52 protein-coding genes and 1 pseudogene (2 of these 53 cut by a window edge) are annotated in these 55988 nt (G+C 71.9%); 30 read left to right on the top strand and 23 right to left on the bottom strand.

Annotated features, from left to right (window positions below):
* A protein-coding gene (gene lysS / locus ACZ7P3_RS21225) for a lysine--tRNA ligase (protein ID WP_472083801.1) crosses the window boundary here: on the top strand, window positions 1-1416 show its 3' portion. It extends 327 nt beyond the left edge of the window; the window shows 1416 of its 1743 coding nt (coding positions 328-1743); its start codon lies beyond the left edge, outside the window; its stop codon occupies window positions 1414-1416.
* 87 nt (window positions 1417-1503) lie between these two features.
* Here the strand turns inward: lysS and ACZ7P3_RS21220 are convergent, their stop codons facing one another.
* The 3 genes from ACZ7P3_RS21220 to ACZ7P3_RS21210 all read right to left on the bottom strand — a co-directional run bounded on the left by ACZ7P3_RS21220 (window position 1504) and on the right by ACZ7P3_RS21210 (window position 4770).
* A complete protein-coding gene (locus ACZ7P3_RS21220; RefSeq protein WP_472083799.1) occupies window positions 1504-2739 on the bottom strand; it encodes a DUF2637 domain-containing protein in 1236 nt (411 codons plus the stop codon).
* A gap of 99 nt (window positions 2740-2838) precedes the next feature.
* Window positions 2839-3762: a DUF3558 domain-containing protein gene (locus tag ACZ7P3_RS21215; protein ID WP_472083797.1), complete on the bottom strand. Its 924-nt coding sequence runs from the start codon at window positions 3760-3762 to the stop codon at window positions 2839-2841.
* 126 nt (window positions 3763-3888) lie between these two features.
* Window positions 3889-4770 (bottom strand): DUF3558 domain-containing protein, encoded by an 882-nt coding sequence (locus ACZ7P3_RS21210; protein ID WP_472083795.1) that lies wholly within the window; start codon window positions 4768-4770, stop codon window positions 3889-3891.
* 215 nt (window positions 4771-4985) lie between these two features.
* On the opposite strand from ACZ7P3_RS21210, the gene ACZ7P3_RS21205 reads away from it, so the two are divergent.
* The 3 genes from ACZ7P3_RS21205 to ACZ7P3_RS21195 all read left to right on the top strand — a co-directional run bounded on the left by ACZ7P3_RS21205 (window position 4986) and on the right by ACZ7P3_RS21195 (window position 6857).
* A complete protein-coding gene (locus ACZ7P3_RS21205) occupies window positions 4986-6179 on the top strand; it encodes an RtcB family protein (RefSeq protein ID WP_472083793.1) in 1194 nt (397 codons plus the stop codon).
* A 61-nt stretch (window positions 6180-6240) separates the two neighbouring features.
* A complete protein-coding gene (locus tag ACZ7P3_RS21200) occupies window positions 6241-6561 on the top strand; it encodes a hypothetical protein (RefSeq protein ID WP_472083791.1) in 321 nt (106 codons plus the stop codon).
* Window positions 6549-6857 (top strand): hypothetical protein, encoded by a 309-nt coding sequence (locus tag ACZ7P3_RS21195; protein ID WP_472083789.1) that lies wholly within the window; start codon window positions 6549-6551, stop codon window positions 6855-6857. Before ACZ7P3_RS21200 ends, ACZ7P3_RS21195 begins: the two co-directional genes overlap by 13 nt.
* Before the next feature lie 12 nt (window positions 6858-6869).
* On the opposite strand, the gene ACZ7P3_RS21190 is transcribed toward ACZ7P3_RS21195, so the two are convergent.
* From ACZ7P3_RS21190 to ACZ7P3_RS21180, 3 genes are read right to left on the bottom strand one after another with little or no spacing between them, the layout of a single operon-like run.
* Window positions 6870-7064: a hypothetical protein gene (locus ACZ7P3_RS21190; protein ID WP_472083787.1), complete on the bottom strand. Its 195-nt coding sequence runs from the start codon at window positions 7062-7064 to the stop codon at window positions 6870-6872.
* Window positions 7064-7840, bottom strand: a complete 777-nt coding sequence (locus ACZ7P3_RS21185; RefSeq protein WP_472083900.1) for an SDR family NAD(P)-dependent oxidoreductase — start codon at window positions 7838-7840, stop codon at window positions 7064-7066. The genes ACZ7P3_RS21190 and ACZ7P3_RS21185 overlap by 1 nt, the downstream gene beginning before the upstream one ends.
* Before the next feature lie 49 nt (window positions 7841-7889).
* Window positions 7890-8228, bottom strand: coding sequence for a YnfA family protein (locus ACZ7P3_RS21180; protein ID WP_472083785.1), 339 nt, complete (start codon window positions 8226-8228; stop codon window positions 7890-7892).
* A gap of 439 nt (window positions 8229-8667) precedes the next feature.
* Between ACZ7P3_RS21180 and ACZ7P3_RS21175 the strand changes: the two genes are divergently transcribed.
* A complete protein-coding gene (locus ACZ7P3_RS21175) occupies window positions 8668-9147 on the top strand; it encodes a MarR family winged helix-turn-helix transcriptional regulator (protein ID WP_472083783.1) in 480 nt (159 codons plus the stop codon).
* Between the two features lie 319 nt (window positions 9148-9466).
* On the opposite strand, the gene ACZ7P3_RS21170 is transcribed toward ACZ7P3_RS21175, so the two are convergent.
* Window positions 9467-9871: a winged helix-turn-helix transcriptional regulator gene (locus ACZ7P3_RS21170; RefSeq protein ID WP_472083781.1), complete on the bottom strand. Its 405-nt coding sequence runs from the start codon at window positions 9869-9871 to the stop codon at window positions 9467-9469.
* A 133-nt stretch (window positions 9872-10004) separates the two neighbouring features.
* Here ACZ7P3_RS21170 and ACZ7P3_RS21165 point away from each other — a divergent pair, with 133 nt between their 5' ends.
* From ACZ7P3_RS21165 to ACZ7P3_RS21145, 5 genes are all read left to right on the top strand, one after another.
* Window positions 10005-10895: an NADP-dependent oxidoreductase gene (locus ACZ7P3_RS21165; protein ID WP_472083779.1), complete on the top strand. Its 891-nt coding sequence runs from the start codon at window positions 10005-10007 to the stop codon at window positions 10893-10895.
* Window positions 10896-10969: 74 nt separating this feature from the next.
* Window positions 10970-12109, top strand: coding sequence for an LLM class flavin-dependent oxidoreductase (locus tag ACZ7P3_RS21160; RefSeq protein WP_472083777.1), 1140 nt, complete (start codon window positions 10970-10972; stop codon window positions 12107-12109).
* Window positions 12106-12735, top strand: a complete 630-nt coding sequence (locus ACZ7P3_RS21155; RefSeq protein WP_472083776.1) for an FMN reductase — start codon at window positions 12106-12108, stop codon at window positions 12733-12735. Before ACZ7P3_RS21160 ends, ACZ7P3_RS21155 begins: the two co-directional genes overlap by 4 nt.
* 129 nt (window positions 12736-12864) lie before the next feature.
* Window positions 12865-13587 (top strand): response regulator transcription factor, encoded by a 723-nt coding sequence (locus ACZ7P3_RS21150; protein WP_472083898.1) that lies wholly within the window; start codon window positions 12865-12867, stop codon window positions 13585-13587.
* Entirely contained in the window at window positions 13587-14999 is a 1413-nt protein-coding gene (locus ACZ7P3_RS21145; protein ID WP_472083774.1) for a sensor histidine kinase, read from the top strand. The genes ACZ7P3_RS21150 and ACZ7P3_RS21145 overlap by 1 nt, the downstream gene beginning before the upstream one ends.
* Window positions 15000-15060: 61 nt before the next feature.
* On the opposite strand, the gene ACZ7P3_RS21140 is transcribed toward ACZ7P3_RS21145, so the two are convergent.
* The 3 genes from ACZ7P3_RS21140 to ACZ7P3_RS21130 all read right to left on the bottom strand — a co-directional run bounded on the left by ACZ7P3_RS21140 (window position 15061) and on the right by ACZ7P3_RS21130 (window position 18543).
* Window positions 15061-16911 carry a phosphatidylglycerol lysyltransferase domain-containing protein gene (locus ACZ7P3_RS21140; RefSeq protein ID WP_472083772.1) on the bottom strand — a complete coding sequence of 617 codons (1851 nt, stop codon included), beginning with the start codon at window positions 16909-16911 and terminating at the stop codon, window positions 15061-15063.
* 98 nt (window positions 16912-17009) lie between these two features.
* Window positions 17010-17291: a hypothetical protein gene (locus tag ACZ7P3_RS21135; protein WP_472083770.1), complete on the bottom strand. Its 282-nt coding sequence runs from the start codon at window positions 17289-17291 to the stop codon at window positions 17010-17012.
* Between the two features lie 649 nt (window positions 17292-17940).
* The gene (locus ACZ7P3_RS21130; RefSeq protein ID WP_472083769.1) at window positions 17941-18543 is read right to left on the bottom strand and encodes a CGNR zinc finger domain-containing protein; all 603 of its coding nucleotides are present in this window, start codon (window positions 18541-18543) and stop codon (window positions 17941-17943) included.
* Between the two features lie 101 nt (window positions 18544-18644).
* Here ACZ7P3_RS21130 and ACZ7P3_RS21125 point away from each other — a divergent pair, with 101 nt between their 5' ends.
* The 3 genes and pseudogenes from ACZ7P3_RS21125 to ACZ7P3_RS21115 all read left to right on the top strand — a co-directional run bounded on the left by ACZ7P3_RS21125 (window position 18645) and on the right by ACZ7P3_RS21115 (window position 21744).
* A complete protein-coding gene (locus tag ACZ7P3_RS21125) occupies window positions 18645-19427 on the top strand; it encodes an MBL fold metallo-hydrolase (protein ID WP_472083767.1) in 783 nt (260 codons plus the stop codon).
* A 305-nt stretch (window positions 19428-19732) separates the two neighbouring features.
* Window positions 19733-20659 (top strand): annotated as a pseudogene (locus tag ACZ7P3_RS21120) (ABC transporter ATP-binding protein); the annotation flags it as partial.
* A gap of 245 nt (window positions 20660-20904) precedes the next feature.
* Entirely contained in the window at window positions 20905-21744 is an 840-nt protein-coding gene (locus ACZ7P3_RS21115) for an ABC transporter permease (RefSeq protein ID WP_472083766.1), read from the top strand.
* A gap of 95 nt (window positions 21745-21839) precedes the next feature.
* Here the strand turns inward: ACZ7P3_RS21115 and ACZ7P3_RS21110 are convergent, their stop codons facing one another.
* Window positions 21840-22343, bottom strand: a complete 504-nt coding sequence (locus ACZ7P3_RS21110) for a hypothetical protein (protein ID WP_472083764.1) — start codon at window positions 22341-22343, stop codon at window positions 21840-21842.
* Between the two features lie 256 nt (window positions 22344-22599).
* On the opposite strand from ACZ7P3_RS21110, the gene ACZ7P3_RS21105 reads away from it, so the two are divergent.
* The 5 genes from ACZ7P3_RS21105 to ACZ7P3_RS21085 all read left to right on the top strand — a co-directional run bounded on the left by ACZ7P3_RS21105 (window position 22600) and on the right by ACZ7P3_RS21085 (window position 28782).
* Entirely contained in the window at window positions 22600-23514 is a 915-nt protein-coding gene (locus ACZ7P3_RS21105) for a cyclase family protein (RefSeq protein WP_472083896.1), read from the top strand.
* Between the two features lie 103 nt (window positions 23515-23617).
* Window positions 23618-25207, top strand: coding sequence for a GMC oxidoreductase (locus tag ACZ7P3_RS21100; protein WP_472083762.1), 1590 nt, complete (start codon window positions 23618-23620; stop codon window positions 25205-25207).
* Window positions 25208-25417: 210 nt separating this feature from the next.
* Window positions 25418-26257: an SDR family oxidoreductase gene (locus tag ACZ7P3_RS21095; protein WP_472083760.1), complete on the top strand. Its 840-nt coding sequence runs from the start codon at window positions 25418-25420 to the stop codon at window positions 26255-26257.
* Window positions 26258-26293: 36 nt separating this feature from the next.
* Complete coding sequence (locus tag ACZ7P3_RS21090) at window positions 26294-27745, top strand: cytochrome ubiquinol oxidase subunit I (RefSeq protein ID WP_472083758.1); 1452 nt, start codon at window positions 26294-26296, stop codon at window positions 27743-27745.
* Window positions 27742-28782, top strand: a complete 1041-nt coding sequence (locus tag ACZ7P3_RS21085; protein WP_472083756.1) for a cytochrome d ubiquinol oxidase subunit II — start codon at window positions 27742-27744, stop codon at window positions 28780-28782. The genes ACZ7P3_RS21090 and ACZ7P3_RS21085 overlap by 4 nt, the downstream gene beginning before the upstream one ends.
* Before the next feature lie 161 nt (window positions 28783-28943).
* Here the strand turns inward: ACZ7P3_RS21085 and ACZ7P3_RS21080 are convergent, their stop codons facing one another.
* The gene (locus tag ACZ7P3_RS21080; RefSeq protein ID WP_472083754.1) at window positions 28944-30782 is read right to left on the bottom strand and encodes a glycoside hydrolase family 15 protein; all 1839 of its coding nucleotides are present in this window, start codon (window positions 30780-30782) and stop codon (window positions 28944-28946) included.
* Window positions 30783-30953: 171 nt separating this feature from the next.
* On the opposite strand from ACZ7P3_RS21080, the gene ACZ7P3_RS21075 reads away from it, so the two are divergent.
* A complete protein-coding gene (locus tag ACZ7P3_RS21075) occupies window positions 30954-31289 on the top strand; it encodes a hypothetical protein (protein WP_472083752.1) in 336 nt (111 codons plus the stop codon).
* A gap of 10 nt (window positions 31290-31299) precedes the next feature.
* Here the strand turns inward: ACZ7P3_RS21075 and ACZ7P3_RS21070 are convergent, their stop codons facing one another.
* The 9 genes from ACZ7P3_RS21070 to ACZ7P3_RS21030 all read right to left on the bottom strand — a co-directional run bounded on the left by ACZ7P3_RS21070 (window position 31300) and on the right by ACZ7P3_RS21030 (window position 40193).
* Window positions 31300-31608: a hypothetical protein gene (locus ACZ7P3_RS21070; protein ID WP_472083750.1), complete on the bottom strand. Its 309-nt coding sequence runs from the start codon at window positions 31606-31608 to the stop codon at window positions 31300-31302.
* Between the two features lie 134 nt (window positions 31609-31742).
* Window positions 31743-31961: a hypothetical protein gene (locus tag ACZ7P3_RS21065; RefSeq protein WP_472083748.1), complete on the bottom strand. Its 219-nt coding sequence runs from the start codon at window positions 31959-31961 to the stop codon at window positions 31743-31745.
* A gap of 40 nt (window positions 31962-32001) precedes the next feature.
* Window positions 32002-32817 carry a hypothetical protein gene (locus tag ACZ7P3_RS21060; RefSeq protein WP_472083746.1) on the bottom strand — a complete coding sequence of 272 codons (816 nt, stop codon included), beginning with the start codon at window positions 32815-32817 and terminating at the stop codon, window positions 32002-32004.
* Complete coding sequence (locus ACZ7P3_RS21055) at window positions 32814-33755, bottom strand: ABC transporter ATP-binding protein (protein WP_472083744.1); 942 nt, start codon at window positions 33753-33755, stop codon at window positions 32814-32816. The genes ACZ7P3_RS21060 and ACZ7P3_RS21055 overlap by 4 nt, the downstream gene beginning before the upstream one ends.
* Complete coding sequence (locus ACZ7P3_RS21050) at window positions 33752-35428, bottom strand: AprA-related methyltransferase (RefSeq protein WP_472083742.1); 1677 nt, start codon at window positions 35426-35428, stop codon at window positions 33752-33754. The genes ACZ7P3_RS21055 and ACZ7P3_RS21050 overlap by 4 nt, the downstream gene beginning before the upstream one ends.
* Entirely contained in the window at window positions 35425-36522 is a 1098-nt protein-coding gene (gene metX, locus ACZ7P3_RS21045) for a homoserine O-acetyltransferase MetX (protein ID WP_472083740.1), read from the bottom strand. Before metX ends, ACZ7P3_RS21050 begins: the two co-directional genes overlap by 4 nt.
* Window positions 36523-36665: 143 nt before the next feature.
* Window positions 36666-38129 (bottom strand): radical SAM family RiPP maturation amino acid epimerase, encoded by a 1464-nt coding sequence (locus ACZ7P3_RS21040; protein ID WP_472083739.1) that lies wholly within the window; start codon window positions 38127-38129, stop codon window positions 36666-36668.
* A gap of 158 nt (window positions 38130-38287) precedes the next feature.
* Entirely contained in the window at window positions 38288-38767 is a 480-nt protein-coding gene (locus ACZ7P3_RS21035) for a hypothetical protein (RefSeq protein ID WP_472083737.1), read from the bottom strand.
* Window positions 38768-39137: 370 nt separating this feature from the next.
* Window positions 39138-40193 carry a ParB/RepB/Spo0J family partition protein gene (locus ACZ7P3_RS21030; protein ID WP_472083735.1) on the bottom strand — a complete coding sequence of 352 codons (1056 nt, stop codon included), beginning with the start codon at window positions 40191-40193 and terminating at the stop codon, window positions 39138-39140.
* 212 nt (window positions 40194-40405) lie between these two features.
* Here ACZ7P3_RS21030 and ACZ7P3_RS21025 point away from each other — a divergent pair, with 212 nt between their 5' ends.
* From ACZ7P3_RS21025 to ACZ7P3_RS21005, 5 genes are all read left to right on the top strand, one after another.
* The gene (locus ACZ7P3_RS21025; protein ID WP_472083733.1) at window positions 40406-40858 is read left to right on the top strand and encodes a helix-turn-helix domain-containing protein; all 453 of its coding nucleotides are present in this window, start codon (window positions 40406-40408) and stop codon (window positions 40856-40858) included.
* A gap of 118 nt (window positions 40859-40976) precedes the next feature.
* On the top strand, window positions 40977-41456 hold the full coding sequence (locus ACZ7P3_RS21020) for a hypothetical protein (RefSeq protein ID WP_472083731.1): 480 nt from the start codon (window positions 40977-40979) through the stop codon (window positions 41454-41456).
* On the top strand, window positions 41453-42601 hold the full coding sequence (locus ACZ7P3_RS21015) for an MAB_1171c family putative transporter (RefSeq protein ID WP_472083729.1): 1149 nt from the start codon (window positions 41453-41455) through the stop codon (window positions 42599-42601). The genes ACZ7P3_RS21020 and ACZ7P3_RS21015 overlap by 4 nt, the downstream gene beginning before the upstream one ends.
* Before the next feature lie 93 nt (window positions 42602-42694).
* Window positions 42695-43921: an amidohydrolase family protein gene (locus ACZ7P3_RS21010; RefSeq protein WP_472083727.1), complete on the top strand. Its 1227-nt coding sequence runs from the start codon at window positions 42695-42697 to the stop codon at window positions 43919-43921.
* Window positions 43922-44403: 482 nt separating this feature from the next.
* Entirely contained in the window at window positions 44404-48684 is a 4281-nt protein-coding gene (locus ACZ7P3_RS21005; RefSeq protein WP_472083894.1) for a molybdopterin-dependent oxidoreductase, read from the top strand.
* A 111-nt stretch (window positions 48685-48795) separates the two neighbouring features.
* On the opposite strand, the gene ACZ7P3_RS21000 is transcribed toward ACZ7P3_RS21005, so the two are convergent.
* Window positions 48796-49215 (bottom strand): TOBE domain-containing protein, encoded by a 420-nt coding sequence (locus ACZ7P3_RS21000; RefSeq protein WP_472083725.1) that lies wholly within the window; start codon window positions 49213-49215, stop codon window positions 48796-48798.
* Window positions 49216-49427: 212 nt separating this feature from the next.
* On the opposite strand from ACZ7P3_RS21000, the gene ACZ7P3_RS20995 reads away from it, so the two are divergent.
* Window positions 49428-50354: a LysR family transcriptional regulator gene (locus ACZ7P3_RS20995; RefSeq protein WP_472083723.1), complete on the top strand. Its 927-nt coding sequence runs from the start codon at window positions 49428-49430 to the stop codon at window positions 50352-50354.
* A 288-nt stretch (window positions 50355-50642) separates the two neighbouring features.
* Window positions 50643-51803 carry an NAD-dependent formate dehydrogenase gene (locus ACZ7P3_RS20990; protein ID WP_472083721.1) on the top strand — a complete coding sequence of 387 codons (1161 nt, stop codon included), beginning with the start codon at window positions 50643-50645 and terminating at the stop codon, window positions 51801-51803.
* Between the two features lie 202 nt (window positions 51804-52005).
* On the opposite strand, the gene ACZ7P3_RS20985 is transcribed toward ACZ7P3_RS20990, so the two are convergent.
* On the bottom strand, window positions 52006-52530 hold the full coding sequence (locus ACZ7P3_RS20985) for a hypothetical protein (RefSeq protein ID WP_472083892.1): 525 nt from the start codon (window positions 52528-52530) through the stop codon (window positions 52006-52008).
* Between ACZ7P3_RS20985 and ACZ7P3_RS20980 the strand changes: the two genes are divergently transcribed.
* The 4 genes from ACZ7P3_RS20980 to ACZ7P3_RS20965 form a co-directional block, all read left to right on the top strand.
* Window positions 52486-52728 carry a hypothetical protein gene (locus ACZ7P3_RS20980; RefSeq protein ID WP_472083902.1) on the top strand — a complete coding sequence of 81 codons (243 nt, stop codon included), beginning with the start codon at window positions 52486-52488 and terminating at the stop codon, window positions 52726-52728. The two genes, ACZ7P3_RS20985 and ACZ7P3_RS20980, sit on opposite strands and share 45 nt — an antisense overlap.
* A gap of 276 nt (window positions 52729-53004) precedes the next feature.
* Window positions 53005-54321 carry a glutamate-1-semialdehyde 2,1-aminomutase gene (gene hemL / locus ACZ7P3_RS20975; RefSeq protein ID WP_472083890.1) on the top strand — a complete coding sequence of 439 codons (1317 nt, stop codon included), beginning with the start codon at window positions 53005-53007 and terminating at the stop codon, window positions 54319-54321.
* Window positions 54322-54389: 68 nt separating this feature from the next.
* A complete protein-coding gene (locus tag ACZ7P3_RS20970; RefSeq protein ID WP_472083888.1) occupies window positions 54390-55037 on the top strand; it encodes a histidine phosphatase family protein in 648 nt (215 codons plus the stop codon).
* 146 nt (window positions 55038-55183) lie between these two features.
* A protein-coding gene (locus tag ACZ7P3_RS20965) for a polysaccharide deacetylase family protein (RefSeq protein ID WP_472083719.1) crosses the window boundary here: on the top strand, window positions 55184-55988 show its 5' portion. Its footprint extends 494 nt past the window's final position; 805 of the gene's 1299 nt are visible here — the first part of the coding sequence; its start codon is at window positions 55184-55186; the stop codon falls past the right edge of the window.

Raw genomic sequence — 55988 nt, 5'->3', positions numbered from 1 at the left:
GCCCCGAAGGGCTCCGCCCACCCGAACTGGGCCGAGCACTTCAAGGCCGCCATGGTCGAGGCGCTGGCCGAGCTGGGCGTGGAGTTCGACGGGATCAGCCAGACCGCGCAGTACACCTCCGGCGTCTACCGCGAGCAGATCCTGCACGCCATGAAGCACCGCGGCGACATCGACGCGGTCCTCGCCCAGTACCGGACGAAGAAGGCTCCCGCCAAGAAGCAGCAGCAGAAGGCCGTCGACGAGGCCGAGCTGGAGGCCGAGGAGGGCTCGGGCGCCGCCGCCGAGGACGACGGCAGCTCCGGCTCCGCCGGGTACTTCCCGTACAAGCCGTACTGCGGCGGCTGCGACAAGGACCTGACGACCGTCATCTCGTACGACGACGACACCACCGAGCTGTCGTACACCTGCACCGCCTGCGGCTGCTCCGAGACCGTCCGGCTGAGCGAGTTCAACCGCGGCAAGCTGGTCTGGAAGGTCGACTGGCCGATGCGCTGGGCCTACGAGGGCGTGATCTTCGAGCCCTCCGGCGTCGACCACTCGTCCCCGGGCTCCTCCTTCCAGGTCGGCGGGCAGATCGTCGGCATCTTCGGCGGCAAGCAGCCCATCGGCCCGATGTACGCCTTCGTCGGCATCTCCGGCATGGCGAAGATGTCGTCCTCGCGCGGCGGCGTGCCCACCCCGGGCGACGCCCTGAAGATCATGGAACCGCAGCTCCTGCGCTGGCTGTACGCCCGCCGCAGGCCCAACCAGTCCTTCAAGATCGCCTTCGACCAGGAGATCCAGCGGCTCTACGACGAGTGGGACAAGCTGGCGGGCAAGGTCGCCGACGGCTCCGCCCTGCCGGCCGACGTCGCCGCCCACACCCGCGCCGTCGGCAACGCCGCCGGTGAGCTGCCGAAGACGCCGCGCCCGCTGCCGTACCGCACGCTCGCGTCCGTCGCCGACATCACCGCCGGACACGCGGACCAGGCGCTGCGCATCCTCTCCGAGCTGGACCCGGAGCAGCCGCTGTCCTCCCTGGAGGAGGCACGCCCCCGGTACGACAAGGCCGAGGCGTGGATCAACTCCCACGTCCCCGCCGACCAGCGCACCATCGTGCGCGAGGAGCCCGACGCCGAACTGCTGAAGTCCCTCGACGAGGCGTCCCAGCAGTCCCTGCGGCTGCTGCTCGACGGGCTGGCCGACCACTGGTCCCTCGACGGGCTGACCCACCTCGTGTACGGCGTGCCCAAGGTGCAGGCCGGGTTCCCGGCCGACGCCACGCCCAAGGAGCTGCCGCCGGAGATCAAGACGGCCCAGCGCTCGTTCTTCGCCCTGCTGTACCACCTGCTGGTCGGGCGGGACACCGGTCCGCGGCTGCCCACGCTGCTGCTCGCCGTGGGACAGGAGCGGGTGCGGCGCCTGCTCGGCGAGTGACCTGACCCGAGACAAAAAGGGGGGCCCTCCGCCGGAGGGCCCCCCTTTTTTGTCTCTTCCGTTTTTTGTCTCTTCCGTGCGCCTGCGCTATGCGATGTGGTCTTCCTGCAGCTCCGCCGTGTGGCGGTTGGTGAAGCGGTTGACCATGCGTTCGGCGTCGCGCTGCGGCAGCGAGATGCCGAACGTCGCCTCCACGTCACCGCGGAACTGGCCCGCGGTCGGGTAGCTGCCGTCGATCGACTGCCGGAAGACCTGGTAGTAGGCCTCCTCGTCCGGCTTCACCGGGGGCGTCCCGCCGCCCTCGCCCAGCTCCCGGGTCCGGTTCGGGCCCACCGGGATCGGGAAGCTCCCGGTCTCCTCCGACGGGGAGGGCTGCTGGAACTGCTCCGGGGGCTGTTCCTCGTACCAGTCCTCGTACTGCTCCTCAGGCAGGTACTGAGGCTCCGGCGGCGGTTCGTAAGCGGGGTCGTAGTCCCCCTGGTAGTCGACCTCGCGCGGGGCCTGGAACCAGGGACTCTCCTCGTCCTGGACGGCGTCCGCCTCCCCCGTGCGCTGACGGGGCAGCTCGGGGCGCTGCTCGGGGCGGGGCGCCGCCTGCTGGGGGACGGGCGCCGCCACGGCGGCACGGCCGTCCGGGACCACCGGCGGCAGGAGCGCCGGTTCGATCCCCGCCGCCGCCAGGCCCGCCGGGGCCGTCTCCGCGAGCGGAACGCCGTAGCGGGCCAGACGCAGCGGCATCAGGGACTCCACCGGAGCCTTGCGGCGCCACGCCCGGCCGAAGCGGGCGTGCAGCCTCGCCTGGTAGACGAGACGTTCCTGCTCCAGCTTGATCACCTGGTCGTAGGAGCGCAGCTCCCACAGCTTCATCCGGCGCCACAGGAGGAAGGTCGGGACCGGGGAGAGCAGCCAGCGGGTGAGCCGGACCCCCTCCATGTGCTTGTCGGCCGTGATGTCGGCGATCCGGCCGATGGCATGCCGGGCCGCCTCGACGGCGACCACGAACAGGATCGGGATCACGGCGTGCATGCCGACACCCAGCGGGTCCGGCCAGGCGGCGGCGCCGTTGAAGGCGATCGTCGCCGCCGTCAGCAGCCACGCCGTCTGGCGCAGCAGCGGGAACGGGATACGGATCCAGGTCAGCAGCAGGTCCAGGGCGAGGAGCACACAGATACCTGCGTCGATACCCACCGGGAACACATAGGAGAAGTTCCCGAAGCCCTTCTTGATGGCCAGTGCGCGGACGGCCGCGTACGAACCGGCGAAGCCGATGCCGGCGATGATCAACGCACCGGCCACGACCACGCCGATGAGTATGCGGTGCATCCGAGTCAGCTGCATTGGCGCGGCCACTCGTAATCCCCTCCCCTTGCGTGTTGTTGCGCGCAACAGAGTGGCATACGCAGGAGGCGGACGTGACGCCGGTCAGTCCTTCTTGGCGCCCGACTTCGACGCGGACGCGCTGGGGGAGGCCGACTTCGACGGCGACTTCGAGGGGGACTTGGCCGACGGCTTGGACGCCGGCTTCGACGGAGCGGCCGACCCCGTGCCGGACGAACCGCTCCCGGAACCCTTGCCGTTGGAGGACGAGACGGTCGCGATGACCTCCTTGACCGCCTTCTCCGCAGCCTTGGTCAGATCGTCGGCGCTCGGCGTCTTCTCACCCGCGAGACCGGCACCGTTGTAGTCGAGCGTGACGACGACGTTCTCGACCCGGGCCACCACCGTCTGCTGCTTGAAGGCGCCCTCCTTCTTCTTCAGGTCGTAGTGCACCGCCGTCGCCTCGTCACCCGTGCCCGCGACCGGCTCCGACTTGGCGTTCTTCGCGCCGGACACGGTCTGTGCGTCCTTGATCTGCTGCGCGTAGTAGGCGTGCGCCTGCTCGTTGCCCGAGCCGCGGCTCGCATCCGAGTCGAAGCGCAGCAGGGAGATGTTCAGCCAGCGGAACTGGGAGCCCTTGACCCCGTTGTTGTCCAGACTGCTCCACGAGCAGGACGAACGGGTCTTCACATCGTCGGAGCTGCCCGCCTTGCCCGAGGTGTCCTTCGGTACGAGGTCGCCCAGGGTCTTCTTCGACAGCACCGCGCACGGCTCGGGCAGCGACTGGAACACGGCCGGCTGCACACTCGGCGAAGCGTCGGCCGAGGGCTGCTGCGACGCACTGCCGCCGGGGGTCTGCTCGGCGCTCGCGCCGCCCTTGTTCTTGTCCTTGGAGTCGCCGCTGTCCGAGGAGCAGGCGGCGGTGATCAGGACCGCGGGAACGGCTGCCGCGCAGACAAGAGCGCGGCTCAGGCGCTTGGCACGCTGATCATGCTGGGCACGGTCGTCTCGCTGGGCTGCTCGCTGCATGGTTCCTTCACTCGTGACGCTCGGTGTTCGTGCGGGTTCCTGCGGGGCCACCGTACGCGGTGAAGGAGCTGCGCGGTCTCCGTTCGCACGCTTTGAAGGTGACGGCCGAGGGCGCCCCGGCGGAGGTCAGCCGTTGAGCGCGTCGTCCAGCCCCGAGGCCAGATTCCTGGCCCTGTCCTGCATTTCTTTGCTGTCCGGGACCGTGCCGGTGGCCATCGGCTGCTCCGCGTACTCGATGGTGACGACGACGTTCGACGTGCGGAACACCACAGTCACCGTCCGCTGTTCGGCCGTCGAACCGGCGCTGTCGAGCTGGTCGTCCAGATACGCCTCGTCACCGAGATCGGTCAGCACGCGGGGCTGGAGGTCGGCCGGGGCGCCATCCGAGGGGGAGCCGGAGGGGGAGCCGCCGGGGGCGCCCGTGGGAGAACCGGACGGGGCGGCGGGGGAGGCGGGGGCGGCGGGGGAACCCGAGGCGCTGTCGGACGAGGTCGCCGAGGAGGAGGGGGACGCCGTGTCGCCCGCCGTGGCCGTGGGTGTCGCGGTGGTGGCGCTGGGCTCGGGAAGGTCGGCGGCCGTCTCCATGTCCTGGAACAGCTTCTTCGCCTGGTCGTCGTCGCTGACCGTGTTGTCGTACGACACCACGCGCTCGAAGTCGACCGAGAGGCGGTCGGTGGCGTCGGCGGACTCCACCTTCCAGTGACAGCCCACCTTGCGGTCGGTGTTGTAGGTGAGCGTCGCGTCGCCCTGGTACGCCTTGTCCCGCTGCTCCGGATCGCTGATCTGCTTGATGCCGGGCAGCAGGGAGTCGAGGGTGTCGTGGTCGACCGCGCCGCAGGGCTCGGGAAGGCTGCGGTACTTGCCCGGCTGGGCCGCCACCGTCGCCGTACCGGCGTCGCCCGGGTTCGCGTCGTCCGTCGAGCTGTCGCTCCCGGACCCGCTGGTGCAACCGGCCAGCAGCGCCGCGAGGAGGGCGGCTGTGCCGGTTACGTACGCCTTCCGCTGCACGGTCGGGCTCCTCTCGACGGTGTGTGCTCGCTCGGTGATCGAGTGTCCCCGCTGGTTATTCGCTTGCCGCAGCGGGGCGCTCCCTGGAGACAATGTGTATCGCACGCACCGCCGCGGACGCCGGTCCCTTGTCCCTTTTCGTAGACCTTGTCGCCGCTTTTGCGTTTTGCTGCTCTTAAGCCTTTTGTTGTTGTTTCCGGGGGAATGAGGAAGACATGTCGTACGTAGAGATGCCGGGTGCCAAGGTACCGATCCGGATGTGGACGGACCCCGCGACGGTCGAGGACGTGGCCCTGCGCCAGCTCCAGAACGTGGCCACCCTGCCGTGGATCAAGGGTCTGGCGGTCATGCCGGACGTCCACTTCGGGAAGGGCGCGACGGTCGGTTCGGTCATCGCGATGCAGGGCGCCGTGTGTCCCGCCGCGGTGGGCGTCGACATCGGCTGCGGAATGTCGGCGGTGAAGACGTCGCTGACCGCGAACGACCTCCCGGGAGACCTGTCGCGCCTGCGCTCGAAGATCGAGCAGGCCATTCCGGTGGGGCGGGGGATGCATGAGGATGCCGCGGACCCTGGGCAGTTCCACGGGCTGGCGACCGCCGGGTGGGACGACTTCTGGAAGCGGTTCGACGGGATCGCCGACGCGGTGAAGTTCCGGCGGGAGCGCGCGGCTCTGCAGATGGGCACGCTCGGATCGGGGAATCACTTTTGTGAGATTTGCATAGATATGTCCGGTTCGGTGTGGCTCATGCTCCACTCGGGATCCCGGAACATCGGCAAGGAGCTCGCCGAGCACCACATCGGCGTGGCCCAGAAGCTCCCGCACAACCAGGGCCTGGTCGACCGCGACCTCGCCGTCTTCGTCGCGGACACCCCGCAGATGGCGGCGTACCGCAACGACCTGTTCTGGGCGCAGGAGTACGCCAAGTACAACCGCACCCTGATGATGGCGCTCCTGAAGGACGTGATCCGCAAGGAGTTCAAGAAGGCGAAGCCGGCCTTCGAGCCGGAGATCTCCTGTCACCACAACTACGTGGCGGAGGAGCGGTACGAGGGCATGGACCTGCTGGTCACCCGTAAGGGGGCGATCCGGGCCGGGTCGGGGGAGTACGGGATCATCCCCGGCTCGATGGGGACCGGCTCGTACATCGTGAAGGGTCTCGGCAACGAGAAGGCCTTCAACTCCGCGTCGCACGGCGCAGGCCGGCGCATGAGCCGGAACGCCGCGAAGAAGCGCTTCTCGACGAAGGACCTGGAGGAGCAGACCCGGGGCGTGGAGTGCCGCAAGGACTCCGGCGTCGTGGACGAGATCCCGGGCGCCTACAAGTCCATCGACCAGGTCATCGACCAGCAGCGGGACCTGGTCGAGGTGGTGGCGAAGCTGAAGCAGGTCGTCTGCGTGAAGGGCTGAGCCGTTCGCGCACCGGCGGACCGGAACCGTTCCGGTCCGTCGGGGTGTCTACGCGATTGCCATGCAACTTTCCGCAACGGGGGCCGAGTTGACGAAGCGCACGCGCAGACATGCGGGGATATGGGCCGCCGGCCTGGTGGTGGTCGTCGGAAGTCTGCTTGCCGGGTGTTCGGACAGCTACAACGACAAGCGCGGCAAGGGGGACGCCCCGGTGCAGGGGCGGGCGGGGGACGACACTCCCGCCGAGGTGTTCAACATGCCGGACGGGTTCGGGAATCTGGCCACCAAGTGTGTGGGGCACGGGTTCCGGGCCTATGTGACGACGAATGCCGACGCGCCGTCGAACGTGCAGATCGTGGAGGACAAGGCGTGCGCCCGCTGATCCGGGCCGTCCTCGGGGTGGTGCTGGTCGTCGTGGCGGCTTCCGGGTGTTCCCAGGAGCACTACGACGAGCGGGGGAAGGGCGATGCGCCGGTGGCGGGCCGGGCCGGGGAGGACTCCCCGGCCGAGGTCTACAACTTTCCCGACGGCTTCGGGAATCTCGCCACCAAGTGCGTGGGGAACGGCAAGCGGGGCTATGTCACCACGAAGGCCTTCCGGCAGGAGGGCGAGGACGACGTGAAGATCATTCCCGCTCATGCCGTCGTCGTCGACGACCCCGGGTGCCGGACGCCCTGACCGGCCCCTGGTTCATTTCGCGTGGTGCACCGCGTAGATCATCACGAACGCCACGACGTGGATGCCGAAGAGGAAGTAGGCGAGGAAGTACCAGACCTGGCGTTCGTTCTTCGTCTCCTGGACCAGGCGGCGCTTCTCGGCCGAGTCCGCGGCGCGGTCCGCGGTGAGGTCCGCGACGGGGTCCGCGGTGACGTCCTCCCCGGGCATCACAGCTCCCGGTGGACCTTCGTGTTGGAGGCCTGGGCGCGCGGGCGTACGACGAGGAGGTCCACGTTGACGTGGCTGGGGCGGGTGACCGCCCAGGTGATCGTCTCCGCGACATCGTCGGCGCTGAGGGGCTCGGCCACCCCCTGGTAGACCTTCGCGGCCTTGTCGGTGTCGCCGCCGAAGCGGGTCAGGGCGAATTCCTCGGTCCTGACCATGCCGGGGGCGATCTCGATGACGCGCACCGGCCGGCCGACGATCTCCAGGCGGAGGGTCTCGGCGAGGACGTGGGCGCCGTGCTTGGCGGCGACGTAGCCCGCGCCGCCCTCGTAGGTGCCGTGGCCCGCGGTGGAGGAGACCACGACCACCACGCCGTCGCCGCTCGCCTCCAGCTTCGGCAGCAGGGCCTGGGTGACGTTCAGGGTGCCGAGGACGTTCGTCTCGTACATCGTGCGCCAGTCGGCCGGGTCGCCGGTGGCCACCGGGTCGGCGCCGAGGGCTCCGCCGGCGTTGTTGACCAGGACGCCGATGGTCTTGAAGGCCGTGGCGAACTCGTCGACCGCCGCGCGGTCCGTCACGTCCAGCTGGTACGCCGTCGCCGCGTGGCCGGCCGTGGTGAGTTCCTCGGCCAGGGCCTCGATGCGGTCCTTGCGGCGGGCGGTGAGGACGACGCGGTACCCGGCCGCGGCGAGCTGCCGGGCCGTGGCGGCGCCGATGCCGCTGCTCGCACCCGTGACGACGGCGATGCGGGAGGCGGCGGACGGGGCGGCGGTGGCCATGGGCTGCTCCTGGGAGAGAGGTGGGCGCTCCATCCAGGGTAGGCGAGCCTCAGCTTCCGTTCCGTGGCGCCCACATGATCACGGCCATGCCGGCGAGGCAGATCAGGGCCCCGGTGATGTCCCAGCGGTCGGGCCGGTAGCCGTCGGCGACGACGCCCCACAGGATCGAGCCGGCCACGAAGATCCCGCCGTAGGCGGCGAGGATGCGGCCGAAGTGGGCGTCCGGCTGGAAGGTGGCGACGAAGCCGTAGGCGCCGAGGGCGAGCACTCCGCCGGTGATCCACAGCCAGCCGCGGTGCTCGCGCACGCCCTGCCAGATCAGCCAGGCGCCGCCGATCTCGAACAGTGCGGCGACGACGAACAGAGCGGCGGATCGGAGGACCGGCATGGGGAGCAGCTTCGCATGCGGGAGCGGTGTCACCTGTTGGAGGGCGCTCGGCGGCCGGTCCACGTGGCATACATCGGTACGGCGTGCGGGCGTGCGGGCGTGCGTGCGGGCGGGCGGGCGTGCAGGCGTGCAGGCGTGCAGGCGTGCCGGAGGGCAGGCGCGGCACGGTACGGCGTGCCGGAGGGCAGGTGCGGCACGGCGGCGGGACGTACGGGATGCCGGAGGGGACGTACGGGATGCCGGTGGGGAGGTGCGGCATGCCGGCGGGATCTGCCGGACACGGGACGACAGCAGAGGCGGGGCGGGGGTTTCGGCGGACCGGGACCGCACGGACGACCAGCCGGCGGTGCCGGTGCTCGGCGCCGGGGACGCGTACGCCTTCCGAGGGGCCGCAGCCGTCGTACGATCGCTGCACCACGCAGACGAAGGGGAGTGCGGCATGGCCGGGAACGGGACCGGGCGGTCCGGGCTGCTGGCGGAGCTGTCGGTGGTGGCCCGGCGGTACATGGCCTCGTACGCCCTGTTCAACCAGGCGGTCGCCGACCGGATCGGGCTGCACCCCACCGATCTGCAGTGTCTGAACCTGCTCACTCTGGAGGAGGGGCCGGTCACCACGGGCCGGGTCGCGGAGCTGACGGGGCTGACGACCGGGTCGGCGACGCGGCTGGTGGACCGGCTGGAGCGGGCCGGCTATGTCGTGCGGCGGCGTGATGCGGCGGACCGGCGGCGGGTGCTGGTGGTGACCGTGCCGGAGAAGATCGCCGAGTTCGGCCGGATGTGGGACTCGCTGTCCGGTGACTGGTCCCGGATCTTCGACGAGCTGGACGACACCGAGCTGGCCACGATCGTCCGGCACATGGAGCGGACGGTGGAGTTCGGCGGCGAACAGATCGCCCGGCTGCGCGAGGGCCGGTCCTAGCCGGCCGGTCGCGGGAGCGTCCTGCCGATCACTGCGCGCGGGGCGGCAGGAGGTCCGGCGGAGATCGCCGAGAACGGCTCTGCGGCTTCGGCAGGGCGGTCTGTCGGCGGCGTGACGTCGTCGAACGCCGTTTCCGCAGGCCGGGCAGTGGCGTGGCGTCGTCCGCCCGCCGTCCGAAGCGACCCGGCCGCTGTCTCGCCGTCGGCATCCACGCCGGCACCCGCGGCGGCACTCTCGCCTGCACCCCCGTCCGGCCCGACGCGTGATCGACGGAACGTCACCTGCGCCGGACCCGGGCCCCGGTCCGCCGGGGCGGGGCTCAGGCGGGGTTGTCGCGGTCGTACTCCTCGCGGGCGGCCTGTACTTCGTCGAAGTGGGTTTCCGCCCAGTCCTTCACGGCGGTGAGCAGGCCGGCGAGGCTGTGGCCGAGCGGGGTGAGGTCGTAGTCGACCCGGACCGGGACGGACGGGGTGACCGTGCGGGAGACGAGGCCGTCGCGTTCCAGGGTGCGCAGGGTCTGGGTGAGCATCTTGGGGCTGACGCCGGGGATCCGTCGGCCGATGTCGCTGTAGCGCCGGGGGCCGGTGTAGAGGGCGGAGACGACGAGGCTGACCCATTTGTCGCTGAGCCTGCCGAGCAGCTGGTTGGTGGGGCAGTCGCGCAGGAAGGCGTCGTAGTCGATACGGGCCTGCTCGCGGCGCTGGGCGGCGGTCATGGTCGCCATGGGCTCTCCTCCGGGTCTCCTACGCACTCCGAGGTAACTCCTTACGAATGGATAGTAGCTCTCCTAGGGTTGTCACTGCGGCGGAGAAACTGCCGCAAGTCCGACAAGTTCCTTATCTACGGGGAGAGTTGACATGCGTGCTGCTGTGGTGACGGTGTTCGGCGGCCCGGAGGCCGTGGAGATCGTGGACGTGGAGGTGCCGGAGCCCGGGGCCCGGCAGGTCCGGATCAAGGTGGCGGCCGGGGCGGTCAATCCGGTGGACCTGGCGCTGCGCGCCGGCCTCTTCGGCGGGGCGGGCAAGGCGGTCGGGCTCGGCTGGGACGTCGCCGGGACCGTGGACGCGGTCGGGGTGGCCGCCGCCTGGCAGGTCGGCGACGAGGTGGTCGCGCTGGTGCCGGGCGTGTCCGACCCGCTGGGAGCGCACGCCGAGTACGTCGTCGTGGACACCGACGCGGTGGCCAAGGCGCCGGCCTCGGTGGACGCGGTGCACGCCGGCACCCTGCCGCTGAACGCCCTGACCGCCGCCCAGGCCCTGGACCTGCTGGAGCTGGCGCCGGGTGCGTCGCTGCTGGTGACCGGTGCGGCGGGCGCGGTGGGTGGGTTCGCGGTGCAGCTGGCCGCGCACCGGGGGATCGCGGTGACCGGGCAGGCCCGGGCGGCCGACGAGGCGCTGGTGCGGTCCATGGGTGCCACCGGCTTCACGTCCGAGGTGGTCGCGCCGGGGAGCGTGGACGCGGTGCTGGACGCGGCGATGCTCGGTGAGCCGGCGCTGGAAGGGGTGCGCGACGGGGGTGTCTTCGTCAGTGCCCAGCCCGGTCGGCAGCCCGCCTCGGTGCGCGGGGTGCGGACCGTGGCCGTGCAGGTGAGCGCCGACGGAGCCCGGCTGGCGGAGCTGGTCCGGCTGGTGGACGAAGGGGTGCTGAGTCTGCGGGTGGCGGAGACGTACGGCCTGGACGAGGCGGCCAAGGCGCACGCCCGGCTGGCCGAGGGCGGGGTGCGTGGACGGCTGGTGCTGGTGCCCTGAGGGCGGAATACCGCCGGGTGGGTGACCGTTGAGGGGTATAGTTGAACGGTCAACCAACTGGAGGATGAGCGACCATGCAGTTCGGGATCTTCACGGTCGGCGACGTCACGCCGGACCCCACCACGGGGCGTACGCCGACCGAGCGCGAGCGGATCAAGGCCATGGTCGCCATCGCGCTCAAGGCCGAGGAGGCCGGGCTCGACGTCTTCGCCACCGGCGAGCACCACAACCCGCCGTTCGTGCCGTCGTCCCCGACCACGATGCTCGGCTATATAGCGGCCCGCACGGAGCGGCTGATCCTGTCCACCTCGACCACCCTGATCACCACCAACGACCCGGTGAAGATCGCGGAGGACTTCGCGATGCTCCAGCACCTGGCCGACGGGCGGGTGGACCTGATGACGGGGCGCGGGAACACCGGGCCGGTCTACCCGTGGTTCGGGCAGGACATCCGGCAGGGCATCAACCTGGCCATCGAGAACTACGCCCTGCTGCACCGGCTGTGGCGCGAGGACGTCGTCGACTGGGAGGGGAAGTTCCGCACCCCGCTGCAGGGCTTCACGTCCACGCCCCGGCCCCTGGACGGGGTCGCGCCGTTCGTCTGGCACGGGTCGATCCGCTCGCCGGAGATCGCCGAGCAGGCCGCGTACTACGGCGACGGCTTCTTCCACAACAACATCTTCTGGCCCGCCGACCACACCAAGCGGATGGTCGAGCTGTACCGGACCCGGTACGCCCACTACGGGCACGGCACGCCGGAGCAGGCGATCGTGGGCCTGGGCGGTCAGGTGTTCATGCGCCGCAGTTCGCAGGAGGCGGTGCGGGAGTTCCGGCCGTACTTCGACAACGCGCCGGTGTACGGACACGGGCCCTCGCTGGAGGACTTCACCGAGCAGACCCCGCTGACGGTCGGCTCCCCGCAGCAGGTGATCGAGAAGACGCTGGGCTTCAGGGAGTACGCCGGTGACTACCAGCGCCAGCTGTTCCTGATGGACCACGCGGGGCTGCCGCTCAAGACCGTGCTGGAGCAGATCGACCTGCTCGGCGAGGAGGTCGTTCCGGTGCTGCGGAAGGAGTTCGCCGTCGGGCGCCCGGCGGACGTGCCGGAGGCGCCCACCCACGTCTCGCTGCTCGCGGAGAGAGAGAAGAGCGAGAAGAACCAGAGGAACCAGAAGAGCGAGAAGAGCGAGAAGAGCGAGGTGACCGCCGTATGAAGCTCGTCGTCGTGTCCGCGGGGCTGAGCGTTCCGTCCTCCACCCGGCTGCTGGCCGACCGGCTGGCCGCCGCGGTGGGCCGGCAGGCGCCGCCGCCGCTGGACGTCCTCACGGTGGAGCTGCGCGAGCTCGCGGTCGAGATCGCGCACACCTTCACCAACGGCTTTCCCGGCCGGAACCTGGCGGCCGCGCTGGACGCGGTGACGCACGCGGACGGGCTGATCGTCGTGACCCCGGTGTTCTCGGCGTCGTACAGCGGGCTGTTCAAGTCGTTCTTCGACGTGCTGGACAAGGACGCGCCGGCGGGCAAGCCGGTGCTGATCGCCGCGACGGGCGGCACGGCCCGGCACTCGCTGGTCCTGGAGCACGCCCTGCGTCCGCTCTTCGCCCACCTGCGGGCCGTGGTCGTCCCGACCGGCGTCTACGCCGCCTCGGAGGACTGGGGCGCGCAGGGGCTGCCGGAGCGGATCGAGCGGGCCGCCGGAGAGCTGGCCGCGCTGATGACGGGGCTGTCGGGCGCCCGCCCGGGCCCGTCCGAGGAGGAGCGGCCGGCCCCGGTGGAGGTCGCCGACTTCACCGTGGTGCCCTTCGCCGAGCAGCTCGCCGCACTGCGACCCGCGGGGTGAGAAGACGGCGGGGCAGCGCTTCCGGTTGTCCGTGTGACGGTGAGAGGGCGGTAAAAAGCGTGATCGTAGGGCCATCGGGCCCGGGCCAATCGCCGGTGGCCTTGGCAGACTGGGAGCGTGCCCCAGACTGTGCTGCTCGCCGAAGACGATCGTGCCATCCGCCATGCCCTGGAGCGTGCCCTGGCCCTGGAGGGGTATGAGGTGACGGCGGTGGCCGACGGCGTGGAAGCGCTGGCACAGGCCCACAGGACCCCGCCGGACGTCCTGCTGCTCGACGTGATGATGCCGGGCATCGACGGGCTCCAGGTCTGCCGGGTACTGCGCGCCGAGGGCGACCGCACCCCGATCCTGATGCTCACCGCCCTGGTGGAGACCGCCGACCGCATCGCGGGCCTGGACGCCGGTGCGGACGACTACGTCGTCAAGCCGTTCGACGTCGAGGAGGTCTTCGCCCGGCTGCGGGCGCTGCTGCGGCGGACCAGCCCGGTGCCCGCGGGCGGCGCAGGCCCGAGCTCCTCGGGCGAGGGCGGGCGGGAGGTGCAGGTCTCCGACCGGCAGGTGGAGGCCGCGGGGATCCGGATGGACCTCCAGGCCCGGCGGGGCTGGCGCGGCAGACGCGAACTGGAGCTGACCCGCACCGAGTTCGAACTGCTGGAACTGCTGGTGCGCAACGCCGGGATCGTGCTCGACCACTCCACCATCTACGACCGCATCTGGGGCTACGACTTCGGACCCGGCTCCAAGAACCTCGCCGTGTACGTCGGCTATCTGCGCCGCAAGCTGGACGAGCCCGGCGCCGCGCAGCTGATCCACACCGTGCGGGGCGTGGGTTACGTGCTGCGGGAGGACTAGTGGGCCGCCGCTGGCGGCCGGCGGCCGGGCCCCGGCCCAGGCTGGTCTCCCTGCGCACCACGTTCGCGGTGTCCTTCGCCGCCGTCACCGCCGCCGTCACGATCCTCGTCGGCATCCTGTCGTACGGCTCCGCCGCGCGGCTGGTCCGGGTCGACCAGCAGTCGGTGTTCACGCAGGTCGTGCAGGACGTGCGGGACGAGGTGCGCCAGCACGAGATGGTCCCCGAGGACTTCTCCTCCTCCCGGCCGGGCCATGACGTGGTCCGGCCCGCCCGCACCGATGTGCAGGTGCTCGGCGCGCACGGGCAGATCGTCGACCACGGCAGCCCGGTGCTGCCCGTCACCGCCGGGGACCGGGCCGTGGCCGCCGCGCGGGCGGCCGGCACGGTGGTCGAGCACAAGGACGTCCGGGTCGGCGAGGACCTGTTCCGTATCGCCACCGTCTCGCTCGGCCACGCAAGGGGCGCCGTGCAGGTCGCCCAGGAGTTCAGCGACACCGAGGATCTGCTGCGGGCCCTGCAGCAGCGCACGCTGATCCTGATGTCCGCCGTCGTGGTGGCCGCGGGGCTGTTCGGCTGGTGGCTGGCGCGCCGGATCACCCGGCGTCTGGTGATCCTCACCTCCGCCGCCGAGGACGTGGCCCGCACCCGGCAGCTGGGTATCGAGGTGCCCGTCGCGGGTCTGGACGAGGTGGGGCGGCTCGGGCGCGCCTTCGACCGGATGCTGGGGCGGCTCGCACAGTCGGAGGAGGACCAGCGGCGGCTGGTCCAGGACGCGGGGCACGAGCTGCGCACGCCGCTGACGTCGTTGCGTACGAACATCTCGCTGCTGCGCCGGATCGACGAACTTCCTCCGGAGACGCGCGAGGACCTCGTCGCCGATCTCACCCAGGAGGCCCGCGAGCTGACCGATCTGGTCAATGAGCTGGTCGATCTGGCGGCCGGGCAGTCCGACACGGAGCCGCCGCAGCGGGTGGATCTCGCCGACATCGCCGAGGACGTGGTGGGGCTCGCCAAGCGGCGTACGGGGCGGGAGATCGTGCTGCGCACGAGCGGGGACACGACGACCGACGGACGGCCGGGGATGCTGCAGCGGGCGATCTCCAACCTGGTCGAGAACGCGGCCAAGTTCGACCGGGGCGGCAAGGCCCCGATCGAGGTCAACATCGCGGGGCCCGCACGGGCGGGGACGGTGCGGGTCGAGGTGCTCGACCGGGGGCCCGGTATCGCCGAGGGCGATCTCATCCGGATCTTCGACCGGTTCTACCGGGCCGCCGATGCGCGCTCGTTGCCGGGGTCGGGGCTCGGGCTGTCGATCGTGCGGGAGGTCGCCATGGCGCACCGCGGGGCGCCGTTCGCGTTCCGTCGGGAGGGCGGCGGCGCGGTCATCGGATTCACGGTGGGCGGCGGCTGAGGCAGCAGCCCCTCCCGGCCGCCCCACCCGCGGGCTCTCGCGCTGACCGCGCCGCGGTCGGTCACGGTGCGGTGGGCTCCGCGGGGGCCGGCTGCCTGCGGCGGGTGAACGCCGGCAGGGTGGGCGGGGCCAGGAAGCCCTCCGCGCGGGCGCTGGCCAGGCCGATGCGGGGGATGTCGCTGCTCTTGGCGAAGAGCAGGAAGCGGGGCTCCCACACCGGGCGGTACTTGGCGTTGGCGCGGTAGAGGGACTCGATCTGCCACCAGCGTGAGAAGAAGGTGAGGATCGAGCGCCACAGACGCAGGACCGGGCCGGCGCCGAGGCGGGAACCGCGCTCGAAGACCGAGCGGAACATGGCGAAGTTCAGCGACACCCGTCGCACGCCCAGCTTCTCGGCCTGGAGCAGCAGTTCCACGACCATGTACTCCATCAGCCCGTTCTCGCAGTCGCGGTCGCGGCGCATCAGGTCCAGGGAGAGGCCGTGCTCGCCCCAGGGGACGAAGCTGAGCAGGGCGCGCGGCACCTCGTCCCCTTCGCCGGCGCTGCCGTCCAGGCACTCCAGCATCACGCAGCGGCCGTCGCCGGCGTCGCCGAGGCGGCCCAGCGCCATGGAGAAGCCGCGCTCGGTGGCGCCGTCGCGCCAGTGGTCGGCACGGTCGATGAGCAGGGCCATCTCCTCGTCGGGGATGTCCTCGTGACGGCGGATGCGGACCGTGTAGCCGGCCCGGCGGACGCGGTTGTGGGCCTGGCGCACGACGCGCATCGCCCGGCCGTCGAGGGTGAAGTCGGCGAGGTCGACGATCGCCTCGTCGCCCAGTTCCAGGGCGTCCAGGCCGTGGCGGGCGTAGATCGTGCCCGCCTCCTCGCTCGCGCCCATGACGGCCGGGGTCCAGGCGTGGCGGCGGGCCTCGGCCAGCCAGGCGTCGATGGCGCCGGGCCAGGCCTCGGGGTCGCCGATGGGGTCGCCGGAGGCCAGGCTGACACCGCCGATGACGCGGTAGGCGACGGCCGCCTTGCCGCTGGGGGAGAAGATGACGGCCTTGTCGCGGCGCAGCGCGAAGTAGCCGAGGGAGTCGCGCTCGCCGTGCTTGTCGAGCAGGCAGCGGAGCCGGTGCTCGTCCTCCTCGGCGAGCAGGCACTCGCCGCGCGGGGAGCGGAAGCAGGCGTACAGCACCAGGAGGAACGTCGCGGCGATCAGGACGTTGACGATCACGTCCGCCCAGCGGGGGGCGTCGACGGCGCCGACCCGGTCGGCGAGCGGGCCGACGCTGACGCCGCGCAGCAGGGTGTAGGCGATCTCGTCCTTGAGGGTGGCGCCGGGGAGCTTGTTCGTCGCGTCCACCAGCAGGGTGCCGAGGGTGCCGCTGACCAGTGCGCCGCCGGCGCCGACGGCGAGCGCGAGACGCGGGTTGGAGCGGTCGCCGATGGCCTCGAACTCACGCCGCCCGATCAGCAGGGCCGCCACGAACAGGCCGGTGAGGACCGCGGAGAGCCAGTTGAACGGGTGCTCGCGGTAGGGGGCGCGGGTCAGGGCGAGGACGTAGAGGCAGAACAGGGGGCCGGCGAGGAGGAGGTTGAAGACCCATGCGGCGCGCTTGCGGCGGCGCATCACCACCGCGAGGAACAGGGCGAGCGCCGCGGAGATGAGGCCGGCGGTGGCCAGGTACGGCGTGAAGAACTCGCCCGCGTTGTGCTCGTGCACCTCCTCGCGGAAGGGCAGGGAGAGGACGGCGGCGATGTTGAGCACGGCCTGCAGCCGCAGGTACCAGACGGTGGCCGACGCCGCACGCCTGCGCAGCCGGCCGTCGCCGTCCGGCAGAGCGGGGATGCTGAGGCGTGGTCCCCGCTGAGCGGGAACCTGTGGGGTGATCGGGCTCGACTGAGGTGCGGGCAACGACTGACGTGCGGGCATGGTGACGGGCACCTTGGGGGAGGGGACGGGTCATCGCTGACCCTACAGCTCGTAGGGTAGTGCGGCCACGGGCTTGCACACACCCGGTGCACAGGGTCTCATCCCGGACCCCGGGGGCCGCGCCGGGCCGCCGCGAGCAGCCAGGCCAGGTTGCCCACCGCCGCCCCGGCCGCCACCGCGGCGACGATCACCCCGCCGGTGGCGAGGCCGTCGCTGAACAGATGCGGGCGCCGGTCGAGGCTGTGCAGCCCGAAACCGCACAGTTCGTAGACGCCGACGGCGGCCACGACCAGGCTGACGACCAGCAGGGTCAGCGTCGGGCCGAGACTGCGCGGGCCGAGGTCCGGCGATGGGTGCGGTTCCGTTTCCGTGTCCTGCATGGTCTCCCCCGATGAACAGACGTGTGGCCGTTGGCGGTTGGGAACCTACAATACGTAGGGTCGGGCTGGGGTCGGCGGCATGCGGATCCGGATCGGCGCATCGGCGCGGACAGGGAAGGCGTCACCGGGCTCATCGGCACCGGCGACGTCCGACCGGGCGGGCGGGACTGCGAGCGGGCAGCTCCATGATGGCCGAGGACGTGAACGCGGCCGTGCGAGGCGCGCTGGAGGCCGGCACCGCGGACATCCTCGCGAACGGCGCCCACGGTCCGGTGCGCGGCTGCGCGGGGGATGCCGCGGAGCGGGTGGAGAGTATGTCGGCGAGCGGAGCCCTCGCGCCTGTGAGCAGGGGTCCTCGATCGTGCGCGGGACCCTTGGCCGTGAGCAGAGCCCTCGCCTGTGAGCGGGACCCTCGGTCGTGAGCAGGACCCCCGGTCGTGAGTACGGCCCTCGCCTGTGAGCAGGGCCCTCGGCCGTGAGTGGGGCTCTTGGTCGTGAGTACGGCCCTCGCCTGTGAGCAGGGCCCTCGACCGTGAGTGGGGCTCTTGGTCGTGAGTACGGCCCTCGCCTGTGAGCAGGGCCCTCGACCGCGAGTAGGCCCCTCTGCCGTGAGTAGAGGCTCTCGGTCGTGGGCAGGCCGTCGGCCGTGCTACTCGGCCGGTGGCTGTGCGGCGCGGCGGGCGTAGGCGCGGGCCGCGCGGGCGCGGTCGCCGCAGCGGGTGGAGCACCAGTGACGTCGGCCGTGCCGCAGCAGGTAGCGGTTGCAGGGGGCGGACCCGCACGCGGTGAGGCGCTCGGCGTCGGGGCCGGTGAGCAGGTCGGCCGCGTCGGCGGCGAGAGCGGCCAGGGCGTGCTCGACGATCTGCGTGGTGGGGTGGGACGCCGCCCGGTACAGGCCGCGCTCGGGATGCCAGTGCAGCAGGGCGGCCGCGGGGGCGCGGGTGAGCGCGTCGTTGAGGGCGTTCAGGGCGCCGGCCGGGGCGGGGCCGCCCTCGACCCGCGAGGCGAGCAGGGAGCGGATCTCCTCGCGCAGTGACCGCAGCCGGCCCGCACACGTCTCCTGGAGGTTCGCGCCGGCCGGGGCCAGGCCGCGTTCCACGAGCCACCGGTCCGCCGCCATGGGCGTACCGAGCAGGTCGAGGGAGTGGCCGCCCGGCAGGGCGACGGCACTGTTGGCGAGGTCGAGGGCCGGGTACTGCTCGGCACCCGGCGCGGTCGGCGGTGCCTGCTCTCCTGTCACGCTCCCTGTCATGAGCCTCATGGTACGGCTTGCGCGCATCCGTGAGAAACGGCTAGGGTCACTTCACGGATAGACAATCACTCATCCGTGAGAAGAAGCGTGAGGTGTTCACCATGGCCACTGCCGGTCCGACCCCCGACACCACGAGCGAGCAGATACCCGTCCGCGTCCTCGGCGGCCCGACCGTCCTCATCGAGTACGGCGGGCTCCGCCTGCTCACCGACCCGACCTTCGACGACCCCGGCGACTACCCCTCGCCCGGCGGCCGGACCCTGGTCAAGACCGCCCCGCCCCGGATCGGCCGGAGTGAGCTGGGCCCCGTCGACGTCGTCCTGCTCTCCCACGACCAGCACGCCGACAACCTCGACCACTCCGGCCGCGCCCTGCTCGCCGAGGCGCCCCGCACCTTCACCACCGCCAGTGCCGCCGGCCGCCTCGGCGGCACCACCCGGGCCCTCGCGCCCTGGGAGTCCGTCGAACTGCCCCGCCCCGACGGCGGCACCCTCACCGTCACCGCCGCGCCCGCCCTGCACGGGCCCAAGGGCTCCGAGCCCCTCGTCGGCGAGGTCACCGGCTTCGTCCTGACCTCCCCCGACCTGCCGAGCGTCTACGTCAGCGGCGACAACGCCTCCCTGGAACTGGTCCAGGAGATCGCCGACCGGTACGCGCCGGTCGACACCGCCGTCCTCTTCGCCGGAGCACCCCGCATGCCCGTCCTCGACGACGCCCTCCTCGTCCTCGACGGCGTCGGAGCCGCGAGCGCCGCACAGCTCCTGGACGCCCGCCGCGTGGTCGCGGCGCACTGCGACAGCTGGGCCCACTTCACCGAAGGCCGGGAGCACGTGGTGGCCGCGTTCACCGCGGCGGGGCTGGCGGACCGGCTGCAGCTGGACTGAGCGGCAGGGCCTGCGGGCCGGGCCGAGTCGGAGGGGCGGCCGGAGCCGGAGCGGGCGGCGGGAGCCGGAGCGGGCGGCGGGAGCTGCACCGGGCGGTGGGTGTCTGCGGGCCGGCCGGAGCCGGACCGGGCGGCGGGCGGTGCCGGGGCACTGCCCGTAGGGGCGCCGTACGACCCGCATGGGCCCGTTCGGCCCCCGGTACCTCGGAACCGGGACGATTCGGACCCTAGCGTTGCGGGTGAGGCGTCAGATGCGACGGACGCCACAGTCCGAGAGGACACCCGAGTCCGAGAGAAAGAGCGCCCATGATCGACGCACGTCAGCTGAGCAAGAGGTACGGCGAGAAAACGGCCGTCGACGCGCTGGACTTCACCGTGAAACCGGGCACCGTGACCGGCTTCCTGGGGCCCAACGGCGCAGGCAAGTCCACCACCATGCGGATGGTCGTCGGCCTCGACGCCCCGACGAGCGGCACCGTCACCGTCAACGGCCGCCGCTACGCGCGCCACCAGGCACCGCTCCAGGAGGTCGGGGCCCTCCTGGAGGCCAGGTCCGTCCACCCGGGCCGTACGGCCAGCAACCATCTGCGGGCGCTCGCGCTCACCCACGGCATCCCGCGCCGCCGGGTCGACGAGGTCATCGAACTGGCCGGTCTCGGCAGCGTGGCGCGCAAGCGGGCCGGTGCCTTCTCCCTCGGCATGGGCCAGCGGCTCGGCATCGCCGCGGCGCTGCTCGGCGACCCGCACACGGTGATGCTGGACGAGCCGGTCAACGGTCTCGACCCGGAGGGCGTGCTCTGGATCCGCACGCTGCTCACCTCGCTCGCGGCGGAGGGCCGGACGGTGTTCGTCTCCTCCCATCTGATGGGCGAGGTGGCGCAGGTGGCGGACCACCTGATCGTGGTGGGCAGGGGACGACTGCTGGCCGACACCACGGTCCGTGACCTGGTCCGCCGGGCGGGCGGCGACACGGTGCGGGTGGCGACCCAGGACCCGGCCGGGCTCCGGGACGTGCTGGCGGGCCCGGGTGTCGACATCACCGGCCGGGCCGGCTCCGAGGAGCTGCAGGTGACCGGGCTGAGCGCCCGCGAGATCGGGCTGAGGGCCGCCGAGCACGGGATCGCGCTGTTCGAGCTGACCGCGCGGTCCGTCTCCCTGGAGGAGGCCTTCATGGACCTGACCCGGGACGCCGTGGAGTACCACGGCTCAACGACCGGCATCGAGACCGCGGGGAGCAGGGGGAGCATCGAGACCGCGGGGAGCTCGGGGAGCTCGGGGAGAGCGGGGAGAGCGGGGAGAGCGGGGGCTGCCGGGTCCGCCGCCGGAAACCCCGAGACTGCCGGGTCCGCCGAGACCCTCAAGATCACCGAGACCCCCGATACCGCTGGGCCCGCCGAGACGCCCGAAACCGCCGAGACCCCCGAGACCGCTGGGCCCGCCGAGACCCCCAAGGCCGCCGAGTCCGCCGGGAGGACCGCATGAGCACCCTCACCGCCGCCGAGGCCCCCCGCACCGCGCCCTCCGCCCGTCCCGGCTACCGCGTGACCGGACGGCGCGTGCTGCTCTCCGAGTGGGCCAAGCTCTGGTCGCTGCGGTCGACCTGGATCACCCTGGGCCTCGGCCTGCTGTTCCTCGTCGCCTTCGGACTGATCGCCGCGACCCGCTACAAGTCCATGATCGGCTCGCCCCGGATGGACCGGGACTTCGCCCGCGCGACGGCCGTGAGCCTGTCCCTCTTCGGCACCAACTTCGCCCAGCTGGCTCTCGGCGTCCTCGGTGTGCTGGTCACGGCGGGGGAGTACTCCACCGGCACGATCCGCTCGACCCTGGCGGCCGTACCGCGCCGGCTGCCCGTCCTGTGGTCCAAGGCCGCCGTGTTCGGGCTGGTCGCGCTGGCCGTCGGCACCCTCGGCGCGTTCGTCGCGTTCCTGGCCGGCAGCGGGATCGTCTCCGGCACCCCCGCCGCGATGGGCCTGACCCACGCGGGGGTCGTGCGCAGCCTGCTGGGCGCCGGGCTCTACCTCGGCCTGGTCGGCGTGATCGGCACCGCCCTCGGCGCACTGCTGCGGTCGGTGGCCGGCGGTGTCTCGCTCCTGGTCGCCGTCCTGATGCTCATCCCCGGCCTGGTCTCGCTCCTGCCCAGCTCCTGGCAGAACGACATCAGCCCCTGCCTGCCGAGCAACGCGGGCCGGGCGGTGTTCGCCCTGACGCACGACTCCACCACCCTGTCGCCCCTGGCCGGGCTGCTGGTCTTCCTCGGCTGGACGGCACTCGCCCTGGCGGGTGCGGCGTACCGGATGGTGCGCAGCGACGCGTGATCCGGACGACGGCGGCGGCGCGGGCCGGCGGGGTGCTCTGCGCCCCGCCGCCGGGTGCTCTGCGCCCCGCCGCCGCCCGGGCGGGCGAGGGGCGGTCAGTAGCGCAGGGCCGAACCGACCGCCGCGTGCACGTCCCCGCTCAGCTTGCGGTTGCCGGTGGCCGTGGCCTCGCCCGAGGCGCCCGCGGCCACGTCCTTGACGGTCACCACGGTCACGTCCAGCAGATTGCCGCTCTTGTCCGTGAAATTGACCTGGACGGCGAAGGACTTGGCGGAATCGGCGGTGTTCTTGGCGGTCACCTTGGCCGTCGCCTTGCCGTCACCGCCGATGGCGACGGTGCCGAGCGTGACGTCGTCCTTGGCCTTCACCCCGTTCTTGACCTCGTCGAGCTTCCGCCTGGCCTCCGCCGACGCCGACGCCAGCGCATCGGATCCCCGGGAGGCGAGGGACGCGACGGCCGAGGACGCCGCCGAGGCCGCTTTGCTGGCGGCGCCGGAGGAGTTTCCGGAATTGCCGGAGCACCCTGCCGCCGCGACCGCGACCGCGACGACCACGGCCGCCACCGCCCCCGCCGCACTCCGTGTCGTGCGCCTTGCCATACCGCACCTCCAGTCAGTCCTGAGCCCTTCGGCCCTGTCTCCCAGTGAAGGCGCCGCCGTCGTGGCCTGCACGTCGAGCCGTCCGGGCATGCGGGGCCCTCGGCCGAGTGCTGCAATGAACGGGAGGGAGGGTCCGGACGAGGAGGAGTCCCCGGTGACCTCGCACCCGCAGCCCGTACCCGCACAGCCCGAACCCCCGGGTCCCGGACAGCCTGAACCCCCGCATCCCGCACCCGCGCGCGGGGCATCGCCCTCCCTGTCCGAGGCGGCCTTCCGCGCCCTGTACCGCCGTCTGCGGGACCGGGACCCGGCCGCCGCGGAGCACCGGCGCGGCGCACTGGAGCAGCTGACCCCCGAGCGGGTGACGGCGGCCGCGGCCGAGGTCCGGTGCGGACGCACCGTGTCGCTGGCCGCGCCCATCGAGACCCGGACCGGCCCCGACGACCCGGAGCCCGCGTCCCACCACATGACGGCACCGACGCAGGGGGAGGTTGCCGGGCACGGACTCGCGTTCGCCCGCGACCGGTTCGCCATGAACGTGCACGGGGACGCCGACAGCCACCTCGACGCGCTGTGCCACGTCATGTTCGACGGCGAGCTGTACGGCGGTGTCCCGGCGAGCACCGTGACGCCGGACGGCGCCGGGGCGCTCACGCTCGACCTGGTGCGGGACGGCATCGTCGGCCGCGGTGTCCTCCTCGACATCCCGCGCCTGCGCGGGGTGCCGTGGCTGGAACCCGGCGACCAGGTGACGGCCGAGGACCTGGCCGCGGCCGAGGCCGCCCAGGGGACGGAGGTCGGACCGGGTGACCTGCTGCTCGTGCGCGTGGGGCACCGGCTGCGGCGCCGGACCCTCGGCGCCTGGAACGTGGCGCGGGCGAGGGCGGGTCTGCACCCCACGGCGATGAGCTTTCCGGCCGAGCGGCGGGTGTCCGTCCTGGGGTCGGACGGCAACAGCGACGCGGCGCCCGGCGCGGTGGCCGAAGTCCGGTTTCCCGTGCATGTGCTGGCGGTCAACGCCATGGGGCTGCATCTGCTGGACTACCTGGACTTCGAGGAACTGGTGCCGGTGTGCGAGCAGCAGGGCCGCTGGCACTTCCTGTGCGTGGTCGCCCCCCTGCGGCTCCCGGCGGCGACCGGCTCCCCGGTGAACCCGATCGCCGTTCTGTGACCGTGCCGGTGCGGGGCACGCTCCGGGTGCCGCACACCCGTACGGCGCGTACGTTCGAAGGGGGGAGAGCCAGCAACGGCCGCGGACCGCACGAGCAAGGACGGTGGTTGCCGTGGACACCCTGCCCCCGTACGACGTCATCGTCATCGGTACCGGTGCCGGAGGCGGCACGCTCGCCCACCGCCTCGCCCCGTCCGGCAGACGCGTGCTCCTGCTCGAACGCGGCGGCTACCTGCCGCGCGAACGCGACAACTGGGACTCCACGGCGGTGTTCGTCAAGGGCAAGTACCGGGCTCCGGAGTTCTGGCTCGACCGGCACGGCAGGGAGTTCCCGCCCGAGGTGAACTACTACGTCGGCGGCAACACCAAGTTCTACGGGGCGGCGCTGTTCCGGCTGCGCCCGCAGGACTTCGGCGAACTGCGCCACCACGACGGCATCTCCCCCGCCTGGCCCCTCGGTTACGAGGACCTGGAGCCGTACTACACCCAGGCGGAGCACCTCTATCTGGTGCACGGCCGGCACGGAGAGGATCCCTGGGAAGGGCCGTGCAGCGCGCAGTACGCCTACCCGCCGGTCGAACACGAGCCGCGCATCGAGCAGTTGGGCCAGGACCTGGAGAAGCAGGGGCTGCACCCCTTCCACCTGCCGATCGGCGTCGACCTCACCCAGGACGAGCACGGCCGGGCCACCCGCTCCAGCGTCTGCATCCGCTGCAACCGGGTGGACGGCTTCCCCTGCCTGGTGCGCGGCAAGTCCGACGCCCAGGTGATCTGCGTGGAGCCGGCCCTGCGCCACCCCAACGTCGACCTGGTCACCGGCGCCCGGGTGACGAGGCTGGAGACCGACCCCTCCGGCCGCACCGTCACCACGGTGGTCGCCCGGCTCCCGGACGAGGAGGAGGCCCGCTTCTCGGCCGGCATCGTGGTCGTCGCCTGCGGGGCGGTCAACTCCGCCGCCCTGCTGCTCGCTTCGGCCGGCGACCGGCATCCGCGGGGGCTGGCGAACAGCTCGGACGTGGTCGGCCGCCACTACATGCGGCACAACAACCTTGCCCTGATGGCCGTTTCCAAGGAGCCCAACGACACCCAGTTCCAGAAGACCCTCGCCCTGCACGACTGGTATCTGGGCGCGGACGACTGGGACTACCCGCTGGGCGGCATCCAGATGCTCGGCAAGTCGGACGCCGAGCAGATCCACGGCGAGGCCCCGCGCTGGGCCGGCGCGGTGGCACCGGACATGCCCTTCGAGGTCCTGGCCCATCACGCGGTCGACTTCTGGCTGTGCGGGGAGGACCTGCCGCAGGCGGACAACCGGGTGACGCTGGAGAGCGACGGCCGCATCCGCCTCACGCTCGACGAGACGAACAACATCGCCGGTCTGGAGCGCCTGCGGCACAAGCTGCAGCACATGCTCGGACATCTCGGCATGCACGAGCACCGGCTGCTGTCCCGCAGCATCTACCTGCACAAGGGCATGCCGATCGGTGCCACCGCCCACCAGGCCGGCACGGTGCGCTTCGGCACCGACCCGGCGGCCTCGGCGCTGGACATCAACTGCAAGGCCCACGATCTGGACAACCTCTACGTCGTCGACACGAGCTTCTTCCCGAGCATCGGCGCGGTCAACCCGTCCCTGACGGCCATGGCGAACGCCCTGCGCGTGGGCGACCACTTGCTGGAGCGGCTGAGCTGACCTGCCCGCCCCCGTCCCGCAGACGCCCCGCCCCGCAGACGCCCCGCCCCGCCCGCGGCCCGCCCCCGACCGGGCGAAGATCCTCGGCCGGGCAGCGCAACACGGTCCGCCCCGGCATGCCGCCGTACCCCCGCGGTGCTTGTCTGATGCCCGGACCTCGGGCCATGTGCCCGGCTCCGGACCGGGCACGCGAGGGAGGAGCAGGACATCGTGAGTTCCACCGAGGGCGCACCCCGGGGTGTGGTCCCCGCCCACCTGCTGAAGGGCCAGAAGGCGCTGGTGACCGGCGCGAACTCCGGGATCGGCAGGGCGACCGCCGTCGCCCTGGGCCGGGCCGGGGCCGACGTCGTGGTGAACTACGTGGCCGGCCGTGAGGAGGCGGAGTCGGTGGTCGAGGAGATCACCGCCTTCGGGGTGCGCTCCGCGGCCTACGAGGCGGACGTCTCCGACGAGGACCAGGTCGTCGCCATGACGGACCGGATGGTCCGGGAGTTCGGCACGATCGACATCCTGGTCGCCAACGCGGGACTGCAGCGGGACGCCGCGATCACCGAGATGACGCTGGCCCAGTGGCGGAAGGTCCTGGACGTCAACCTCACCGGGCAGTTCCTCTGCGCCCGTGAGGCGACCAGGGAGTTCCTGCGCCGCGGAGTCGTCCCGGAGGTGTCGCGCGCCGCCGGGAAGATCATCTGCATGAGTTCCGTGCACCAGATCATCCCGTGGGCCGGCCACGTCAACTACGCCTCCTCCAAGGGCGGCGTCCAGATGATGATGGCGACCCTGGCCCAGGAACTCGCCCCGAAGAAGATCCGCGTGAACGCGGTCGCCCCCGGAGCCATCAAGACCCCCATCAACCGCGACGCCTGGGACACGCCCGAGGCGGAGCAGGACCTCCTGCGGCTCATCCCCTACGAACGGGTCGGCGAGCCCGACGACATCGCCCACGCCGTCGTCGGCCTCGCCTCCGACCTGATGGACTACGTCGTGGGAACCACCCTCTACGTCGACGGCGGCATGACCCTCTTCCCCGGCTTCGCCACCGGCGGCTGACCCACCCCACTCGCGTCGGCCCCCGGGGAGACCCGTATGCACACCGTGATGGCGGCGCTGCCGGACGCGCCGGCCCAGATGCTCCCGGCCAGATCGATGATGGCCTTCACCCTCGCCTCCCACATCATCCTGGTGCCGCTGGGCGTGGCGCTGCCGCTGATCACCCTGATCATGCACGGCTACGGGCTGCGCCGCGGCGATGCGGCCGCCCTGCTCCTGGCCCGGCGGTGGTCGGCCGTGATGGCCGTCCAGTTCGCCATCGGCGTGGTCACCGGCACCGTCCTCTCCTTCGAGTTCGGGCTGCTGTGGCCGGGCATGATGGGCCGGTGGGGCGATGTCTTCGGCATCGGCTTCGGCGTCGAGGCGTGGGCCTTCTTCCTGGAGGCCGTCCTCATCGCCGTCTACCTGTACGGCTGGCGCAGACTCCCCGCCCGCGCCCACTTCCTGCTCGCGCTGCCGCTGCCCCTCGCCGCCCTGCTCGGAGCCTTCGGGATCCTGGCCGCCAACTCCTGGATGAACACCCCCCGGGGCTTCGCCCTCGACGCCGCGGGCAACCCGATCGACGTGCGGGTCCGGGAAGCGATCTTCACGCCCATGTTCGGCCCGGAGTACTGGCATTTCGTCATGGCGATGTTCGTGACGGCCGGCTACGTCGTGGCCGGCGTCTACGCCGCCGGATGGCTGCGCGGCCGCCGTGACCGCTATCACCGGCTCGGTTTCACCATCCCCTTCTCGCTCGCCGCGGTGTGCACTCCGGTGCAGTTCGTGCTGGGCGACTCCATCGCCCGGCAGGTGTTCCACAAGCAGCCGGTGAAGTTCGCCGCGATGGAGGTCGTCTGGAGGACCGGCACCCATGTACCGGAGTACCTGTTCGGCCGGCTGCACACGAACGGGACCGTCTCCGGCGGCATCAGGATCCCGCAGCTCGACTCCGTCCTGGCCGGCTTCCGCCCGGACACGCGGGTCACCGGGCTGACCGCCGTCCCCGCGAGCGACCGGCCGACGCCCGCCCAGGCCACCATCGCCCACTGGACCTTCGACATCATGGTCGGGATCGGCTCGCTGCTGATGCTGCTCGCGCTCTGGTACGCCGTGATGTGGGTGCTGTGCCGCAGGCTGCCCGCCTCCCCCTGGTTCTTCCGCTGCGCGGCCCTGGCCGGCCTTGCCTCCGTCGTCGCCGTCGAGTGCGGCTGGATCACCACCGAGGTGGGCCGCCAGCCGTGGATCGTCTACCAGAACATGAGGGTCGCGCAGGCGGTGACGGCCACCCGTTCCGCCGGCCTGTGGACCATGTTCGGGCTGGTCGTCGTGGTCTACGTCTTCGTATTCGGGTCGTTCCTGGCCGTGCTGCTGAAGATGCGCACCCGCTGGCGGCTCGCCGACCGGGCGGACGGGCCCCGCACACCGGGGGCGACACCGGAGACGGACACGGCGACACCGGAGACGGACACACCGTACGGGCCGCGCTCCGCCGGGAGCCGGCCGTGATCGCCGGGGCCATCGCCGTCGTCCTGCTGCTCGCGATCGCCGCCTACGCCTGCGCCGGCGGCACGGACTACGGAGCCGGCTTCTGGGACCTGACCGCGGGCGGGGCGGAGCGCGGCAGACGTCCCCGCCGGCTGATCGACCACGCGATGGCTCCCGTGTGGGAGGTCAACAACGTCTGGCTGATCTTCGTGCTGGTCATCATGTGGACGGGTTTCCCCGTCCTGTTCCAGCAGGTGTTCACCACGATGTGGCTGCCCCTGGCGCTGGCCGCCGTGGGCACCGTGCTGCGCGGCGCCGGCTTCGCCCTGCGCAAGCCCACCCGGCGGCTGTCCGGCCGGCGCCTCTACGGTGCCGTGTTCGCCGTCGCCTCGCTGCTGACGCCGTTCTTCCTCGGCGCCGCGGCCGGGGGAGTGGCCTCGGGCCGGGTGACGGCCACGACCCAGGCGTCGACGGACGCCTGGGCCAACCCGACCTCGCTGCTCTTCGGCCTGCTCGCCGTCGCGGCCACCGCGCTGCTCGGCGCCGTCTTCCTCGCCGCGGACGCCCGCCGCTTCGACGTGCCCGGCCTGGACGGCTACTTCCGGCGGCGGGCCCGGTGCGCCCTCGCCGCCGTCGCCGTTCTCGCCGTGATCACGCTGGTCGTCACCCACGGGGACGCGCCCCATGTGTGGCACGGGCTCACGCACGGCGTGGGGCTCGTCTTCGTCGTCCTGGCGGCCGTGTGCACGCTCGCCACCGCATGGCTGCTGACGCGTGCCTCCGGAGCCTGGTCCCGGGCCGCGGCGGTCGGCGTGGTCGCGTCGGCCGTCATCGCCTGGGGCATGGCGCAGCGCCCCTATCTCGTCCCGACCTCGCTGACCGTCGCCCAGGGCGCCGGCGCGCCCACCACGCTGCGCTGGCTGGCGTTCGTCACGTTCGGCGCCGTCGTGCTCATCGTCCCCGCGGTCGTCCTGCTCTACTGGCTGGACACCCGGGGCGAGCTGGAGGGCCTCACCGACGCGGACCTGCGGCGTACGGGCGCCGGCGACGACGGCTGATCCCCCCGGGGGCGGACGCGGGTCCGTCCCGCTGCACCGGGGTGCGTTCGGCCGTAACGCGTCGGTCCGGCCGTAACGGGTCCGTCCGGCCGTAGCGGGTCGGTCCGGCCGTAGCGGGTCGGTCCGGCCGTAGCGGGTCGGTCCGGCCGTAGCGGGTGCGGCTAGCGCCGGTCGAGGGCCGCGTTCAGGGTGATGGCCGTGTCGATGAGGGCGAGATGGGTGAACGCCTGCGGGAAATTGCCCAGTTGGCGGCCCGTCAGGTCGATCTCCTCGGAGTACAGGCCCAGATGGTTGGCGTAACCCAGCATCTTCTCGAACACCAGCCGGGCCTTGTCGGTACGCCCCGCGCGCGCCAGGGCGTCGACGTAGATGAACGTGCACAGCGAGAAGGTGCCCTCCGAGCCGCGCAGGCCGTCGGGCGAGGCCTCGGGGTTGTACCGGTAGACCAGGCTGTCGCTGACCAGTTCCTCCTCCATCGCGTCGAGGGTGGAGTCCCACATGGGGTCGCTGGGCGTGACGAAACCGACGGTCGCCATGCGCAGCAGCGAGGAGTCGAGGACGTCGCTGCCGTAGCGCTGGACGAAGGCCCGGCGCCCCTCGTTCCACCCCTTGGCCATGATCTGTTCGTACAGCTCGTCCCGCGCGGCGCTCCAGCGCGAGGTCGCGGCCGGTCTGCCGCTCGACTCGGCGAGCCGCAGGGCGCGGTCGAACGCGACCCACGACATCACACGGCCGTACGTGAAGTCCTCGCGGCCGCCGCGCGTCTCCCACAGGCCCTCCTCCGGCTGGTCCCAGTGGTCGGCCAGCCAGTCCAGGTCGGTCTGCAGCGCGGTCCATCCCCGGTGCCCCAGCTGGAGGCCGTGCCGGTGCGCGAAGTAGATGCTGTCCAGCGCCTCGCCGTAGATGTCCAGTTGGAGCTGGGTGGCGGCGCCGTTGCCGATCCGTACCGGGGCGGAACGCGCATAGCCCTCCCAGTGGCCGAGGATCTCCTCCTCCAGGTCGGAGGAACCGTCGACCGTGTACATGATGTTGATGGGGCCGGAGTCCCCGCCGCGGTCCGGCCGCTCCGTGACCCGTTCGCCGAGCCATCGGATGAACGCCTGCGCCTCGTCGGTGAACCCCAGCCCCAGCAGGGCGTACACGGAGAAGGAGGCGTCGCGGATCCAGGTGAACCGGTAGTCCCAGTTGCGCTCGCCGCCCAGTTGCTCCGGGAGCCCCGCCGTCGGGGCCGCCACCAGGGCGCCGCTGGGGGCGTAGGTCATGAGCTTCAGCGTCACCGCCGAGCGCTCCACCGCCTCGCGCCAGCGTCCGGAGTACCGCGACTGGCCCAGCCAGGAGCGCCAGAACGCGACGGTCTCCTCGAAGAGCCGGTGGTACTCGGCGAGACGGATCTCCCCGGGCGGCCCGTCGGCGGCCCATTCCAGGACCATTCCGCGCTCCTCGCCCGCCTGCAGGGTCAAGGTGGCCTGCAGGTCGCCCTGCTGGTCCGCGACGGTGTCCATCAGCCGCTCGTCCTCCGGCTCGCGGACGGGGTGCATGGTCAGCGTCGTGCCGTCGTCCGCGGCGAACACCGCGCCGTGTTCCGTGAGGTGCAGCTCGTGGGCCGTGCGCCCGTAGTCGAACCGGGGAGCGACACTGCCCTCGAACGTCATCGCGCCGCGCACGCAGCGGACCATGCGGACCAGGCGGTGGCGGGGCGTCGCCGTCGTCCCGGTCACGGGCATGAAGTCGACCACCTCCCCGGCGCCCGCCTCGGTCATGAACCGGGTCACCAGGATCGCCGTGTCGGGAAAGTACAGCTGCCTGGTCGCGTACGTCTCCTCGCGCGGCCTGACCGTGCAGTGTCCGCCCTTGTCCTTGTCCAGAAGCGCACCGAACACACTCGGTGAGTCGAACCGCGGGCAGCAGAACCAGTCGACGGTCCCATCGGTGGTCACCAGCGCCGCGGTCTGCAGATCGCCCAGCAGACCGTGGTTCTCGATCAACGGGTAGCCGTCCATCGGGGCGCCCCTTCCGGAGAGTGATTCACCCGAATGCACCCCCTCCGATCAGCGTAAGCCGGGGGTCCGGCCCCGTCCCGTCGGGCCCGGCGGGCGTCTCCGTGCTCTCTGGCGGATAGTGGTGGCGGGAGGACGTCCCCGCCGGTTCCCCGTCCCGGCACTGGAGGCTCGATGCGTGCTTCACGGCCGCTGGCCACACTCACCGGTATCGCGTTGCTCGGCATCGCGCTCACCTCCTGCCAGGACCAGGCGTCCGGCCAGATCGTGGCGCGCAACGGTCTCAGACCCGTGGAGACCATCTCGAACCCGTCGGTCCACGGGTGCCACCCCTTCCGCGAGGGCGTCACCCGTGTCACCAACTACACCCAGAGCAGCATCCTCCTGTACACCACACCCGACTGCACCGAGCCGCCCGGCGGGCAGCGCATCTACCTGAGCATGCAGGCGTCGGACGACGTGGTGAGGTCATCGGGCCCGTGGCGCAGTTTCGCCATCGCTCCCGAGTGACTCCGCGCGGTCACTTCTTCACGTACAACACCTGGTAGAGCAGCGGGATGTCCGTTCCCCCGCGGTATTCGGGATGGCACAGGAAGTCGGTCCAGCGGCCCCCCGCGACACCCTTCTCGCCCTGGGTGGCACAGCCTTCCGCGGTGGTGAGCCAGGCGGCCTGGTAGACGTAGCCGTCCGGCGGACTCCAGGCCGCGGCGCGGCCCTCGCCGGCCCGGGCCGCCGCGGGGCTGTCCGCGGCGGCCGCCACGGAGCCGAGGGAGGTGAGGGCGGCACCGGCCATGAGCGCCGTGACGCAGACCTGGGAGAACCGGGGCATGCTCGTTCCTCTCGTGACGAAATGATGGCGCACGTCGACGGGGAAGGGCTACTGCGGAGCCGACGGGAAAGGGCTACTGCAGGGTCGACGGGAAAGGGCCGGGAAAGGGCTACTGCAGGGTCGACGGGAAAGGGCTACTGCAGGCCTGCGTCGTGGGCTTGCGCCGATTCGGTCTCGGCCTGGCTCAGGGCCATGCCCTCCACTCTGGTCACCACGCCCCAGTGGCGCTCGACCGGGCACCGCGCGTAGCGCCGGCTGGGCGTGAGCCGGATCGACCTGAGGCCGATCAGCGGGAGCCAGGTTGCCGTGAACAGGTGTCCTGCGGAGCAGCGCACGATCGTCTTGCCGGCCATCGGCCATTTCTCCTTGCGGTGGGAGCTGGATACCGGCGTCTCAGGAGTCGAGCGCCGTTTCGGGGCTGAAACAGACGGTGACGACGGTCACGGACGCGACGGCGATCAGGAACGTACTGCCCCCCGCGGCCAGCAGCAGCCGGGTGGCGCCCAGGCGCGACAGCCCGTAGGTCAGGGCGAACAGGGAGCCGATCGCCGGCAGCATGGCGATCACGTTGCCCAGGTTGCCGCCGGACAGGCCCGCCGCGCCGCCGATCTGGGTCAGGCGCGGGAACAGCAGGCTGACCAGGAGCGCGAGGCTGCCGCTGGTCAGGGCGATGAGCAGGGGGAAGACCAGCGACAGTGCCGTGTATCCCGCGTCCAGGTGGAGCCGCGTCGTCGTCGTGGCCACGAGCAGGCCCGTCGCCAGGGCCACGATCAGCATGTAGGCGGCCCAGAACCCGGTCGCCGCGGCGGCCATGTAGCCGAGGACGGCGGTGGCGATGCGCCGGGGGGTGTAGGGGGCGCTGAGGAGTTCCTCGAAGCCGCCCCGGGTCACCTCCGCGCCCACCAGGCCCTGCACGGCGCGGGTCACGGACACCGAGTTGAAGAACGCGGCCAGGCCCGGCCCCAGCGTCAGCAGGATGCCCGCCGTGACGGCGTGGCCGCCGCTGGTGTAGCGGGCGGCGACGTCGAGGAACGAGCCGGCGCCGTTGACCGCCTGGCTGCCGCGCAGGGACGTGAGCACCATGATGGCCAGCACCGCGGCGAAGGGCAGCACCGGGCCGAGCAGATGACGTTTTCCCTCGTGGAGCAGGCGCCAGATGAGCGCGTGGGTGAGCGCGAACGGGCGGGGGGTCCCGGCGGGTGCCGTCACTGCTGGTCCCAGGTCTGGTAGGTGGGCTGGTGGGCCTGGCCGTCGAGGTGGAGGAAGATGTCCTCCAGGGCGTTGCCGGCGTGCGCGGCCTCCCTGAGCCCCACGCCCCGGCGGACGAGTTCCTCGATGACCGTCTCGGCCGCGTCGTCGTCGGCGACCTCGACCAGGACCGAGCCGTCACGGTCCGCGACGGGCTGGTGCCCGAGGCTCCGGAGCGCCTCGGTGGGATCCAGACGGGCGCGGATGCGCAGGCGCAGGCCGAGGCCCACCATCTCCTCGCGCAGCGCGGCCGGTGTTCCGCGCCCGGCGATGCGGCCGCCGCTGAGCACCGTGACGTCGTCGGCGAGTGCCTGGGCCTCGCTCATGTTGTGCGTGGAGGCGATGACCGTGTGACCGTCCGCGGCGAGCGCCCGCAGCCGTTCCCTGAGGTCGGCGGTCGCCGTCGGGTCCATGCCCGTGGTGGGTTCGTCCAGCAGGAGGACGGGCGGTTCGGGGAGCAGCGCCTTGGCCAGCGCGACGCGTTGGGTCTGACCGCGGCTGAGGGTCCCGGCGCTCCGGCCGACGAGGTCGTGCAGGTGCAGCGCGGACACGACGTCGGCGATGCGCTGCTCGCGGGAGGCGGCCGGCAGGTCTAGGACGCGGGCCCAGTAGCCGAGGTTGTCGCCGACCGACAGTTGCGGTGAGAGCCCGGCCCGGTGCGCGGTCACCGAGATCAGCCGTTTGGCGCCGGGGTCGCGGTGCGGATCGCGGCCGGCGATGCGCACCCGCCCGGACGTCGGCCTGAGCACAGCGGCCAGCACCCGGAACAGCGTGGTCTTGCCCGCTCCGTTGGGGCCGAGCAGGACGTGCACTCCGGGCCCGAAATCCAGGCTCACGTCCGTCAGGACGGGCCGTCCCCGGTATCCGGCACACACGTCCTCGGCGGACAGCACCATCATCGCTCCCCACACGTGGTGAAGTGGTCGATGGTCAGCATCGTATGACCGGTGTTCGCGGCGCCAAGGTCGTGATGTCGAACGCTACGGAATCCGGCCACTTCGGCGGCCCAGGCGAACACCTGTGGTTCCACCGGGTATTGGTGGGAGTAGCCGTGGGTGGCGTCGAGGTCGCTCGCCAGGGTGGTGCCGTTGAGGGCCGCCGCGCGGGTCACGTCCAGGGCGTGGGCCTCGATGACGACCAGACCGTGGCGGTGGGCCAGGCGGCGCCAGGCGTGGAAGTGCGCGGCCAGGTCGCGGGCCATGTCGTCCGGGGTGATCGCCCGGCCGTCGGGAGTGGCGAAGAAGCGGAGCATGCGGGGCGGCCGCGCGGTGCCGGACGGGCAGGGGGACGGCCGGGTACGGAAGTTGCGGTCGTGGATGACGGATTTGCTGACGTGCAGGGCGTCGGTGGCGTCCAGTCCGTGCTCCGCCAGTGAGCGTGCCGTCCCGTCGGGGTCGGTGATGTCGCCGTCGACGACGAGGTGGGGGATGCCGGCGCGGGCGAGCCGTTCGGCGGTGATGCGCCTGGCCACGGGACTCGGCTCGACACCGACCATGAGCAGGGGACGCTCGTTCAGGCGGCTGCCGCGGACCGTGCGGTCGTGTATCGCGGTGTGGAGGGTGTGCAGCAGGCTCCCGTCCCCGCAGCCGGAGTCGACCACGAGGGCCGGCTGCCGGTCGAGGTCCGGCCCGTCGAAGAGGGGCAGGCACACGTCCAGGAAGGGCTCCCGGCAGGTGGCGGTGAACACGTCCCCGCTGAAGACGATGTCCAGTTCCCGGTCCAGGTGGGCGTCCTCGTCGGGTACGGCGTCCGTGACCGCCGGGTCCCCGAAGAGCAGCCGGTCCACGTCTCCGAGGGCGGGGAGGTAGCTGACGGGATGCCAGTACTGGCGTGCGCAGGCGGCGGCGGCCGTGCCCAGCGGGGTGAGCCGGGCCGCCGTGTCGTCCAGGGTGGCCCATCCCTGGTGCGCGAGGATCTCGCAGGCGGTCCGCAGCGCCCGGGGGTCGGCTCCCTCGTGCCCGGTGAACGGAATGGTCTCCGAGTCCGGGTCCAGCAGGCCGTGCTTGGCCAGATGGGCCATCAGGGGCGCGGTGAGGTGGCCGTCCAGGTGGGCCAGTACCTGCAGTCTCGGTGCGACCGGGCGGAAACCGCCGGGCACGTGCCACTCGGCCCGCATGAGGTCGCGGGCCGCGGCCAGTTCCCGCTCGCCCTCCCGGTCCCGGTCCGCGAACAGCACCCTGCCGAGCCGCTGGGCCAGGGGCAGGAACGCGGTCGCCGACGGGTAGGAGGCGGCGAGCGCGCTCATGACCGTACGGCCGTGACGGGTGGGCAGATAGCTCAGGGTGCGCACGGGCCCCTGGTCCGCGTGGGGGACGAGCCATCCCTGGTTGGCCAGCAGGCCGAGAGCGACGTGCAGATATCCGGGGTTGGCCGCCACGCCCTCGGCGAGAACGTGCACGTCCACGGGTTCGTCGGCCAGCAGCCGGGCGAGGACACCGCGCCGGTGCAGCGCGGCCACGGTGGTGCCGACCGACAGCCCGTCGATGTGCCGGCACACCTGCTCCCACGCCATGCCCCGCAGCTGTCCGGGGGCCGGTGGCCGTATGGAGGCCGGTGGCCGTACGGAGGTCATCGGGCGTCCTCCTCGGTCAGGAAGGGGGTGACCTCGCGGGCGAGCGTGTCGACTTCGTAGAGGAACCCGCCGTGTCCCAGCGGACTGTCCAGGACGGCGTGGCGCGAGGGCGTGCCCTGGTCCGCCAGGACCTGGTGCATCACGTCCGTCTCCTGCGGCGGATAGCGCCAGTCGGAGCGGTAGCTGACGAACAGGGTACGGGCGGTCACGGGCTTCAGGGCCGTCTCCAGGCTGCCGTAGCGGCCGTGGAGGTCGAAGTACTCCTCGGCCCGCATCAGATGGAGCAGGGCGTTGGCGTCGATCGCGGGGCGCGGCTGGTTCCCGATGGCGTCGAGGAACGCCTCGATCGCGAATTCCGGGCGCAGGGTGTACCGCGGCGGCTGCCCCGTCACGGTCCGGCGCGCGAATCGCCGGCCCATGGCGTCACGGCTCATCCACAGCGGCACGGCGGCCACGAGGGCACTGGCCAGACCACGGACCGGGCCGGGCCCCGGGTAGTAGTCACCGCCGTTGAAGTGCGGATCGCTGCGGATGAGATGGCGCATCACGGAGAAGATCGCGATGGTGTGCGCCGAGGTGTCGGGGCCGGTCCCGATGACGACGGCGTTGCGGACCGCACCGGGGTGGGAGACGGCCCACTGCAGTGCCTGCTGGCCGCCGAAGCAGCCGCCGATCACCGCGTGCAGCCGGGTGATCCCCAGCCGTTCCACGAGCCTGCGCTGGGCGTCGACCGCGTCCTCGACGGTGACCACGGGGAAGGCGGATCCGTACGGACGGCCGGTGGCCGGGTCCGTACTGGCCGGCCCCGTGGACTCCCCCGCGCAGAGCACGTCCGAGGAGATGACGAAGTACCGGTCGGTGTCGAGCATGCGGCCCGGGCCGATCGCCGTGTCCCACCAGCCGGGGCGGGAGTCCCCGGCCGTGCGGCGCCCCGCCGCGTGGGCGCCCTTGGTGAGCGAGTGGCAGACCAGGACGGCGTTCGTGCCGTCCTGGTCCAGTTGCCCGTACGTCTCGTACGAGAGCTCGAAGCCGGGCAGCACCCGCCCGCTGCTCAGCTCCAGCGGGGTGTCGAAGCGGGCCCTTCTGACCTGCACGAGGGACCCACCCCCGCCCGGGCCGCCCGCGGCACCACCCCCGCCCGGGCCGCCTGCGGCACCACCCCCGCCCGGGCCGCCCGCGGCTCCGGCCCCGGCCGTGCCGTGTGCGGTCCCGGCCCCGGCCGTGCCGTGTGCGTCCGTCATGAGGCGGCGGTGGCCGGCATCCCCAGCGCCACCGGAGCGGCCTCGGGAGCGGGCGGCTCGGGCTCCTCGTCGAGCAGGCCCTCGTCGAAGAGCGAGTTGAGCCAGGCGAAGGTCTGGGGGAGGGGAACGCCGGCCCGCCGCTGACGGCGCACCGCGAGCTCCTCCACGCTGGCCACGCCCTGGGTCAGGCAGTCGGCGAGGTCGTCCAGGTCCTTGTGGGCGAGGCTGAGGCGCTGTCCGCGTGAGAGGGCCCGGAGCTCGCCGTCGGCGACGGTCACCTTCACGTCCGGGCGCAGCCGCACGGGGTCCTGCAGCCGCAGCCGGGTCCGCATGTTCTTCGCGATCATGGTTTCGAGGAGTTCGCCCAGCTCCGCGCCGGTGTCGAAGGTCCCCTTGTCCAGGACCCAGTAGCCGAGGGGCCAGCGGTCGGACGCGTCGCACGGCGTGATCAGCCGGACGCTGCGGTCGACCATGTTGAAGAGGAAGCCCGAGACACACGCGATCGTCGAGCTGGAGTCCTCGGGCACCAGCTCGTCACTGCGCTTGTGGGCGAACTTCCGGGCCCGGCCGGCGTTGGACTTCCGGAACGACTTGGCCGCTCCCTTGTTCTGCGGGATGCACTCGACGTGCAGCAGCTCCTCGGCGGTGAACGCCTCCTCGAGCCGGTGCAGGGCGCCGACCGCGATGATCGAGAAGCGGTCCACCTTGGACCCGCGTGCCCGCGCCAGCTCCAGCAGCCGCCGGGTGCGCTCCACGTCCTTGTGGCCGATCGCCGTGGTGGTCTGCGGGCACTGGCCCAGGACGTCGTGGAAGGCCGTGAGGAAGCGCTCGTAGTCCGGATTGTCCAGCGGGTCGGTCGCCCAGTACAGGAACGCGTCGCGCATGGGTGCGCCGATGGTCGTGTCCATCACCCGGAGGGTGTCGTGCCAGAGCGAGGCGTTCTCGGCGTTGTACGGCCAGGTGTGGTCGAACTTCGGCGCGGCGACGCCGCAGAACCAGCAGCCGACGGTGCAGCCCTTGGACAGCTCGAACGCGGCGGGAGCGTGCACGATGGCCTGCGAGCGGGACGCGCCCAGCTCGCCGGCGCAGCGCTTCATCTGACGTGCCCGCCAGGCTGCCATGCGCCGGTCCGTGGTCGTCTGGCCATGGGCGCGCAGCTGCGCGCGGTGGTCGAGTTTCTCCTGGAGGAAGGCGCGGTAACGCCGTGCCGAGAGCGGAATCTCCCGCTCGTCACCGTCCGGCTCCAGCCCGTCCCCGAGAAAGGGCAGCACCTGGGCCGGGATCAGCGGCGAACCGATGTCCTGCAGTGCTTTCTCGGCGTCTTCCGAGAAGCTCTCGCGGAATGTCTTGTCGACAAGCCATCTCTCCAGTGTGCGCTTCGTCCACGCGACCTCACGGACGTAGTCGTCCGGAGCGTCGGACGTGTTGTCGAGCAGTGCATGGAATTCGCTGTCACGCATGGCTGCGGGCATTGTTCCTCACTCTCATCGCGGAAATGGGCGAAAAAGGGCGGGCGGAAGGGAACGCGCGAATTCCGGGGGCCGGCGCGCGCACCGGCCCCCGGCTTGCCGTCACGGTTCAAGGGCAGCCGTGACGGGACTTCGCCCGTGCGTCCCGATCAGGTCACGACGACGACGGCGACCGCCGCCGCCTCCGCCACCGCGGCCACGTTGGTGATGGACCACACCCAGCCGTTCTCCACGGCGGCCGCGCGGCTCAGGACCAGCTCCGGCGTCCCCTCCAGCTCAAGGCCGGTGGGCGCCTCGGGCAGCACGACGTACCACTTGGTGCCGCTGCTCTGCACCAGCCGCAGCTCCCGGCCGGCGTCGAGCGGAAGGGCCTGCTCGACCAGGGCCAGGGACGTGGTGCTGTCCGCCGCGTCCGGCGGCAGGCTGACGTACTTCGCCGTCGGCGTGTCCTGGACGATCTCCAGGTCGACGCCCTCCGGGCACTCGAAGCCCTCCTCCGCGAGAACGGCCTTCGGTCTCGCGACGAGGTCACGCCGGTATTCCGAGTCCTTCCATGCGCGGGCGACCGCCATGGCCACGACGGCGCCGGCGCGTTCACGCACGGCGAGGTGCTCCGCTGCGAATGTCACGCTTGATTCACACCCTTTCATGTGCAGGTGGCCGCTGTTCCGATTTCCCGGATCGAGGTGATCCGCTTTCGGAATGGGGCCGGGGAAGTGGACTTCTGAACAGTAGGCAGCGGTCATTTAATCCCTCAAGGGAGTTCATGAACAGAAATATGGAATCCCTGATTCCTTTCCGGACGCGCGGTAATTCGACGCCGACGGAGAAGTCGCGCGTGCCGGAACGCCGAAAAGGCACGCGGAAGGGCCGGCGGTGCTGTGCAGGCCGGCGGGGTGCGGCGCATCTGGAGGGCCAGTGGTGTTGCGCGGGCTGGCGGGGTGCGGGGCGTCCCGAAGGGCCGGCCGTGTTGCGCGGGCCGTCCGGGTGCCGGGAGGGTCAGAGACCCTGTTCGAGGCTCCTGGCGACCTGGAGCCAGGCATCCGCGTAGCCGCGGGCCACGTCGGCCATGAGGGTGGCCCGGTGCCGGGGCACGCCGCGCACCAGTTCCTGCCACTCGGCGGGTTTGGCGGGGTGCACGCTCAGCAGCCGCAGGAGGCTGCGCCCCGGCGCGGACAGACGTACGGACGGGTCCTTGCGCAGGCTGTCCAGTACGGCCTGGACATCGGGTGCCGGTACCGGCGGGCCCGGGCGGTGTTCCCGCTCGTCCTCCGCGTATGCGCGCGGCTCCGCCTCCCGGCGGCCGTCGGGGCCCGGCGGTGCGCCCTGCTGGAGTCTCGGCGGCAGCACGTCCCGGCCCTGGAGCATGCGGTGGCGCACATCGCTCGCGGTCGCCAGCGAGATGCCCGCCTGCTGTGCGATCCGCCGCAACGGGGCTTCGGGCTCCTGCGTCAGCAACTCGGCCGCCCGCAGCCGCCGTTCGGCCGGATTCACCGGGCGTTCCCGCCCGTCCATCCCCACCCTTTTCAACCGTGCATCGTCCGCGGTCGAACGTCTGCGCAGGGCGGCGACGGTCTTCGGTGCCATATAGGTCACGGCGGCGATGCGCCGGTCGGACCAGTGCGGATGCGAGGTGATGATGCGCTCCGCGGCGGCCGCGCGTTCGGCGAAGGAGAGCGGTTTGCCGTGCGCCGAATTGAGCTGCACGGCGAGGACGAACGCCTCGTCCTCGCCGCCCTCGAAGTAGCGGGCCTCGACCTCGGCCTCACCCCGCAGCACGGCGGCATGGATCCGGTGGACCCCGTCGAGGACATGCATGGTCGCCCGGTGCACGACGATGGGCGGTAAGGGCACGTCCAGTTCGGCAAGGGCCCGGACGTGATCGGCGTCGGCTCCCGAGGTGCGCGGCGAGCTCACCCCCGCCAGGCGGTGGACGGGCACCCGGTGCACTTCCTGCGCGAGGCTCCTCCCGTGGACGTCCGCCCGCGGTCCGGCCGCGGAGCGGGGCTCTCGCGCCGGTCGGGGCAGTTGCGTTCCCCGCTGGTCCATCGCCATGACGCACCTCCCCGCACGTGGAGCCATCACCCATCCAGCCGTGGACTCATGAGGAAGATCCAACTGGCGGTACTTTCACCACAGTTGAGATCGTCAAGTCTGGACGCTAGCGCACGGGTTGGCTCATTTCAACTGACATCACTCGGCTAGACTCCGTAGAAGCACACATGAGTTGAAGCGGTGTCGGGGGCACCACGCAGCATGGAGGCGTGATGACGCATGCGACCGACGGCAGCCTCGCCGACAAGCTCAACCATCTCTTCGCCACCCTCCGGTCCGAAGCGGACCGCGAGTACAGCAACGAACATGTCGCCGCCGCCATCAGGCAGCGGGGCGTCACCATCTCGCAGAGCTACATCTGGCAGTTGCGCAAGGGCACCAAGACGAACCCGACCCTGAAGCATCTGGAGGCGCTGGCCGACTTCTTCGGCGTCTCCACCGCCTACTTCCTCGACGGCGAGGCCGGTGACCGCATCACGGAGCAGCTGCAACGGCTGGCGGAAACCCGGGAACAGCTGGCGGACGACCCCGCCGGCAGCGATGTGCGGCTCATGGCGATGCGGGCCGGCGAGCTGTCGGCCGAGCGCCGCAAACAGGTCATGGACCTCCTCGACGTGGTCTACCGCCTGGAGCAGGCCGAGCGCCGGAGCCCACCCGGCCGGTGACCCGATTCCCTCTCGCCGCCGTCGCTGATGTCTTGTTGCCTGTGTGACAGCCGATCACGACCAGGAACGCCAGGGGGATACCTTGCACGAACGGAAGTTACGCCGGCGCTGCAGGAAGATGCTGCAGCAACTGGAGATACGGCCGCCGTTGAGAGTCGACGTCCTGTGCGGACTGCTCGGGGAGCAGCGCGGGCGCCCCATCCGGCTGATGCCGTATCCCCTGCCCGTCCCCGGACCGTTCGGCCTGTGGATCGCGTCCGGCTCGAGCGACTACATCTTCTACCAGCGCGAAACCAGCAAGGTCCACCAGGACCACATCATCCTGCACGAACTCGGTCACATCATGGCGGACCACCAAGGTGCAGGACCGGACGACGAGTTCCTCAGAGAGCAGCTCCCCGACATCTCGACCGACGTCATCAAGAAGGCCCTCCGGCGCTCTTCCTACGAGGAGGAGCACGAACGCGAGGCCGAACTGGTCGCCACCATCATCCTCGAATGGGCCTCCGTACTGGACTGTGTCGACCCGCCGCCGTCCGTGGACCCGTCCGTCGACCGGGTCCGGGCGGCACTGGGCGATCGGCAGGGCTGGCAATGATCACAGTGACGCTGTCCGTCGGAGCCGTGTTCGTGCTGATCCTGGGGTGGAAGCTCCGTCAGCTCGTCAGGGCGCCGCACGACGCTCCCCTGCGTGCCGTCACCCTGTGTCTGGCGAGTGCGGCCGCCTCCTTCGGCAGCGCCCTTCCGCCGACGACCGCCGTGATCCGCTCCGTCGGCGGGGCCGGGGCTCCGCGCCTGGTGCAGAACGTCTTCGCGTTCTGCATGGTCTTCTGGCTGATGTGCTTCTACCTGTACTCCGCGACGGATTCCGGGCGGGGCCGGGTGCGTGCTCGCCGGGAGGCCATTCCCCTGGGGCTCACCGTCCTGGGCACCGCGCTGGCGACCGTCGCCGCCGCCGGACACGACACCGGCGATGACTACGACGGCGTCGACCTGCGGGTCTCCGGCCTCGCGGTCTTCTATCTCCTCGCCGATCTGTATCTGGTGTACGCCCTCACCATGGCGCTGTGCTGGACCCTGCGGTACCTGCGGGCGTCCCGGCGCCCCCTGGCCGGCGGCCTGCGGCTGATCGCGCTCGCTCTCGGGACCATCGCCGCCGCCAGCGCGATCCGGGCGGCGCTGACCGTGGCGCGCTGGAACGGCACGGCGGTCGCCCCGGGCGTCACCAGGATCTCCACCCACCTCATCGCCGTGGCGATCGTCCTCTTCCTCGTCGGAATCGCCTACCCGGCCGTCCACGCCCGCCTGTCGGTCATGCGTCTTCGCCGGCACCGGCGCAGGATGTTCCACCGCCTGCAGCCGCTGTGGAGTCTGCTGCACGAGGCCTATCCGCAGGACGCCCTGCAGCAGGACCGCATCATCGCGCGAGGGCTCCTGGGCCGGTCCCGCGCGGTGGACCGCCACTACTACCGCCGGGCCATCGAGTGCCGGGACGGGCTGGTCCGCATCAGCCCGTACCTCCGGCGGGCGGACGTGCCGGGCCCGGTCCTCACCGAGTCGTCCGCCGACGTCCTCGCCGACCGGCTGTGCGCCGCCCTGCAAGCCCAGGCGCAAGGCCGCGAAGCTCCGTACGGAGCGGTCGCCGTCGCCCTGCCCCAGGCGCAGGGTTTGGACGCGGACGTACGGCAACTCGTCCTGCTCTCGGACGCGCTGGACCGTCGCGCCACGCCCAGCACCGGCTGAGCACCAGGCGAGCATCACGCACCACGCGAGCACCAGGCAAGCACCGCGCAAGAACAAGGCACCAGGAGCACAGGGAACACCATGGGAGTCGGCGTGACTGACCTTCTGATCACCGCGGGACACATGCTGCTCGGCCCCGCCGGCGAGCATGTGCGGGACGCGGCGGTCCTCGTCACCGGACAGCGGATCGCCGCCGTCGGCCCGCGCGCGGATGTCGAGAAGCAGGCCGGAGGAGGACACCGGACCTTGTCCTTCCCGGACGCCACGGTCCTTCCCGGTCTCATCGACTGCCACGTCCACCTCGGTTTCGACGCCGGCACCGATCCCGTGGCCGCCCTGCGGGCGAGCGACGACGAGGCACTGCTGCACGCCATGGCGGACCGCGCCCGCGAGCTTCTGAACTCCGGAGTCACCACCGTCCGCGATCTCGGCGACCGCGGCGGTCTCACCCTGCGTCTGCGCGACGAGACCGCAGCGGGCACGCGGACCGGACCGCGCATCGTCGCGGCCGGTACCCCGCTGACCTCACCCGGGGGCCACTGCTGGTTTCTCGGCGGGGAGGTCCGCGGTCCCGAGGAGATCCGGGAAGCCGTGCGGCGCGGGGCGCGGCGGGGCGCGGACGTGATCAAGGTGATGGCGACCGGCGGCGGCCTGACCCGCGGCGGCCCCGCCATCTGGGAACCGCAGTTCACCACGGAGGAACTCGCCGCGGCCGTCGAGGAGGCCCGTCGGGCCGGTCTGCCGGTGGCGGCCCACGCCCACGGCACGGCGGGCATCGCCGCCGCGGTCACCGCGGGGGTCGACACCATCGAGCACTGCACCTGGGCGGCACAGGACGGAGCGGTCGCGTTCCGCGAGGATCTCGTCGCGGAGATCGTCGCCAGGGGAATCCGCGTGTGCATGGCCACCCACCCCAACTGGCGGTCCTTCGCGGAACGGATCAGCCCCGAACGCGCCCGTGAGATCTTCGCGCCGGCGCGGCTGATGGCCGAACGGGGCGTGCGCCTGATCGCCGGTACCGACGCCGGAGTACCGCGCTCCCGCTTCGACGGCCTCGCCTCCAGTCTGGAGTTCCTGGAGCACATCGGTCTGTCCCGGACAGAGGTGATCGCGGCCGCCACGGCCGAGGCCGCCCACGCCCTCGGCCTCGGCCACGACACCGGGCGGCTGGCCCCCGGCCACCGCGCCGATGTCCTGGTGGTCGGGGGCAACCCCCTGGAGGACCTCCGGGCCCTGCACGACATACGGCTCGTCGTGGCGGCCGGCCGCGTCCGCCGCTCCGCGCAGACACCGCGCACGGACGCCGACGCCAGGCCCTGAACGGGCCGCCGCTCCGGGCCGGCGTCCACGCCTCCCCTGCCCCGCCAGGTCCTGAACGGGCCGCCGCTCCGGGCCGGCGTCCACGCCTCCCCTGCCCCGCCAGGTCCTGAACGGGCCGCTGCTCCGGGCCGGCGTCCACGCCTCCCCTGCCCCGCCAGGTCCTGAACGGGCCGCCGCTCCGGGCCGGCGTCCACGTCTCCCCTGCCCCGCCGGGCCCTGAACGGGCCGCCGCCCCGGGCCGGCGCCCACACCTCCCCGTCGTGCCCTGTGCTCACACCGGCCCGCCGTGCCCTGTGCGACGGCCTTAACCCCTGATGATCCGGCGCGGAGACACCCTCGTAATGAGCGGTTCGTACGGTCGCGAAGGGTGAGATCAGGCCGAGCACAGGAGAAGGGGGGCGCCCGTGGCCGCGCCGGGCTCGCGGAGCGAGGGCACGACGAAGGTGCGGACGGTCTGCTCGTACTGCGGAGTGGGCTGCGGCATGGTCCTCGACGTCGGCAGGGGACCGGACGGGCGGCGTACGGTCCTGAAGGCGAGCGGGGACAAGGAGCACCCGGCGAACTTCGGCCGGCTGTGCACCAAGGGCGCGACCACCGCCGACATGCTCGCCGCGCCGGGGCGGCTGACCACCGCCCTCGTCCGGCCGGACCGCGGCGAGGAACCGCAGCCCGCGCCCGTGGCGGCCGCCGTCGCCGAGACCGCCCGCCGGCTGCGCGCGATCATCGACGAGCACGGGCCGGACGCGGTCGCCCTCTACGTCTCCGGGCAGATGAGCCTGGAGGCGCAGTACCTGGCGAACAAGCTGGTCAAGGGATTCATCCAAACCAACCAGATCGAGTCGAACTCCCGGCTGTGCATGGCCAGCGCCGGCACCGGCTACAAGCTGTCGCTGGGCGCGGACGGCCCGCCCGGCTCCTACCAGGACTTCGACAAGGCCGACGTCTTCTTCGTCATCGGCTCCAACATGGCCGACTGCCATCCCATCCTCTTCCTGCGGATGATGGACCGGGTGAAGTCGGCGGGCGCCAGGCTGATCGTCGTCGACCCGCGGCGCACCGCCACCGCCGACAAGGCCGACCTGTTCCTGCAGATCAAGCCGGGCACGGACCTCGCCCTGCTCAACGGGCTGCTGCACCTGCTGCACGCCAACGGCCACACCGACCCCGAGTTCATCGCCGCGCACACCGAGGGCTGGGACGCGATGCCCGCCTTCCTCGCCGACCACCCGCCCGCCACCGTCGCCGGGATCACCGGCATCCCGGAGGACGACATCCGCGAGGCCGCCCGGCTGATCGGCGAGGCGGGGGAGTGGACGAGCTGCTGGACGATGGGCCTGAACCAGTCCACGCACGGCACCTGGAACACCAACGCCCTGGTCAATCTGCACCTCGCCACCGGCGCGATCTGCCGCCCCGGCAGCGGGCCCTTCTCCCTCACCGGCCAGCCCAACGCCATGGGCGGCCGGGAGATGGGCTACATGGGGCCGGGGCTGCCCGGCCAGCGCTCCGTCCTCGTCGACGCCGACAGGGCCTTCGTCGAGGAGCTGTGGGAGCTGGAGCCGGGCACCCTGCGGGCCGACGGCGTCGGCAGGGGCACGGTCGAGATGTTCCGGAGGATGGCCGACGGGGACATCAAGGCGTGCTGGATCATCTGCACCAACCCGGTCGCCTCCGTAGCGAACCGCAGAACGGTCATCGAGGGTCTGGAGGCCGCCGAGTTCGTCGTCACGCAGGACGTGTTCGCCGAGACGGAGACGAACGCGTACGCCGATGTCGTCCTGCCCGGCGCGCTGTGGACCGAGACCGAGGGCGTCCTGATCAACAGCGAGCGCAACCTCACCCTCGCCCGCCCGGCCGCCGATCCGCCCGGCGAGGCGACGGCGGACTGGCGGCTCATCGCCGCCGTGGCCCGCGCGATGGGCTACGAGGAGGGGTTCGCGTACGACAGCGCCGAGGAGGTCTTCGAGGAGATCAAGCGCGCCTGGAACCCGGCGACCGGCTGGGACCTGCGCGGTGTGAGCCACGAGCGGCTGCGGACCACCCCGGTGCAGTGGCCGGCGGCGACCGTGGACGGGTCCGACCGCAATCCGATCCGCTACCTCGGCGAGGACGGCTCGCCCACCTTCCCGACCGCGAGCGGCCGTGCGGTCTTCTACGCCCGCCCGCACATCCCCGCGGCGGAGATGCCCGACGACGACTACCCGTACGTGCTCAACACCGGCCGCCTCCAGCACCAGTGGCACACCCTGACGAAGACGGCCAGGGTGGCCAGGCTGAACAAGCTCAACCCCGGTCCCTTCGTGGAGGTGCACCCGCAGGACGCGGCCGAACTGGGCCTCGCCGAGGGGGATTCGGTGGAGGTCGCCTCTCGGCGCGGGCGGGCCGTCCTGCCCGCGGTCGTCACCGACCGGGTGCAGCCGGGATGCTGCTTCGCGCCGTTCCACTGGAACGACCTGTTCGGGGAGTACCTCAGCGTCAACGCGGTGACCAGCGACGCCGTGGACCCGCTGTCGTTCCAGCCCGAGTTCAAGGTGTGCGCGGTCTCGCTCACCAAGGTGGCCACACGGGTGACGGTGCAGGCTCCCGCGCCGGCGGGTGCGGAGCCGGCGGGTACGGCGTCGGCGGGTGTGGCGCCGGCGGGGGCGCAGGCCACGGCTCCGGCTCCGGCGGGCGCACAGGCCACGGCTCAGGCTTCCCCCGTGGGCGCTGCGCCCCCTGCACTGCCCGCGGTGCTCCGCACTCCGCCGCCCACGCCGCCCGCTCCCGCTCCGTTCGGGCTGGAACCCGGGCCGCCGCCGGTCCTGGCCGAACACGAACGCCGCTATCTGACCGGCTTCCTGGCCGGTATCCCGTCGGGCGCCCTGGGGGTACCGGTGCTGCCGTCGGACGCCCCGTTCAGCCCGGAGCACGCCCTGTGGGTGAACGGCGTCCTGGCCGGGATGTACTCCAGGGCCGGGGCGCCGCCGTCCACCGCGCACGGCGCCGACGGCTCCCCGCGGTCCTCCGCACCGTCCGCGCACGCTCCCCGCCGTCAGGTCGTGATCCTCTGGGCGTCCCAGACCGGGAACGCCGAGGAGTTCGCGACCGCCACGGCCGAGCGGCTCACCGCGGACGGCCACCCCGCCTCCCTCCTGCCCATGGAGGAGGCGGACCCCGCCGCGCTGCCCTCCGCCGCCGACCTGCTGCTGATCACGAGCACCTTCGGCGACGGCGACGCCCCGGACAACGGCACCGGGTTCTGGGACGCCCTGGCCGCGTCCGACGCCCCGCGTCTGCAGGGCAGGCGCTACGCCGTCCTGGCCTTCGGCGACTCCTCCTACGACGACTTCTGCGGCCACGGCCGCCGCCTCGACCGGCGGATGGAGGAGCTGGACGCGGTACGGCTGGCCCCGCGCACCGACTGCGAACCGGACTACGAGACCGAGGCCGGGGCCTGGCTGGACCGGATACTGACCGCGTTGCAGAGCCCCGAGCGGCCCGCCCCCGACCCGGCATCCGGCACGCCCCCCGGTACGGACCCTGACCCGGCGTCCGGCACGGGCTCCGACCCGGCATCCGACCCCGCACTCGACCCAGCACCCGATACGGCCCCGGACGCGGCCCTGTCCGCCCCCGCCGCCCCGGCCGCTCCCCGGCCGGGCCGCCCCGCTCCCGCCACCGCCCGCCTCACCGGCAACCGTCTGCTGAGCCTGCCCGGTGCGGGCAAGGAGGTCCGGCGCTTCACCCTCGACACCCGGGACAGCGACACCCCGCTGGTCTACGAGGCCGGGGACGCCCTGGCGGTGCACCCGGTCAACCGGCCGGGGCTGGTCATGGAGTGGCTGGCCGTCACCGGCCTGGACGCGGACGCGACCGTTCAGGTCAAGAGCGCGGGAGACCAGCTCTTCGCCGAGGCTCTGCTGCGCCACCTGGACATCACCCGCGTCACCCCCGCCCTGCTCCGCTTCGCCGCCGACCGGGCCCGCGACCCGCGCGAGCTGCGCAAGCTGCTGCGCCCGGACAACAAGGGCGAGCTGGCGCGGTGGTCCTGGGGCCGCCAGGCCGTCGACGTGGTCGCCGAGTTCGGCATCCGGGCCGGGGCGCAGGAGTGGGCCGATGTACTGGGTCGCCTGCAACCCCGCCTGTACTCCATATCCTCCAGCCCGTTGACCGACCCCCACCTGGTCTCGCTGACCGTCTCCGTCGTCCGCTACGAGGGGCTGGGCGGCCGTCCCCGCCACGGCGTGTGCTCGCCCTTCCTCGCCGACGCCGAGCCCGGGACGGCGGTGCCGGTCCGGGTCCAGCGGGCGCCGCACTTCCGCCCGCCCGCCGACCCTGCCGTACCGGCGGTGATGGTGGGCCCCGGCACCGGCATCGCACCCTTCATCGGCTTCCTGGAGGAACGCCGGGCCCGCGGCCACCGCGCCCCGAACTGGCTGTTCTTCGGCGAACAGCACCGGGCGACCGACTTCTACTACGAGGAGGAGCTGGCCGCGTTCCTCGCCGGGGGCACGCTCACCCGTCTGGACACCGCCTTCTCCCGGGACCAGCGCGCCAAGGTCTACGTCCAGGACCGGATGCGCGAACACGGTCCGCTGCTGTGGTCCTGGCTCCGCGACGGTGCCCATCTCTACGTCTGCGGCGACGCCGCCCGCATGGCCAAGGACGTCGACCGGGCCCTGCGGGAGATCGCCGCCGTGCACGGCGGGCTGGGCGAGGCCGAGGCGGCGGCCTACGTCAAACAGCTCGCCGCCGACAAGCGCTACGTACGCGACGTGTACTGACCCGGGGCCGGCCCGGAGCACCGGCCGCCGGACCGGATCCCCGGGCGGGCCGGCGTCACACGCTGCTCGGACGGCTCGGACGGCTCGGGCGGCTCGGGCGGCTCGGGCGGCTCAGACGGCCGCGAGCGAGACCTCCGTCGACTTGAACAGGACGGTGACGGCGGAACCCTTCGCGAGACCGAGGTCGGTGACCGCGTCCCGGGTGATCGCGGCGGTCAGTTCGGCGCCCTGGACCGAGACCCTGACCGAGGCCATGGCGGCGCCCGACGCGATGTCGCGCACGGTGCCGGACAGCCGGTTGCGGATGGACAGGCCCTCCACCGGGCCGGTGGCCAGCGCGACCTCCGTGGCCTTGACGAGGGTGCGCACCGTGGAGCCTTCGGCGAGGCCGAGGTCCTTGACGGCGTCCAGGGTGATGGCAGCGGTGACGTCCTGGCCGCCGTCGAGGCGGACCTTGACCGTTGCCATGGCCTCGCCCGCGGTGACGGCGGTGACCGTGCCGGCGATCTGGTTGCGGATGCTCAGGCTCATGGTGGGATGCCTCGCAGAGTGTGAGGGGTGTGTGGCTACGGGTTGCCGTGTGGCCACCGTAGTCCGGCGTGACGATCTCCGTTCCGGCCCCGTCGCAACCGCGAGGCAAAGGCCCGGTGATGCCTCGCAGACCCGGTCCGGCCGGTCCGGGCGGATGCTGTACGGCGGCACCATCGAACCCCAGCCGTCCCCTTTCCCCGCGGAGGCCGTGCATGCTGCTGCGCCAGCTGGAGTACCTCGTCGCGCTCGCCAGGGAACGCCATTTCGCCCGCGCGGCAGCCGCCTGTTACGTCTCGCAGCCCTCGCTGTCGGCCGCGATCCGCAGGCTCGAACACGAGCTGGACGTACCGGTCGTGCGGCGGGGCCGGCGGTACGAGGGCCTGACCCCCGAGGGCGAGGTGGTCCTGGCGTGGGCGCACCGCATGCTGGCCGAACAGGACGCGCTCCGCCAGGAACTGTCGGCGCTGCGCGGCGGCCTGACCGGCACGCTCCGGCTGGGTGTGGTGCCGACCGCGCTGCCCGTCGCCGCCCTGCTGACCACCCCTTTCTGCGACCGTCACCCGCGCGCCGGAGTGCGCGTGGAGTCGCTGTCGTCGGCGCAGATCCGGCACGGCCTGGCGGAGTTCGAGCTGGACGCGGCGATGACCTACCTGGACGACGGCACACTGCGCCACGTCCGCCGCTTCCCGCTCTACGAGGAGCGGTACGTCCTCCTCACCCCGGTCGGCGGTCCGCTCGGCGGCTCCGGCGCGGCCCGGTGGTCACAGGCCGCGGCCCTGCCCCTGTGCCTGCTGTCGTCGCGGATGCGCAACCGGCGGATCATCGACGAGTGCTTCGCGGCCGACGGAGCCACCGCCGCCCCCGCGATCGAGTCGGACAGCGTCGCCGGGCTCTACGCCCATCTGCCCGGCGGCCGCTGGTCCAGCGTGATCTCGCATGCGTGGCTGCACCTGTTCGGGGTGCCGGAGGGGATGCGCGTGGTGCCGCTGGAGGGCCCCGCACACGGCCCCCGGGTCGGCCTGGTCGTCGCCCGCAGCGAGCCCCAGTCCGTCCTGGCCGAGGCGCTGTTGACGGTGGCGCGGGAGGCGGGGCTGCGGGACGCGCTCGACGAACTGCTGCGGACGTACCTGCGGGACTGACGGGGACGTACCTGCGGGGGCTGGCAGGGAGGACGTACTTGCGGGGGCAGACAGGGAAGACGTGCCTGCGGGGCTGACAGGGATGACGTACCTGCGGGGCTGACCGGGAGGACGTATCTGCGGGGGCTGACCGTGAGGACGTGCCTGCGGGGGCTGGCAGGGACGACGTGTCTGCGGGGCTGATAGCCGCGGACTATGCCGGCATAGCAAGGATCGCTTTGACCGGCCCGGACGGCCCCGAGGATCGTGAACTGCACCTTCCCGCAACGCCAGTTGAGGAGCCGTGACATGGCCAAGGTGCTCTGCGTCCTGTACGACGACCCCACCGACGGATACCCGACCACGTACGCCCGCGACGACCTGCCCGCGATCGACCGCTACCCCGGCGGCCGGACCACTCCCACTCCCGAGGCGATCGACTTCACCCCCGGGCACCTGCTCGGCAGCGTCTCCGGCGGACTCGGCCTGCGCGGCTACCTGGAGAAGGCGGGTCACACCCTCGTCGTCACCTCCGACAAGGACGGCGACGGGTCGGTGTTCGACCGTGAGCTGGCCGACGCGGACGTCGTCGTCTCACAGCCGTTCTGGCCGGCGTACCTGACCGCGGAACGGATCGCCGCCGCGAAGAACCTGAAGCTGGCCGTCACCGCGGGGATCGGCTCCGACCACGTCGACCTGGACGCGGCGATCGCCCATGGGGTGACGGTCGCCGAGGTGACGTACTGCAACAGCATCAGCGTGGCCGAGCACGTGGTGATGACGACCCTGTCCCTGGTCCGCAACTACCTGCCCTCCCACCGGGTGGTCCTCGACGGCGGCTGGAACATCGCCGACTGCGTGGCCCGCTCGTACGACCTCGAAGGCATGCACGTCGGCACGGTCGCCGCCGGTCGCATCGGCCTCGCGGTCCTGCGCCGCCTCGCGCCCTTCGACGTGCGGCTGCACTACACCGACCGGCACCGGCTGCCGCGGGAGGCGGAGGAGGAACTGGGTCTTGCCTTCCACCCGACCGCCGCCGACATGGTCCCGCACTGCGACGTCGTCACCGTCAACGCACCGCTCCACCCCGAGACCGAGGGCCTCTTCGGCGACGAGCTGCTGGCGACGATGAAACGCGGCGCCTATCTGATCAACACGGCCCGGGCGAAGATCGTGGACCGGGACGCGGTGGACCGCGCCCTGCGCAGCGGGCGCCTGGCCGGGTACGCGGGTGACGTCTGGTACCCGCAGCCGGCCCCCGCCGACCACCCCTGGCGCACCATGCCGCACCACGGCATGACCCCGCACATCTCCGGCTCCTCCCTGTCCGCGCAGGCCCGCTACGCGGCCGGCACCCGCGAGATCCTGGAGTCCTTCTTCGCGGGCCGCCCGATCCGGGACGAGTACCTCATCGTCGACGCCGGCGCCCTGGCCGGAACCGGCGCCCACTCCTACTCGATCACCAAGTGACCCACGGAGGCCATCAGCAGGTGACCCACGGAGGCCACCACCAGGTGACCCACGGGGGCACCGCCCGGTGGCCTCCGTACCCACGTCCCCGGTGGCGCAGGGCTCGGCCCTTGCTCGGACCGCCGCCTCCGCATCGCGCACATGACGAGGGCGGGACCCGAAAGTCCCGCCCGAACTCCACGAAACCCCGCGAAACCCCAGCTCAGGGCCAAACCAAGCAATACGGCTGATGCCCCGCCTCATGCAACCGGTGGCTGAAGTCCTGCCACTCGTGCAGCAACTGGTACACGTTGAACGCGTCCCGCGGTCCGCCCCGGTCAGGCACCGTCGACCAGATGAAGGCCGCCGCGCCCACCGCTTCCTCGCCTATGCCGCGCAGGGGGTCGACGACCGTCATGGGGAGCTTGACGACCGCATAGTCGGGGTGCAGGACGACCAGCTCCAGGGGCGGCACCTTGTGCAGGGGCACGCCCTCGATGCCGGTCAGCACCATCGCGGCCATCGTCTCCGGCTTGATCTTGGTGAACATGCCGTTCATGCCCAGCTCGTCGCCGCCGAGCTCCTCGGGGCGCATCGAGATGGGGACGCGGGCCGCGGTCGCGCCGTCGGGCGCGCCGAAGTATTTGTAGGTCACCCCCACCCGACCACCATTCCTGCTCCCCGTCCGGAGACGGTCCGCCCGGTGGTCGAGCCGGCGGTCGACGGGCCGGTCCGGATGCTGGTCCAGCGGCCGGTCGAGCTGCCGGTCGATCTGCCGGTCGTGCCGCTCGGACTCATTCGGTACACCCTGTGCCTGACGTGCTTCTGTCGTTTCCTCCGCGTCGCGCCGGTGCCTTCCCCGCCGGGCACGTCGAGGACCCAGGTCATCAGTCCCCTCGCCCAGTCCGCCACCGCGATGCATATCTCCACCCGACTGCTTTTCTAGGACGCGTGGCCCCCGCCGCGCAACCCGATCATCGTGTCAGTGACCTCCCCCACGGCCGCCCGCCGAAACGTGCGGTGAAACAACAGTCCGCGGGATCTTCAACAGCCCCTGACTACTACGTGCCGATGAGCTGTGTGTATCAGCTCTCAGTCTCGCAGATGGCGCAACCGTGATCTTGAGGTCGGCGGCGGGCGGCACGAGCCGCGGCCTACCCTGAGGAGGTCACTACGCAACCGGAGTTCCGAGAAGCCGGAGAAGTCGCACGTCATGAGTGCCATGAGCGAACTGCCCTATCCCTATGAAGCGCCGGTCTCACAGGCGCTCTTCGACCGTGCGTCCGTCGTCACACCGGGCGGCGTGAACTCCCCGGTGCGCGCATTCCGCGCCGTGGGCGGCACGCCCCGCTTCATGGTGTCCGGCAAGGGGCCGTACCTGACCGATGCCGACGGGCGGGAGTACGTCGACCTGGTGTGTTCCTGGGGACCGATGATTCTGGGGCATTCCCACCCCGAGGTCATCGGCGCCGTCCAGGAGGCGGTCGCGCGCGGTACGTCCTTCGGTACGCCCGGTGAGGGCGAGGTCGCGCTCGCCGAGGAGATCGTCGCCCGGGTGGAGCCGGTGGAGCAGGTGCGGCTCGTCAGCAGCGGGACCGAGGCCACCATGTCGGCCATCCGGCTCGCCCGCGGGTTCACCAGGCGGACCAAGGTGATCAAGTTCGCCGGGTGCTACCACGGGCACGTCGACTCCCTGCTCGCCGCGGCCGGCTCCGGCGTCGCGACCTTCGCACTGCCCGACACGCCCGGCGTCACCGGTGCCCAGGCCGCGGACACGATCGTGCTGCCGTACAACGATCTCGAAGCCGTGCAGGAGGCCTTCCACCGGCATCCGGGTGAGATCGCCTGCGTGATCACCGAGGCCTCGCCGGGCAACATGGGTGTCGTGCCGCCGGGCCCCGGGTTCAACCAGGGACTCAAGGACGCCTGCCGGAAGAACGGCGCCCTCTTCATCTCCGACGAGGTCATGACCGGCTTCCGTACCAGCAGGAGCGGCTGGTACGGGATCGACGGGGTCAAGCCCGACCTCATGACCTTCGGGAAGGTGATGGGCGGCGGCTTCCCGGCCGCCGCCTTCGGCGGCCGGGCCGACGTCATGGCCCATCTCGCGCCCGCCGGGCCCGTCTACCAGGCCGGCACCCTCTCCGGGAACCCGGTCGCCACCGCCGCCGGGCTCGCCCAGCTGCGGCTCCTCGACGACGCGGCCTACGACAAGGTCGACGCCGTGTCCGGGCAGATCCAGTCGCTCGTGGGCGAGGCGCTGAGCAAGGAGGGCGTCGCGCACCGGCTGCAGACCGCCTCCAACATGTTCTCCGTGTTCTTCACCGACCGGCAGGTGCGGGACTACGAGGACGCCAAGCGGCAGGAGTCGTTCCGCTTCACCGCCTTCTTCCACTCGCTGCTGGCGAACGGCGTCTATCTGCCGCCGTCGTCCTTCGAGTCCTGGTTCGTGTCCACGGCCCACGACGAGCGGGCCATCCAGAAGATCGCCGACGCCCTTCCGGCGGCGGCCCGGGCCGCTGCGGAGGCGACCGCGTGAGCACCAACGGCAGCAAGGCGACCAACGGCGGCAACGCGGGCAACGGTGACATCACCGTCGTGCACCTCATGCGGCACGGCGAGGTCGAGAACCCGGACGGGATCCTCTACGGGCGGCTGCCCGGCTACCACCTGTCCGAGCTGGGCCGGCAGATGGCCGAACGGGTCGCCGAGCACCTCGCCGCACGGGACGTCACCCAGGTGATCGCCTCGCCGCTGGAGCGTGCGCAGGAGACCGCCACCCCGATCGCCAAGGCGCACGGGCTGGATCTCGCCACCGACGAACGGCTCATCGAGGCCGGCAACGTCTTCCAGGGCAAGACCTTCGGAGTCGGCGACGGCGCGCTGCGCAAGCCCGAGAACTGGAAGCACCTGGTCAACCCGTTCAAGCCGTCCTGGGGCGAGCCGTACGTCGACCAGGTCGTCCGGATGATGGGCGCGCTGAACGCGGCCAAGGACCAGGCCCGCGGGCACGAGGCGGTGCTGGTCAGCCACCAGCTGCCGATCTGGATCGTACGGTCGTACGTCGAGAAGCGGAGGCTGTGGCACGACCCGCGCAAGCGGCAGTGCACGCTCGCCTCCCTGACGACTTTCACCTACCAGGGTGACAGGATCGTTTCCGTCGGCTATGCCGAGCCCGCCATCGATCTCGTGCCGGCCCACCTCCGGGCCGGTGTCAAGCCGGTGAAGGGGAAGAGCAAGGCCTTCGGCGCGTAACGGCCCCTGTCGGTGGCCCGGTTGACACGCCTTAGGGTGCTTTTGCCTGAACTATTGCGAAAAACATAAGAATCAGCGGAACCTCCCCGACCGTCGCGGCCTCTCACTGGGTGACCACCAGCAGGCGCGATGAATCGGGGATTTCCATGCGCACGTTCTCCCGGACCTTCTCCCGGAGGGGGATGCTCGGCCTCGGCGCGGGTGCGGCGGCCGCCGCCGGCCTCGCGGGCTGCGGGTCCCTCAAGTCCTCGGACGGCGGCGGGCACGCGTCCGGTTCCGGGAACTCGGGCGGAGGCGGCGGGAAGAACGGCGGCGGCGCCGCGCGTCCCGGGCGGCCCATCGGAGACGGCTCCACCTCCTTCACCGGCAAGCAGCCGCACCAGCCGGCCAGGCCCGAGCCGCTGGAGCCGGGCCAGGCCCCGCCGCAGTTCGTGATCTTCTCCTGGGACGGCGCCGGCGAGGTCGGCAACGGTCTCTTCCCGCGCTTCCTGGACCTGGCCAAGGAGCACGGCGCGAGCATGACCTTCTTCCTCTCGGGGCTGTATCTGCTGCCCGAGTCGAAGAAGCGCCTGTACGAGCCTCCGAACAACCCGCGCGGCGCCTCCGACATCGGCTACCTCAGCGACCCGCACATCAAGGCGACGCTGACCAATGTGCGCCGGGCCTGGCTGGAGGGCCACGAGATCGGCACCCACTTCAACGGGCACTTCTGTGCGGGCAGCGGCACGGTCGGCAACTGGACCGCGCAGCAGTGGGAGAGCGAGATCCGGCAGGCCAAGGCCTTCGTGAAGGAGTGGCGGACCAACAGCGGGTGGACCGACCTGCCCTCGCTGCCGTTCGACTACGACAAGGAGCTGGTCGGCGGCCGTACGCCCTGTCTGCTCGGCCAGAACAACCTGCTGCCCACCGCCAAGAAGCTGGGCTGGCGCTACGACGCCTCCTCGCCGGGCG

Source organism: Streptomyces sp. NPDC107581, assembly GCF_055657175.1.
The sequence above is the reverse complement of the archived record's forward strand: the minus strand, read 5'-3'. Positions and strand labels throughout refer to the sequence as shown.

Bases quoted from the DNA above. Each gene is read 5' to 3' on its own strand.
- ACZ7P3_RS21000 (WP_472083725.1), bottom strand. From the start codon at position 49,215: ATGAGCCTGAGCATCCGCAACCAGATCGCCGGCACGGTCACCGCCGTC.
- ACZ7P3_RS21170 (WP_472083781.1), bottom strand. From the start codon at position 9,871: ATGGCGACCATGACCGCCGCCCAGCGCCGCGAGCAGGCCCGTATCGAC.
- ACZ7P3_RS20990 (WP_472083721.1), top strand. From the start codon at position 50,643: ATGGCCAAGGTGCTCTGCGTCCTGTACGACGACCCCACCGACGGATAC.
- ACZ7P3_RS21040 (WP_472083739.1), bottom strand. From the start codon at position 38,129: ATGCGTGACAGCGAATTCCATGCACTGCTCGACAACACGTCCGACGCT.
- ACZ7P3_RS21160 (WP_472083777.1), top strand. From the start codon at position 10,970: ATGCAGTTCGGGATCTTCACGGTCGGCGACGTCACGCCGGACCCCACC.
- ACZ7P3_RS21080 (WP_472083754.1), bottom strand. From the start codon at position 30,782: ATGGACGGCTACCCGTTGATCGAGAACCACGGTCTGCTGGGCGATCTG.
- ACZ7P3_RS21155 (WP_472083776.1), top strand. From the start codon at position 12,106: ATGAAGCTCGTCGTCGTGTCCGCGGGGCTGAGCGTTCCGTCCTCCACC.
- ACZ7P3_RS21165 (WP_472083779.1), top strand. From the start codon at position 10,005: ATGCGTGCTGCTGTGGTGACGGTGTTCGGCGGCCCGGAGGCCGTGGAG.
- ACZ7P3_RS21220 (WP_472083799.1), bottom strand. From the start codon at position 2,739: ATGCACCGCATACTCATCGGCGTGGTCGTGGCCGGTGCGTTGATCATC.
- ACZ7P3_RS21175 (WP_472083783.1), top strand. From the start codon at position 8,668: ATGGCCGGGAACGGGACCGGGCGGTCCGGGCTGCTGGCGGAGCTGTCG.
- ACZ7P3_RS21215 (WP_472083797.1), bottom strand. From the start codon at position 3,762: ATGCAGCGAGCAGCCCAGCGAGACGACCGTGCCCAGCATGATCAGCGT.
- ACZ7P3_RS21200 (WP_472083791.1), top strand. From the start codon at position 6,241: ATGCAACTTTCCGCAACGGGGGCCGAGTTGACGAAGCGCACGCGCAGA.
- ACZ7P3_RS21065 (WP_472083748.1), bottom strand. From the start codon at position 31,961: ATGGCCGGCAAGACGATCGTGCGCTGCTCCGCAGGACACCTGTTCACG.
- ACZ7P3_RS21110 (WP_472083764.1), bottom strand. From the start codon at position 22,343: ATGGCAAGGCGCACGACACGGAGTGCGGCGGGGGCGGTGGCGGCCGTG.
- ACZ7P3_RS21185 (WP_472083900.1), bottom strand. From the start codon at position 7,840: ATGGCCACCGCCGCCCCGTCCGCCGCCTCCCGCATCGCCGTCGTCACG.
- ACZ7P3_RS21135 (WP_472083770.1), bottom strand. From the start codon at position 17,291: ATGCAGGACACGGAAACGGAACCGCACCCATCGCCGGACCTCGGCCCG.
- ACZ7P3_RS21030 (WP_472083735.1), bottom strand. From the start codon at position 40,193: ATGGCGATGGACCAGCGGGGAACGCAACTGCCCCGACCGGCGCGAGAG.
- ACZ7P3_RS21005 (WP_472083894.1), top strand. From the start codon at position 44,404: ATGGTCCTCGACGTCGGCAGGGGACCGGACGGGCGGCGTACGGTCCTG.
- ACZ7P3_RS21140 (WP_472083772.1), bottom strand. From the start codon at position 16,911: ATGCCCGCACGTCAGTCGTTGCCCGCACCTCAGTCGAGCCCGATCACC.
- ACZ7P3_RS21015 (WP_472083729.1), top strand. From the start codon at position 41,453: ATGATCACAGTGACGCTGTCCGTCGGAGCCGTGTTCGTGCTGATCCTG.
- ACZ7P3_RS21115 (WP_472083766.1), top strand. From the start codon at position 20,905: ATGAGCACCCTCACCGCCGCCGAGGCCCCCCGCACCGCGCCCTCCGCC.
- ACZ7P3_RS21190 (WP_472083787.1), bottom strand. From the start codon at position 7,064: ATGCCCGGGGAGGACGTCACCGCGGACCCCGTCGCGGACCTCACCGCG.
- ACZ7P3_RS21180 (WP_472083785.1), bottom strand. From the start codon at position 8,228: ATGCCGGTCCTCCGATCCGCCGCTCTGTTCGTCGTCGCCGCACTGTTC.
- hemL (WP_472083890.1), top strand. From the start codon at position 53,005: ATGAGCGAACTGCCCTATCCCTATGAAGCGCCGGTCTCACAGGCGCTC.
- ACZ7P3_RS20970 (WP_472083888.1), top strand. From the start codon at position 54,390: ATGCGGCACGGCGAGGTCGAGAACCCGGACGGGATCCTCTACGGGCGG.
- ACZ7P3_RS21075 (WP_472083752.1), top strand. From the start codon at position 30,954: ATGCGTGCTTCACGGCCGCTGGCCACACTCACCGGTATCGCGTTGCTC.
- ACZ7P3_RS21020 (WP_472083731.1), top strand. From the start codon at position 40,977: ATGCTGCAGCAACTGGAGATACGGCCGCCGTTGAGAGTCGACGTCCTG.
- ACZ7P3_RS21050 (WP_472083742.1), bottom strand. From the start codon at position 35,428: ATGACCTCCGTACGGCCACCGGCCTCCATACGGCCACCGGCCCCCGGA.
- ACZ7P3_RS21055 (WP_472083744.1), bottom strand. From the start codon at position 33,755: ATGATGGTGCTGTCCGCCGAGGACGTGTGTGCCGGATACCGGGGACGG.
- ACZ7P3_RS21130 (WP_472083769.1), bottom strand. From the start codon at position 18,543: ATGACAGGGAGCGTGACAGGAGAGCAGGCACCGCCGACCGCGCCGGGT.
- ACZ7P3_RS21090 (WP_472083758.1), top strand. From the start codon at position 26,294: ATGCACACCGTGATGGCGGCGCTGCCGGACGCGCCGGCCCAGATGCTC.
- ACZ7P3_RS20995 (WP_472083723.1), top strand. From the start codon at position 49,428: ATGCTGCTGCGCCAGCTGGAGTACCTCGTCGCGCTCGCCAGGGAACGC.
- ACZ7P3_RS21070 (WP_472083750.1), bottom strand. From the start codon at position 31,608: ATGCCCCGGTTCTCCCAGGTCTGCGTCACGGCGCTCATGGCCGGTGCC.
- ACZ7P3_RS21025 (WP_472083733.1), top strand. From the start codon at position 40,406: ATGACGCATGCGACCGACGGCAGCCTCGCCGACAAGCTCAACCATCTC.
- ACZ7P3_RS21125 (WP_472083767.1), top strand. From the start codon at position 18,645: ATGGCCACTGCCGGTCCGACCCCCGACACCACGAGCGAGCAGATACCC.
- ACZ7P3_RS21205 (WP_472083793.1), top strand. From the start codon at position 4,986: ATGTCGTACGTAGAGATGCCGGGTGCCAAGGTACCGATCCGGATGTGG.